Origin of the sequence: Acinetobacter sp. YH12108, from assembly GCF_013419055.1 — a bacterium.
Classification (GTDB): domain Bacteria; phylum Pseudomonadota; class Gammaproteobacteria; order Pseudomonadales; family Moraxellaceae; genus Acinetobacter.
Window position 1 is genome coordinate 1 of sequence record NZ_VPAW01000024.1, and the last position, 51,436, is coordinate 51,436.

General features: G+C 43.7%; 51 protein-coding genes. 31 read left to right on the forward strand and 20 right to left on the reverse strand.

What is annotated here, in order from left to right; translation table 11 throughout:
* The first annotated feature begins 207 nt into the window (after positions 1-207).
* Together FTU46_RS13260 and clpB are read left to right on the forward strand one after the other, a co-directional pair.
* On the forward strand, positions 208-354 hold the full coding sequence (locus tag FTU46_RS13260) for an MbcA/ParS/Xre antitoxin family protein (protein WP_373686589.1): 147 nt from the start codon (positions 208-210) through the stop codon (positions 352-354).
* A gap of 253 nt (positions 355-607) precedes the next feature.
* Positions 608-3,187, forward strand: a complete 2,580-nt coding sequence (gene clpB, locus FTU46_RS13265) for an ATP-dependent chaperone ClpB (protein ID WP_180105157.1) — start codon at positions 608-610, stop codon at positions 3,185-3,187.
* A gap of 67 nt (positions 3,188-3,254) precedes the next feature.
* On the opposite strand, the gene rlmKL is transcribed toward clpB, so the two are convergent.
* Positions 3,255-5,459, reverse strand: a complete 2,205-nt coding sequence (gene rlmKL, locus FTU46_RS13270; protein WP_180105158.1) for a bifunctional 23S rRNA (guanine(2069)-N(7))-methyltransferase RlmK/23S rRNA (guanine(2445)-N(2))-methyltransferase RlmL — start codon at positions 5,457-5,459, stop codon at positions 3,255-3,257.
* A gap of 654 nt (positions 5,460-6,113) precedes the next feature.
* Between rlmKL and FTU46_RS13275 the strand changes: the two genes are divergently transcribed.
* The 4 genes from FTU46_RS13275 (at position 6,114) to FTU46_RS13290 (ending at position 10,622) form a co-directional block, all read left to right on the forward strand.
* Positions 6,114-6,446 carry a hypothetical protein gene (locus tag FTU46_RS13275; protein WP_034170006.1) on the forward strand — a complete coding sequence of 111 codons (333 nt, stop codon included), beginning with the start codon at positions 6,114-6,116 and terminating at the stop codon, positions 6,444-6,446.
* Between the two features lie 223 nt (positions 6,447-6,669).
* Positions 6,670-7,686, forward strand: coding sequence for an aspartate carbamoyltransferase catalytic subunit (locus tag FTU46_RS13280; RefSeq protein ID WP_004782500.1), 1,017 nt, complete (start codon positions 6,670-6,672; stop codon positions 7,684-7,686).
* A gap of 10 nt (positions 7,687-7,696) precedes the next feature.
* A complete protein-coding gene (locus tag FTU46_RS13285) occupies positions 7,697-8,935 on the forward strand; it encodes a dihydroorotase (RefSeq protein WP_180105159.1) in 1,239 nt (412 codons plus the stop codon).
* A 193-nt stretch (positions 8,936-9,128) separates the two neighbouring features.
* A complete protein-coding gene (locus FTU46_RS13290; protein ID WP_257224661.1) occupies positions 9,129-10,622 on the forward strand; it encodes an OmpA family protein in 1,494 nt (497 codons plus the stop codon).
* Between the two features lie 57 nt (positions 10,623-10,679).
* Here FTU46_RS13290 and FTU46_RS13295 read toward each other — a convergent pair whose 3' ends face one another.
* The 8 genes from FTU46_RS13295 to FTU46_RS13330 form a co-directional block, all read right to left on the reverse strand.
* Complete coding sequence (locus FTU46_RS13295; protein ID WP_180105161.1) at positions 10,680-12,092, reverse strand: short-chain fatty acid transporter; 1,413 nt, start codon at positions 12,090-12,092, stop codon at positions 10,680-10,682.
* A 98-nt stretch (positions 12,093-12,190) separates the two neighbouring features.
* Positions 12,191-12,829, reverse strand: a complete 639-nt coding sequence (locus FTU46_RS13300) for a CoA transferase subunit B (RefSeq protein WP_180105162.1) — start codon at positions 12,827-12,829, stop codon at positions 12,191-12,193.
* Between the two features lie 2 nt (positions 12,830-12,831).
* Complete coding sequence (locus tag FTU46_RS13305; protein WP_004782493.1) at positions 12,832-13,536, reverse strand: CoA transferase subunit A; 705 nt, start codon at positions 13,534-13,536, stop codon at positions 12,832-12,834.
* A 100-nt stretch (positions 13,537-13,636) separates the two neighbouring features.
* Positions 13,637-14,539: a hydroxymethylglutaryl-CoA lyase gene (locus FTU46_RS13310; protein WP_004782490.1), complete on the reverse strand. Its 903-nt coding sequence runs from the start codon at positions 14,537-14,539 to the stop codon at positions 13,637-13,639.
* Positions 14,536-16,530 (reverse strand): acetyl/propionyl/methylcrotonyl-CoA carboxylase subunit alpha, encoded by a 1,995-nt coding sequence (locus tag FTU46_RS13315; RefSeq protein WP_180105163.1) that lies wholly within the window; start codon positions 16,528-16,530, stop codon positions 14,536-14,538. The genes FTU46_RS13310 and FTU46_RS13315 overlap by 4 nt, the downstream gene beginning before the upstream one ends.
* A 19-nt stretch (positions 16,531-16,549) precedes the next feature.
* Positions 16,550-17,344: an enoyl-CoA hydratase/isomerase family protein gene (locus tag FTU46_RS13320; protein ID WP_180105164.1), complete on the reverse strand. Its 795-nt coding sequence runs from the start codon at positions 17,342-17,344 to the stop codon at positions 16,550-16,552.
* Positions 17,345-17,356: 12 nt separating this feature from the next.
* Positions 17,357-18,958, reverse strand: a complete 1,602-nt coding sequence (locus tag FTU46_RS13325; RefSeq protein WP_004782485.1) for a carboxyl transferase domain-containing protein — start codon at positions 18,956-18,958, stop codon at positions 17,357-17,359.
* Positions 18,959-18,993: 35 nt separating this feature from the next.
* Complete coding sequence (locus tag FTU46_RS13330; protein ID WP_004782484.1) at positions 18,994-20,166, reverse strand: isovaleryl-CoA dehydrogenase; 1,173 nt, start codon at positions 20,164-20,166, stop codon at positions 18,994-18,996.
* A 146-nt stretch (positions 20,167-20,312) separates the two neighbouring features.
* Here FTU46_RS13330 and FTU46_RS13335 point away from each other — a divergent pair, with 146 nt between their 5' ends.
* The 5 genes from FTU46_RS13335 to FTU46_RS13355 all read left to right on the forward strand — a co-directional run bounded on the left by FTU46_RS13335 (position 20,313) and on the right by FTU46_RS13355 (position 25,409).
* Complete coding sequence (locus tag FTU46_RS13335; protein ID WP_004782481.1) at positions 20,313-20,948, forward strand: TetR/AcrR family transcriptional regulator; 636 nt, start codon at positions 20,313-20,315, stop codon at positions 20,946-20,948.
* 97 nt (positions 20,949-21,045) lie between these two features.
* Positions 21,046-22,734 (forward strand): AMP-binding protein, encoded by a 1,689-nt coding sequence (locus tag FTU46_RS13340; protein ID WP_004782479.1) that lies wholly within the window; start codon positions 21,046-21,048, stop codon positions 22,732-22,734.
* 283 nt (positions 22,735-23,017) lie between these two features.
* Complete coding sequence (locus FTU46_RS13345) at positions 23,018-23,689, forward strand: class I SAM-dependent methyltransferase (protein ID WP_180105165.1); 672 nt, start codon at positions 23,018-23,020, stop codon at positions 23,687-23,689.
* Between the two features lie 62 nt (positions 23,690-23,751).
* Positions 23,752-24,549 (forward strand): thioesterase family protein, encoded by a 798-nt coding sequence (locus FTU46_RS13350; protein WP_159123882.1) that lies wholly within the window; start codon positions 23,752-23,754, stop codon positions 24,547-24,549.
* 83 nt (positions 24,550-24,632) lie between these two features.
* A complete protein-coding gene (locus FTU46_RS13355) occupies positions 24,633-25,409 on the forward strand; it encodes a Rossmann-like and DUF2520 domain-containing protein (RefSeq protein ID WP_180105166.1) in 777 nt (258 codons plus the stop codon).
* Positions 25,410-25,452: 43 nt separating this feature from the next.
* Here the strand turns inward: FTU46_RS13355 and trmB are convergent, their stop codons facing one another.
* Together trmB and FTU46_RS13365 are read right to left on the reverse strand one after the other, a co-directional pair.
* Positions 25,453-26,169, reverse strand: coding sequence for a tRNA (guanosine(46)-N7)-methyltransferase TrmB (gene trmB, locus FTU46_RS13360; protein WP_004782474.1), 717 nt, complete (start codon positions 26,167-26,169; stop codon positions 25,453-25,455).
* A gap of 150 nt (positions 26,170-26,319) precedes the next feature.
* Complete coding sequence (locus FTU46_RS13365) at positions 26,320-27,765, reverse strand: SulP family inorganic anion transporter (protein WP_180105167.1); 1,446 nt, start codon at positions 27,763-27,765, stop codon at positions 26,320-26,322.
* Positions 27,766-27,981: 216 nt separating this feature from the next.
* Between FTU46_RS13365 and FTU46_RS13370 the strand changes: the two genes are divergently transcribed.
* The 3 genes from FTU46_RS13370 to FTU46_RS13380 all read left to right on the forward strand — a co-directional run bounded on the left by FTU46_RS13370 (position 27,982) and on the right by FTU46_RS13380 (position 29,659).
* Positions 27,982-28,593 carry a glutathione binding-like protein gene (locus tag FTU46_RS13370; protein WP_004782472.1) on the forward strand — a complete coding sequence of 204 codons (612 nt, stop codon included), beginning with the start codon at positions 27,982-27,984 and terminating at the stop codon, positions 28,591-28,593.
* Positions 28,594-28,750: 157 nt separating this feature from the next.
* A complete protein-coding gene (locus FTU46_RS13375) occupies positions 28,751-29,332 on the forward strand; it encodes an NAD(P)H-dependent oxidoreductase (protein ID WP_180105168.1) in 582 nt (193 codons plus the stop codon).
* 15 nt (positions 29,333-29,347) lie between these two features.
* On the forward strand, positions 29,348-29,659 hold the full coding sequence (locus FTU46_RS13380) for a putative quinol monooxygenase (protein ID WP_034702136.1): 312 nt from the start codon (positions 29,348-29,350) through the stop codon (positions 29,657-29,659).
* A 40-nt stretch (positions 29,660-29,699) separates the two neighbouring features.
* Here FTU46_RS13380 and FTU46_RS13385 read toward each other — a convergent pair whose 3' ends face one another.
* The 6 genes from FTU46_RS13385 to FTU46_RS13410 form a co-directional block, all read right to left on the reverse strand.
* Positions 29,700-30,425 carry a hypothetical protein gene (locus tag FTU46_RS13385; protein WP_180105169.1) on the reverse strand — a complete coding sequence of 242 codons (726 nt, stop codon included), beginning with the start codon at positions 30,423-30,425 and terminating at the stop codon, positions 29,700-29,702.
* A gap of 465 nt (positions 30,426-30,890) precedes the next feature.
* Positions 30,891-31,673, reverse strand: a complete 783-nt coding sequence (locus tag FTU46_RS13390) for a thiazole synthase (RefSeq protein ID WP_180003681.1) — start codon at positions 31,671-31,673, stop codon at positions 30,891-30,893.
* A 17-nt stretch (positions 31,674-31,690) separates the two neighbouring features.
* Positions 31,691-31,888, reverse strand: coding sequence for a sulfur carrier protein ThiS (gene thiS / locus FTU46_RS13395; protein WP_005235073.1), 198 nt, complete (start codon positions 31,886-31,888; stop codon positions 31,691-31,693).
* A gap of 39 nt (positions 31,889-31,927) precedes the next feature.
* Complete coding sequence (locus FTU46_RS13400) at positions 31,928-32,293, reverse strand: DUF423 domain-containing protein (RefSeq protein ID WP_004782466.1); 366 nt, start codon at positions 32,291-32,293, stop codon at positions 31,928-31,930.
* 137 nt (positions 32,294-32,430) lie between these two features.
* Positions 32,431-33,300, reverse strand: coding sequence for an RNA polymerase sigma factor RpoH (rpoH, locus tag FTU46_RS13405; RefSeq protein WP_004782464.1), 870 nt, complete (start codon positions 33,298-33,300; stop codon positions 32,431-32,433).
* Between the two features lie 141 nt (positions 33,301-33,441).
* Positions 33,442-33,675 (reverse strand): sulfurtransferase TusA family protein, encoded by a 234-nt coding sequence (locus FTU46_RS13410; protein ID WP_180070270.1) that lies wholly within the window; start codon positions 33,673-33,675, stop codon positions 33,442-33,444.
* 381 nt (positions 33,676-34,056) lie between these two features.
* Between FTU46_RS13410 and FTU46_RS13415 the strand changes: the two genes are divergently transcribed.
* Positions 34,057-34,272, forward strand: coding sequence for a cold-shock protein (locus tag FTU46_RS13415; RefSeq protein ID WP_004782461.1), 216 nt, complete (start codon positions 34,057-34,059; stop codon positions 34,270-34,272).
* A gap of 96 nt (positions 34,273-34,368) precedes the next feature.
* Positions 34,369-35,520: an ATP-dependent RNA helicase RhlB gene (gene rhlB / locus FTU46_RS13420; RefSeq protein ID WP_004782458.1), complete on the forward strand. Its 1,152-nt coding sequence runs from the start codon at positions 34,369-34,371 to the stop codon at positions 35,518-35,520.
* A 60-nt stretch (positions 35,521-35,580) separates the two neighbouring features.
* On the opposite strand, the gene FTU46_RS13425 is transcribed toward rhlB, so the two are convergent.
* Positions 35,581-35,958, reverse strand: coding sequence for a hypothetical protein (locus FTU46_RS13425; RefSeq protein ID WP_171505595.1), 378 nt, complete (start codon positions 35,956-35,958; stop codon positions 35,581-35,583).
* A 265-nt stretch (positions 35,959-36,223) separates the two neighbouring features.
* Between FTU46_RS13425 and FTU46_RS13430 the strand changes: the two genes are divergently transcribed.
* The 13 genes from FTU46_RS13430 (at position 36,224) to FTU46_RS13490 (ending at position 49,158) form a co-directional block, all read left to right on the forward strand.
* A complete protein-coding gene (locus FTU46_RS13430; RefSeq protein ID WP_034169994.1) occupies positions 36,224-36,802 on the forward strand; it encodes a nitroreductase family protein in 579 nt (192 codons plus the stop codon).
* Between the two features lie 33 nt (positions 36,803-36,835).
* Complete coding sequence (locus FTU46_RS13435; protein ID WP_034704062.1) at positions 36,836-37,909, forward strand: NAD(P)H-dependent glycerol-3-phosphate dehydrogenase; 1,074 nt, start codon at positions 36,836-36,838, stop codon at positions 37,907-37,909.
* Between the two features lie 73 nt (positions 37,910-37,982).
* Positions 37,983-38,438 (forward strand): phosphohistidine phosphatase SixA, encoded by a 456-nt coding sequence (gene sixA / locus FTU46_RS13440; RefSeq protein ID WP_180105170.1) that lies wholly within the window; start codon positions 37,983-37,985, stop codon positions 38,436-38,438.
* A 29-nt stretch (positions 38,439-38,467) separates the two neighbouring features.
* Positions 38,468-39,610, forward strand: a complete 1,143-nt coding sequence (gene gspL / locus FTU46_RS13445) for a type II secretion system protein GspL (protein ID WP_180105171.1) — start codon at positions 38,468-38,470, stop codon at positions 39,608-39,610.
* The gene (gene gspM, locus FTU46_RS13450) at positions 39,610-40,089 is read left to right on the forward strand and encodes a type II secretion system protein GspM (protein WP_180105172.1); all 480 of its coding nucleotides are present in this window, start codon (positions 39,610-39,612) and stop codon (positions 40,087-40,089) included. Before gspL ends, gspM begins: the two co-directional genes overlap by 1 nt.
* Positions 40,090-40,179: 90 nt before the next feature.
* Positions 40,180-41,181, forward strand: a complete 1,002-nt coding sequence (locus FTU46_RS13455; protein ID WP_005235085.1) for a quinone-dependent dihydroorotate dehydrogenase — start codon at positions 40,180-40,182, stop codon at positions 41,179-41,181.
* Between the two features lie 5 nt (positions 41,182-41,186).
* Positions 41,187-41,768 carry a CvpA family protein gene (locus FTU46_RS13460; RefSeq protein ID WP_005235088.1) on the forward strand — a complete coding sequence of 194 codons (582 nt, stop codon included), beginning with the start codon at positions 41,187-41,189 and terminating at the stop codon, positions 41,766-41,768.
* Positions 41,769-41,792: 24 nt separating this feature from the next.
* Positions 41,793-43,328, forward strand: a complete 1,536-nt coding sequence (gene purF, locus FTU46_RS13465; RefSeq protein WP_004782444.1) for an amidophosphoribosyltransferase — start codon at positions 41,793-41,795, stop codon at positions 43,326-43,328.
* 91 nt (positions 43,329-43,419) lie between these two features.
* Positions 43,420-45,309, forward strand: coding sequence for a M48 family metalloprotease (locus FTU46_RS13470; RefSeq protein ID WP_180105173.1), 1,890 nt, complete (start codon positions 43,420-43,422; stop codon positions 45,307-45,309).
* A 209-nt stretch (positions 45,310-45,518) separates the two neighbouring features.
* Complete coding sequence (locus FTU46_RS13475) at positions 45,519-46,166, forward strand: hypothetical protein (RefSeq protein WP_166138416.1); 648 nt, start codon at positions 45,519-45,521, stop codon at positions 46,164-46,166.
* A 22-nt stretch (positions 46,167-46,188) separates the two neighbouring features.
* The gene (locus FTU46_RS13480) at positions 46,189-47,169 is read left to right on the forward strand and encodes a D-glycerate dehydrogenase (protein WP_180105174.1); all 981 of its coding nucleotides are present in this window, start codon (positions 46,189-46,191) and stop codon (positions 47,167-47,169) included.
* Between the two features lie 85 nt (positions 47,170-47,254).
* A complete protein-coding gene (locus FTU46_RS13485; RefSeq protein WP_180105175.1) occupies positions 47,255-48,697 on the forward strand; it encodes a M48 family metalloprotease in 1,443 nt (480 codons plus the stop codon).
* A 101-nt stretch (positions 48,698-48,798) separates the two neighbouring features.
* Positions 48,799-49,158: a hypothetical protein gene (locus tag FTU46_RS13490; protein WP_180003691.1), complete on the forward strand. Its 360-nt coding sequence runs from the start codon at positions 48,799-48,801 to the stop codon at positions 49,156-49,158.
* A gap of 80 nt (positions 49,159-49,238) precedes the next feature.
* Here FTU46_RS13490 and FTU46_RS13495 read toward each other — a convergent pair whose 3' ends face one another.
* Both FTU46_RS13495 and rpsU read right to left on the reverse strand, forming a co-directional pair.
* Positions 49,239-49,685, reverse strand: coding sequence for a GatB/YqeY domain-containing protein (locus FTU46_RS13495; RefSeq protein WP_004782432.1), 447 nt, complete (start codon positions 49,683-49,685; stop codon positions 49,239-49,241).
* 33 nt (positions 49,686-49,718) lie between these two features.
* A complete protein-coding gene (rpsU, locus tag FTU46_RS13500) occupies positions 49,719-49,934 on the reverse strand; it encodes a 30S ribosomal protein S21 (protein WP_001136722.1) in 216 nt (71 codons plus the stop codon).
* Positions 49,935-50,080: 146 nt separating this feature from the next.
* Between rpsU and tsaD the strand changes: the two genes are divergently transcribed.
* Together tsaD and FTU46_RS13510 are read left to right on the forward strand one after the other, a co-directional pair.
* Positions 50,081-51,097 (forward strand): tRNA (adenosine(37)-N6)-threonylcarbamoyltransferase complex transferase subunit TsaD, encoded by a 1,017-nt coding sequence (gene tsaD / locus FTU46_RS13505; protein WP_159123897.1) that lies wholly within the window; start codon positions 50,081-50,083, stop codon positions 51,095-51,097.
* A gap of 134 nt (positions 51,098-51,231) precedes the next feature.
* Positions 51,232-51,436: DUF4372 domain-containing protein (locus FTU46_RS13510; protein WP_180010975.1), on the forward strand; the 205-nt coding region annotated here is incomplete at its 3' end.

Below are 51,436 nucleotides of genomic sequence, written 5' to 3' on the forward strand. Positions count from 1 at the left end.
TCAATTGCTCAACCATTAAATCAAAGGTTGACCATGAGATGCCTGTGTATCGCTTGAACTGAGGATCAGAAAGCTTGTTTGAATCGATGTATTTCATCCGCAGATTATGCATGAATGCCAAGAAATCCGGAGTGCAAATATTAACCAAAAAGAAGATCGTTTTTTGATTTATGAAAGAGATCTAATATCTATCAAGCGTTATTTGGTCTGAATGGTGGAGACTTGAGCTGGATGCGCCAGTTTATCAATTCACCTAACAAGCTTTTGGATCAGCAAATACCAAGATCCTTGATGCAAACAGAATATGGTTTGAGTGCAGTATTGCGATTACTAGGACGCTTGCAACCGCACTAAAGGTCTTTCTCTATTTTCTACCCATCCGAAAAATAGCAGAGTAAATTAAATCAGATATTCATTATTGATCTTCAATTTAAAAATTCTACTTTCGCTCACTTGAAATATTTTCATTGAATACCAATATTAATACTGATAACTCTGTCTTTTATTTAATTAAATTTTTGAAAAATATATAAAAAATTATTTGAAATTTTATTTCCAGCACCCATATATCCATCAAGTAGAAAATTTGTTGTGAGGAATAACAAGAATGCGTTTTGAGAAATTTACCAATCGCTTACAGCAAACCCTTTCCGATGCGCAATCTCTGGCAATGAGCAAGGATCATGCTGCCATTGAAGGGATTCACATCTTGTCCACCTTGATGGAAGAAGCATCGAATGTGAGCTTGCTGCAACAGGCAGGAGCGAACCTGCGTGACCTGCAAAGCAAAGTACAAACTGCGCTGAACAATGTAGCTACGCTCGGTAATCCCTCTGCCGATATCAATATCAGTCAGGAAGCAGCCAAAGCCCTGCATCTAGCGGACAGTTATGCACAAAAAGCAGGAGATGAGTTCCTGTCCACTGACTGGGTATTACTGGCACTTGCAGAAACGGGTGCCACCAAAACCTTATTAAATAGTGTTGGCGTAAAAACTGAAACTTTACGACAGGTCATTAATCAAATTCGAGGCGATGAAAAAGTCATGAGCAATAATCATGAAGATCAACGGGACTCACTGAATAAATATACGATTGATTTAACTGAACGTGCCATGGCTGGCAAACTGGACCCGGTGATTGGTCGTGATGATGAAATCCGTCGTACAATTCAGGTGCTGTCACGCCGTACCAAAAACAACCCGGTACTGATCGGTGAGCCAGGTGTCGGTAAAACTGCGATTGTCGAAGGTCTGGCACAACGTATTGTTAACGGTGAAGTTCCTGAAGGCTTGAAAGGCAAACGTGTATTATCACTGGACTTAGGTTCATTGCTGGCAGGTGCCAAATATCGTGGTGAGTTCGAAGAACGTCTGAAAGCCGTTCTGAAAGATCTGGCTAAACATGAAGGCGAAATCATCCTGTTCATTGACGAGCTGCATACATTGGTCGGTGCCGGTAAAGGCGATGGCGCCATGGATGCGGGTAACATGCTGAAACCTGCATTAGCGCGCGGTGAACTACGCTGTGTCGGTGCAACGACTCTGGATGAATATCGTCAGTACATTGAAAAAGATGCAGCTTTAGAGCGTCGTTTCCAGAAAGTGCTGGTGGATGAACCAAGCGTGGAAGATACCATTGCGATTCTGCGTGGTCTAAAAGATCGTTACGCGACTCACCACGGTGTGCAGATTCTGGATTCTGCAATCATTGCTGCGGCGAAAATGTCGCACCGTTACATCACAGATCGTCAATTGCCGGATAAAGCCATTGACCTGATTGATGAAGCAGCATCTCGTATCAAAATGGAGCTGGATTCTAAACCTGAAGCACTGGATAAACTCGAACGCCGTCTGATCCAGTTGAAAATGCAGCTTGAAGCGGTGAAAAAAGATGCAGACTCTGGTGCACAAAGCGAAGTGAAACATCTGGAAGAGCAGATTGCCACTGTAGAGAAAGAGTACAGCGAGCTGGAAGAAATCTGGCATGCCGATAAAGCGCTGGTAGCAGGCAACAAAGATATTCAGGTGAAACTGGATCAGGCTCGCATTGCGCTGGAAAAAGCCCAGCGTGAAGGTGATCTGGCTGAAGCAGCACGTTATCAATACGGTGTGATTCCTGAACTGCAAAAACAGTTGGAACGTATTGAAGCGGCTGAAGAAAGTGAAGCACCAAAACTGTTACGTGACAAAGTCACTGACAATGAGATCGCTGAAGTAGTCAGTGCTGCGACCGGTATTCCTGTGGCGAAAATGCTGCAAGGTGAGCGTGATAAACTGCTGCATATGGAAGAATTCCTGCATAACCGTGTTGTTGGTCAGGAAGAAGCCGTAGTGGCTGTATCTAATGCTGTGCGCCGTTCACGTGCTGGCTTGTCCGATCCTAACCGTCCAAGTGGTTCATTCCTGTTCTTAGGCCCAACAGGTGTGGGTAAAACAGAATTGACTAAAGCTTTGGCGAACTTCCTGTTCGACAGTGACGATGCCATGATCCGAATCGACATGTCCGAATTTATGGAAAAACATTCGGTGAGCCGCTTGGTCGGTGCACCTCCGGGCTATGTCGGTTATGAAGAAGGTGGTGTGCTGACTGAAGCGGTGCGCCGTAAACCATATAGCGTGGTGTTATTCGATGAGGTCGAAAAAGCGCATCCGGATGTATTTAACATTCTGCTGCAAGTGCTAGATGATGGTCGTTTGACTGACTCGCAAGGTCGTGTGGTGGACTTTAAAAATACCGTGATTGTGATGACTTCGAACCTGGGTTCACAGGATGTCCGTGAACTGGGCGATAAAGCAACTCGTGAAGAAGTCCGTACAGTGGTGATGAATGCGGTATCGGAACATTTCCGTCCAGAGTTTATCAACCGTATTGATGAGCTGGTGGTGTTCCATGCACTGGAAAAAGACCAGATCCGTGGTATTGCCAATATCCAGTTGAACCGCTTGCGTCAACGTCTGGCAGAACGCGATATGCGTCTGTCTGTGGATGACAGTGCTTTCGATCAGTTAATCGAAGCTGGTTTCGATCCGTTGTATGGTGCGCGTCCATTAAAACGTGCGATCCAGCAACGTATTGAAAATGGTTTGGCACAAAGCATCCTGGCAGGTGAGTTTGGCCCTGGTGATACCATCGTCGTTCGTGGTGAAAGTGGCGAGCTGGTCTTTGAAAAAATGAAACTCAGCTAATAGAAGTTCTCCTCGCAACAAAAAAACCCAGCCTAGGCTGGGTTTTTCTTTATCTTATATTCACACCTTACATTTTTGGATGAGTAATTTTCCAGGCACGGTGAATTTTCTGGTTACGCTTGAAGTCTGGACCAATGGTTTCATGCGTGATTTCTTCCACGTCATATAAACCTTCAATCATTTCATCCATTTCGAAACCACGGTAGTTGTTCGAGAAATACAACGTACCGTCAGTGGTTAAACGGTTCATGGCACGTTTCAATAAAGAGACGTGGTCACGCTGAACGTCGAAAGTCCCGTAGAATTTTTTCGAGTTAGAGAATGTCGGTGGATCGATAAAAATCAGCTCATATTGCTCATGGCCTTCTTTCAGCCATTCAAAACAGTCAGATGCAAAGAACTGATGTTGTTGATCGGCATGATCTACAGTCAGACCATTTAGCACAAAGTTCTCTTTTGACCAGTTCAAATAAGTATTAGACAAATCCACGCTGGTGGTACTCGCTGCACCACCTAAAGCTGCATGTAAGCTCGCGGTAGAGGTGTAGCTGTACAGATTCAGGAAGTGCTTGCCTTTGGCTTCTTTGGCAATACGCAAACGCATCTGACGGTGATCCAGGAACAAGCCCGTATCCAGATAGTCGGTCAGGTTGACCAGAATCTTGGCTTGGCCTTCCTGTACGATAAAACGTTTAGACGCCGTACTTTGTTTGGTGTACTGGTTTTTACCTTCCTGACGGGCACGCGTCTTGATAAAGATCGCATCACGGCCCAAACCGGTCACGGCACGAATTGCTTGCAATGCCAGGTTAAAACGTTTTTTGGCTTTTTCAGGATCAATCTTTTTCGGTGGGGCATATTCCTGAATATGCAGACGTTCGCCGTACAGGTCAACGGCTACGTTAAAGTCCGGCAAGTCAGCATCATACAAACGCAGGCAGTGAATATTTTCTTTTATCGCCCATTTTTTCAGGGTTTGCATATTCTTGGTCAAGCGGTTGGCAAATTCCATCGCACCTTCGATCGGCTCGAATTGTTGTGGCTGCCAACTTTCCAGGAAAGGACGTGTGACTGCTGCCGGTTTTACCGTACCGAAACGGATATAGATCGGCAGTTTACCGTTCATCAAACGCAGAATTTGTGGATCATTGAACGCCAAGACATCGGCCTGTTCCACCTGAGCAGCAATGACTGCGGCTTTTTGATTCGGGAAATTCTTTTGCAGCAGATTAGACAAACCCAGATACAAGGCACGGTTAGATGCCTTATCGCCCAGACGCTCACCGTACGGCGGGTTGGTGACGAAGAAGACTTTTTTGCCTTCCGCCTGGAAATCTGGCCAGTCATTTAAAGTACGCTCTTCGATCTTGATCTGGTCAAGCGCAGATTCAAAACCTGCCGCAATAATGTTCTGTTTAGTGGCTTTCACCGCTTCCCAGTCGGCATCAAAGGCATAGAATTTGGGTAATGGGTTTTCTAGCGCAGCTTTATGACGTTCAGCTGCTTCAGCTTTAATACCCATCCATAATTCATGGTCATGACCATTCCAGCCATTAAATCCGAAACGACGCACCAGACCTGGGGCACGATCCGTCAGAATCATCAGGGATTCAATAATAAATGTCCCTGAACCACACATTGGATCAACCACAATATCTGGGTTGATGTCTTTCAGGCCACCCTTTTGCAGGATCGCAGCCGCCAGATTTTCCTTGATTGGTGCTTCAGTCATAAAGCGGCGATAGCCACGTTTATGCAGGGAATCACCGGATAAATCTAAACAATAAGTATGTTCTTTTTTACCGGCCAGAATGTACATGGTGATTTCTGGCTGTTTGGTATCAATACTTGGACGCTTGCCCACAGCTTCCATAAAGGAATCGACGACGCCATCTTTGGCACGAAGGGTCGCAAACTGGGTATTAACCTTAATATCACGTTCAACGTGCAGACGAATTGCGAAGGTGCTTTGTGGTGCAAAAATCAGTGACCAGTCGAAGCTCATCGCACCTTCATAAAGCTCTTCTGCAACATCACGCGCATCGTGGGAGAATTCGATTTCATGCGTGTGAATTGGCATCAGGACACGAGAAGCCAGACGAGACCACATACAGATGCGGTAAGCATTTTCAAGCGTGCCTTTGAAGGTCAGACGACCTGGGAAACGTTCAATATCCTGAACACCTAAACCTTTGATTTCTTCTTCTAATAAGGTTTCCAGACCATCGGCACAGGTGACCCAATAATTGCTTAAACGTGAAGAGGTATTCATAAAATAGAGAGACCGGAAAAGAATAAATAAAAAACTGCGCTCAGTTTAGCGTATTTTGCCTGTTAAAGCTTTGGAAATTTTTTAAATTCGAGCATATACAGCCTAGTTTTACTCATCCTAAAAAGCGCTAAATGTTGACTTAAAAAGTAAACTAAAAATTGACGAGAGATGTAAAATTACAAAATACCAAGAATGAAAATATTTTGAATAAAACTTTTATTTTACAGATGGATATGTAATGGGTATTAAACTAATTCGCAATCTAGCTCTTCAATTGCGACCATGTTGTATGTGTGATTTAAAAAATAAATAATCGGGTTATTAATATGATGGATCTGATGCAGGATCGTTTATATGCACCTCATGGCATCAACATTACTCTAAAAGTAAAAGCTAAAATTTGGTCACTCATGTTCAGTAATTGGTTGTAGCAATCAATTAGCCAGACGAGGAGTGAATCTAAAACAAAAAAGACGCTGACCTAATATTGCTCGGGGTAGATCAATTTTTATTCATATCAATTTATAACTCACATAACTTATTTATTAATTTTGGTACGTTTATTGCTCTATCTAATATCAATGAAGCTGTAATGCTGAGGGGAATCATTACAGCTTCATCTTTATTCTTAATTATTATTTCGGAGGGGCTTAGATGTTGGATCTTCAATTACGCAGGAATGAGGCATTTTCAATCGCTACCTTGATCTATGCACGTTTAAGACGAGTGACTGGGCGAGTAATTGATGCCATGTATCTTGCAGAAAATATCCACTATGCAAAGCATGTGATTGGGCTGGCAGAGCAGACTGAAGATCCTGAGTTATTACATCTGGTCAATCGTTTAAAAACCACTCTGGATTTATCGTCATTTTCAGAACTGCAGGCTGAAGAACAGGCGGAAAAGGAACTGATTTCTGTGGAACCAAGTGAAGAAGATATCTATCGCGCACAGGTTTCACATCATTATATTGGCGCATTGCGCTAATTGGGGGATTGAGTGTGGATGCTCCAGACTGAAGCACTCATGTTTAAATGAAGAAACAAGCATATAGATAAACAGGTTAAATTATCTTATTGAAAAAATACATGGGAATTTAAATTTCCATTCTTATTACCGAGATGGTTTTTGTACAACCGAGCTCTTTATCAACTATAAAGATTCGCTAATCTCTGTATAATACGTTGACTTAACGTATAAGGAATCTCTCATGCACTTAGCGGCATTGCATACACCGAGCCAGATTCAACTCAACAAAGCAGGTAATCTTAAACATTTCCTGACCATCGAAGGTCTTTCTAAAGAAACTCTTACAAAAATACTGGACACTGCGTTGTCCTTTTTTAATGACCAAAATCAGCTAATCACCAATAATTTGCTCGAAGGCAAAACGGTGATGAACCTATTTTTTGAAAATTCTACCCGAACGCGTACTACTTTTGAGGCAGCGGCCAAACGTCTGTCTGCCAACGTGCTGAATATCGATATTGCCCGTTCAAGTACCTCTAAAGGTGAAACTTTACGTGATACCTTGTGGAATCTTGAAGCCATGGCGGCAGATATTTTCGTGGTACGTCATTCATCTTCAGGTGCAGCACACTTTATTGCCAAAGATGTATGTCCAAATGTCGCTATTATTAATGCAGGGGATGGCCGTCATGCCCATCCAACTCAAGCGATGCTGGATATGCTGACTATTCGCCGCGAGACCAATAAAAAATTCGAAGATATGTCGATTGCTATTATTGGCGATATCAAGCATTCGCGTGTAGCACGTTCAGATGTGGCGGCACTGCAAACCTTAGGCTGTAAAGATATTCGCGTGATTGCACCGAATACGTTGTTGCCATACGGTTTTGATGACTACAGTGAAGATGTACGCCTGTTCAATAATATGGAAGATGGCATCAAAGACTGTGATGTGATCATTACCTTGCGTATTCAAAACGAGCGTATTGATTCGCCAGCGCTGTCTTCTCAGGCTGAATTCTACAAAATGTATGGCCTGAATAAAGAACGTCTCGCCATGGCCAAGCCGGATTGTATCGTGATGCATCCAGGACCAATGAACCGTGGTGTGGAAATTGATTCCAGTATTGCAGACGGTCCGCAATCCGTGATTCTGAAACAGGTTACTAACGGGATTGCAGTACGTATGGCGGTACTGGCTCTTGCGATGCAGGGTCAGTTACAGGAACAGGGTTTGATTGAAGCGATTGCGGTATAAGGAATAAGTCATGTCTATTGTAAAAATTGAAAATGTCCGTGTTCTTGACCCAATCCAAAACACTGATTCAGTCGAAACGGTTTATCTGGAAAATGGTAAACGTATTGCAGAAACTGCTCACGTCTCTGAAACCATTGATGGGCAGGGCAAATGGCTGATGCCAACCATGGTGGACCTGTGTGCACGTTTAAGAGAACCGGGCCAGCAGCAACACGGAACTTTAAAGTCTGAAGGTAAGGCTGCACGTGAAAACGGTATTCTGCATGTATTTACCCCGCCAGATTCTAAACCGATTGTGCAGGATAATGGTGCGCTGATTCATGGTCTGGTTGAAAAAGCCATGCTGGATGGCGGCATTTATTTACAGGTGATCGGTGCGCAAACCCAAGGTTTGCAAGGTCAGCAACCGGCCAATATGGCTGGTTTAAAAAAAGGCGGTTGTACTGCGGTTTCTAATGCCAGTGCGCCGTTTGCCAATGATGATGTGGTATTGCGTACACTTGAATATGCAGCGGGTTTGGATCTGACTGTAGTGTTCTATGCAGAAGAGCCGCAAATTGCCAAAGATGGTTGTGTGCATGAAGGCTTTATTGCTTCACGTCAGGGCTTGCCAATGATTCCGGCACTAGCTGAAACTGTAGCAATTGCCAAATACCTGCTCATGATTGAAGCGACTAAAGTACGCGCTCATTTTGGCTTGTTATCTTGTGGTGCATCAGTAGAACTGATCCGTATTGCTAAAGAAAAAGGCTTGCCAGTAACTTGTGATGTCGCTATGCACCAATTGCATCTGACTGACCATCTGATTGATGGCTTTAACTCTCTTGCACACGTGCGTCCACCATTACGTTCTGAATCTGACAAAGAATTACTGCGTCAGGGCGTAAAATCTGGTGTGATTGATGCGATCTGTACCCATCATGAACCCCTGAGCAGCTCTGCCAAAATGGCACCCTTTGCGGAAACACAGCCTGGCTTTACCGCGTTTGATACCTACGTACCGTTCGGTATCCAACTAGTGAATGAAGGCTTCTTTACGCCGTTGGAATGGGTGGAGAAAGTCACAGTTGCTCCTGCGAAAGTCGCCAGTATGTTTGAGCGTTGGAAAGCGGAAGCAGGCTGGGTACTGGTTGATCCAGAACAGGAGTGGACATTAAGCAAAGAAACGATCGTTTCTCAAGGTAAAAATACACCACTGCTCAATCAAAAAGTGAAAGGTAAAGTGCTGCAAACTTTTATTGCTGCATAACACTTACATTTCGCGTTTACAAAAAGTCAGCTTCGGCTGACTTTTTTATATCTTAATTAAAATACTAGAAAAGTTAGCCTTACATAAACAGTGAAACTTTATGATATCAGTACAATTATTAACATTCCAAAGAGGGTGGGTCGCTACACTGATTAAATATTAAACATTATAAATCAGAATAATGGTGATCTTGATGAATACAGATTTAATTGAACGTTTAAAGAGCGATGTGACCGCCATTGTGCTGCAAGGTGAAACAGAACATCTATTTGCCAAGGATCAGGCCTTAGCCCAATTTTATCCTGTATTGTTAAGTATTCTTCGTGCAAGACCGGCCTGGATTGAAAGTCTGGGTCAGCAACTTAACCCCAAGATTGATGAATTATTTAATAATAATCCGACCCTAAAACAACAATTCCTGGCTCAGTTAGATTCAACTGCACCTCAAGATGAAATTGAACAGACCCTGAACCGGGCAATTGTTCCAACCATGAACTTCTTGCAAGCAGAAGCGGGTGCACCCACTGCTGAAGCAGTAGGCCATTTGTTAGATACCCATGCAGACTCGATTCAACGGGCATTACCAGTCTGGGCTGGCCCCATACTGGCATCTCTAGGCGTATCTCCGCTGGCGGGACAAAATCTGAACCGCGCACCGGGTCTGGCTTCCGAACCGGAAGCAGAACCAGTACTGACTGAAGAGAAAAAGGCAGTGGTGTTCTGGCCTTTTATTCTCCTCGTGATTATTGCTGCAATTATCTTATTCTTCTTCCGTGGATGCCTGCGTGATGATGATCCGGATGAATTGCGAAATGCCCAAGCAGTGAGTGAAGCTGCTGTAACGAACCCTGCAATTCTCAAAATCAGCACCGGTAGTCAGGGTGAAATCGTCAACTGTCAGGTACAGATGAATGATCCGAAATATATGCAGATTTTGCAAAATGAAATCAAACAGATCTTTAATTACAGTATTGGCTGTGGTGCAGTAGCCAATGAAAATTACCATTCTGAATTTATTGATCAGGATACGATTCCTTCAGTACTGAAACTGCTGCAAGGTATGTCAAATGTGACTTTGACTTGGGCGGGTAATCAGGTATCTGTGCAGGCAGCGAACAGTGCAGATGCACAGCGTTTGGCAGGTCAAATTCGTGGCTTAGCTAAAAATGTAGAAGTCGTGACCCAAAAACCAGTGGATATGGATGAGGCGATCAATACAGCCAATACCGAGGCTAAAAAAGCTTTAGACGAACTTCAGATGGAGAATATTGAGGCATTGGATGTTGCAACTGCCTTAAACCTGCAACTTATTCATTTTGCGACAGGTTCTACAGAAATTCCTGAAGTGAATAAAAGCTTGCTGGATCAGACCGCAGCTTTATTGCAATATGCCAAAGATGTACGTCTAACCGTAATAGGCCATACTGATACGGAAGGCAGCAGCACTCAAAATCAGGAGCTATCTTTAAAACGTGCTCAAGCCATTGTGAATTATCTGGTACAGAAAGGGGTGAATCCGGCACAATTACAACCTGTCGGTATGGCGGCGAGTCAGCCAGCTCAACCGAATGCAACCTCGAACGGTCAGTATCAAAATCGTCGTGTAACTTTTGAAGTTATGAGTACCGAAGATGGTCGTGTACATACTGTAGATAATGAAGGCGTAGTTGAAAAGAAAGCCAGCTAAATAATTCTTTCATCATAAAAAAGGACGAATGATTCGTCCTTTTTTATTTGTTATGAATTAAGAGAAGACAGGTGGGGTATAAGTCAGGGTTCTTCCTAGGAACCAGAGCAAGAATAGTACCAATGGAAGATGAAAGACCAGTTGGGTCACTGTAAAACCAATCACATCTTTGGCTTTTAATTTTAAGATACCCAGCATAGGGAGCATAAAGAAAGGATTGATCAGATTAGGCAAGGCTTCGGCCGCATTGTAAATCTGGACAGACCAGCCCAGATGCACTTTCAGGTCATGTGCAGCCTGCATCACATAAGGCGCTTCAATAATCCATTTTCCTCCACCAGAAGGAATGAAGAAGCCTAGAATCGCTGAATAAATTCCCATCACCACTGCAAAGGTTTCCTGCGAGGCAATCGACACGAAGAACTCGGCGATATAGTGCGATAGGGACAGGTCAGCAGAATTCAGGGCATTGGTCATCATAAAGGCGATGCTGCCATAAAGCGGAAACTGGATCAGCACCCCTGAAATGGCCGGCACAGCTTTGGACACAGCATTGAGAAAATTACGTGGTGTACCATGTAAAGCTACACCCAAAATCAGAAAGATAAAGTTATAGGTGTTTAAGCTGGAGATTGCCAGAATAGGATTACTTTTGGAAAACTCGTTAAACATCCAGACCAGACCCAGAACCACAATCAGAATACTTAAGATTGGCGAGTTTTCCAGCCAGTCACCCGGCCGTTTATGGGTCACGGTTTCAGTCTTTTCTTCTTCAATCTGGATCGGGAAGTGATCAATAGTTTTAATATGATTGCCTTTGGGCGCAGACCAGTAGGCAATGGCAATCGAGGCGATGATCAAGACTGCTGTCATGATCATGGATTGCGGCAGGAAAATCGTTTCGGTAAAAGGAATCACACCAGTCAGATTATAAAGCGGTTCAGGCAGACTGCTTTTATTGGCCTGTAACTGTGCAGCTGAAGAACTGATGCCCAGTGCCCAGGTCGCACCCATCCCGATAATCGCGGCAGCCGCAGCAGCGCGGTAATCCATGTTAAGCTCTTTACGCTGTGCCAGTGCAATCACTAGAAGTGCAGTCAGTACAGTACTCATGGCCCAGTTAATCAGGGAAATTAACAGGCTGACCGTGGCGACCAGGACAATCGCACCACGACCGGAATGCGGCAAGCGTGCCATTTTCTGGATCAGCAGCTGGACAGGCTTGGATACGGAAACCACATAACCGACCACGATCAGCATACACATCTGTAAGGTAAAGGGAATCAGGCTCCAGAATCCGTCACCAAATGAAATTGCGACGTCTTGTGCCGGTGCACCAATGCCAATCGCGGCAATCGCAACGATGATGACACCGAGTAGGGCAAAAATATAAGAGTCCGGAAACCATTTTTCAGACCAGTCGCTGACACGCATGGCAAAGCGCTGCAAGATATTTTGTTGAGTTTGCATAATTAAAATCCATTTATTCTGCATTTGTTATTAAGAAGTGGCTTTCTTCAGCCAAAAAGAAACCCTTAAAATTTTCATTTTAAGGGCTGGGAAAAAAATCAGGCTGCTTTACGGAGCAAAGGCACACCGGTGACTTTCTGAATTTCATCAAAACTGACATCGGGTGCCAGTTCTACAAGTTGAATACCTTCAGGTGTGACATCCAATACACCTAAGTCAGTAATAATCCGGTTCACTACGGCCTGACCAGTAAGCGGAAGACTACATTGTGAGACAATTTTAGGCGTACCATCTTTGGCGCAGTGTTCCATCAGCACCACAACTTTTTGCACACCTGCGACCAGATCCATGGCACCACCCATGCCTTTGACCTTCTTGCCTGGAATCATCCAGTTGGCTAGATCACCATTTTCTGAGACTTCCATAGCCCCCAGAATAGCGATATTGACATGACCGCCACGGATCATGGCAAAGGAGTCGGCACTGGAAAAGAAAGAAGCACCTTTGCGGGCAGTTACCGTCTGTTTGCCAGCATTGATCAGGTCTGCATCCACAGTATCGGCCGTTGGAAATTCTCCAATCCCCAGCAAACCATTTTCCGACTGCAGCCAGACATTGATATTTTCCGGAATATAATTCGCGACTAGCGTCGGCAGGCCAATCCCTAAATTGACGTAGAAACCATCTTCAAGCTCTTGTGCTGCGCGCTGCGCCATTTGATTACGTGTCCAAGCCATGATCAAGCCTCCGCCTTTAAAGTCATCTGTTCAATGCGTTTTTCCGGTTGGGTATTCAGTACAATCCGGTTCACATAAATACCTGGAAGATGAATTTCATCTGGATCAAGGGCACCGATCTCGACAATTTCTTCGACTTCAGCAATGGTCACTTTGCCAGCCATGGCACAGACCGGATTGAAGTTCTGGGCAGTTTTACGGAAAATCAGGTTACCGGCTTTATCGGCCTTATAAGCTTTCACCAAAGCCACATCCGCAGTTAAGGATTCTTCCAGAATATAAGACTTGCCATTGAATTCGCGGACATCTTTACCTTCAGCAATAACGGTACCGACACCAGTCGCGGTATAGAAAGCGGGAATACCTGCGCCACCGGCACGTAATTTTTCCGCCAACGTGCCTTGTGGAGTCAGTTCAACTTCGAGTTCGCCGCTTAAGTATTGGCGTTCAAATTCCTTATTCTCGCCCACATAGGAAGAGATCATTTTTTTGATCTGTTTGGTTTCCAGCAATAGACCCAAGCCAAAGCCATCGACACCGGCATTATTGGAAATACAGGTGAGGCTTTTGGCACCGGTTTCTTTTAAAGCTGCAATGAGGGCTTCTGGGATACCACAGAGTCCAAAACCGCCTACCGCCAGGGTATGTCCATCCTGGACCACGCCGTCTAAAGCGGCTTTTGCACTGTCATACACTTTATTTGACATTTTTACCTCGATTTATTCTTCTCTTGCAGATCTCTTTTATCTAAAGATCTGCTGATTTCTATCCATGAGGACTTATAGAGTGTCCGGCTATTTCAAGTTTTTAAGCACAGGCTTTTTGCCAATAGGCATTGGCATAATTGGATGGATTATTGCGTTGTAATACCTCGCTGATATTACGGCTGGCCTGCATCAAAGCATCCAGTTGAATACCGGTTTCAAAGCCCATCTTGGAGAGCAGGTAATACAGGTCTTCAGTTGAAACATTGCCGGAAGCACCTTTGGCATAAGGACAGCCACCGAGACCGGCAATAGAGGAGTCAAATACCCGAATCCCTTGCAGCAATGACTGGTAAATATTAGCGATGGCCATGCCATAGGTATTATGAAAATGACCGGCTAGCACTTTACTATCAATTTCTGAAAGACAGGCATCCCAGACGTTCTTCACGCGATCCGGAGTTGCCGTACCAATGGTTTCACCTAATGACACTTCATAGCAGCCCATGTCTAGTAGACGCTGTGTAACTTTGACGACCTGCTTTGGATCAATTGCACCTTCATAAGGGCAGTCCACCATACAAGAGACATAGCCACGCACCTTGACATCATTTGCTTTGGCAGCTGCCATCACATCTGCAAACTTCTCAAAGCTTTCATCAATCGAGCAGTTGATATTCTTGTGGGTAAAGCTTTCAGAAGCTGCGGTAAATACCGCAACTTCTTTACAATCCACAGCCAGCGCTGATTCAAAACCTTTCATGTTTGGCGTCAGCAAACTGAACTGGATATTCGGATCTTTAGGCAAGCTGGCAAATAGCGTATCGCTATCTGCCATCTGTGGAACCCATTTGGCTGAAACACAGGAGCCGACCTCAATCGCCTGCAAACCTGTTTTCATCAGGTCCAGAATCAGATTTTTACGGTCATCTAGTGTTAAAGGTGTTTTTTCGTTTTGCAGGCCATCGCGTGGCCCGACTTCTACGATTTTAACGAAATCTGTCATGCAACTTCCTCCGCTAGAGGCTGAAACTCAACCAGTTCATCACCGGCTTTAACCTGATCACCTTTCTGGAAGTATGAGTTTGCGATAATGCCATCATGCGGAGCGCGAATGGTATATTCGATCTTCATTGCTTCCAAGGTCAGCAGTACATCGTCTTTTTTCACTTTGTCATTTGCCGCGACCAGAACCTGAGTAATCACGCCAGGCATTGGCGCAGTCAAGTTATTTTCAGTCCCTTGTTCATCCTGGTTATTAAAGTCATTTTTCAAATAATTGAACTTGTAGCTTTGACCATTCTGGAACAGGGTAATGCCATGCTCAGTCTGGCTAAATGGCAGTTTCTGCTGCTGACCCGCAAGATTTAACTGGAGTAGGTGTTGATCAAGCAGCTCACCCTGGATGGTAAGTGTCTGGCCTTCATAATTTGCCAGGAAACTATTTTCTAGCGCTTTAAAGCTCACCACACGTAAAACGTCATTACATTGTAATTTAATTGTGTAGCTATTTTGCTGATTCAGACGCCAAAATGCCTTTTGCTGCCAGACTGGATTATTGCTAGTCGGGTTTTGAGCCAGACGCGATAACAGTTCAACCAAGGCTGCAGTGACCACTAATTCTGCACTGATATCAGCAGATGGTTTGAGTAGGAACTCTTCTTCACGTTGAATCAGGCCAGTATCGAGATGGGCATTTTTAAATGAATCACATAATACTAAGCGATCAAGAAAAGCGATGTTATTGCCAAGACCATCGACATGAAACTGACCCAAGGCATGATGCATCTGGGTTAAAGCAGCTTCACGGTTTTTGCCCCAAACAATCAGTTTGGCAATCATCGGATCATAATAGGTGCTGATTTCATCACCTTCGACAATGCCACTATCCACACGCACGCTGTCATTTTGTTCTGGATAGTGCAAATAGCTGATCTGACCGATGGCAGGAATAAAACCTTTTTCTGGTTCTTCGGCATAAACACGGGCTTCCAGTGCATGACCGTGTATCTGTAATTCATGCTGCTGTTTCGGTAAAGGTTCACCGAACGCTACACGTAACTGCCATTCCACCAGATCCTGACCGGTGATCATTTCAGTGACTGGATGCTCAACCTGCAGACGGGTGTTCATTTCCATGAAGTAAGCAGTACCGTCTTGCTCAACGATGAACTCGACTGTACCGGCACCGACATAATTTACAGCACGTGCAGCATCAATTGCGGCTTGGCGCATCGCCTCAAGTTTGTCTTCTGGCATTTTAGGTGCAGGTGCTTCTTCCAGAACTTTCTGGTGACGACGCTGCACGGAGCAATCACGTTCAAACAGATGCACATAATTGCCATGTGTATCACCAAAGACCTGAACTTCAATATGGCGTGGCTGCACGACATAGCGTTCAATCAGCACATCTTCATTGCCGAAGCTGGAACGTGCTTCGCTTTTACAGGAAGCGAGTGAACTCAGGAAATCTTCACTACGCTCGACCAGTCGCATGCCTTTACCGCCACCGCCAGCACTAGCCTTGATCAGTACTGGATAGCCAATACTGTCAGCTTGTTGTTTCAAGAAATCGGCATCCTGATTGGTACCATGATAGCCGGGGGTTAAAGGTACACCAGCTTTTTCCATTAAGGCTTTAGAGGTCGCTTTCAGACCCATTGCTAAGATCGCATCCACTGGCGGACCAATAAAGACAATGTTGTTATCCTGACAGGCCAGGGCGAATTGGTCATTTTCAGACAGGAAACCATAACCTGGATGAATGGCCTGAGCACCGGTAGTTTTTGCTGCCTGAATAATACGTTCAATCTGTAAATAACTTTGTGCAGCAGGCGATTCACCAATATGGATGGCTTCATCTGCCAGTTTGACATGCTGTGCCTGTGCATCGGCATCGGAATATACGGCAACAGTAGCGATGCCTAACTTTTTCGCTGTACGAATCACACGGCAGGCAATTTCACCACGGTTGGCAATTAAAATCTTTTCAAACATCCTACGATCCTTCTTGTTGTTATGCCGTGGTCTTAATCCAGGCCGGGCTTTGTTTGTTTAAAAATGCATTCAGTCCATTTTTCGCCTCATCTCCCTGGCGAACATAGGCAATATGCTGTGCGGTTTTAAACAGCAGATCTTCAGTCAGGACCTGTTGATCGACCAGTTGAATCAGCTGTTTTGAGGCGTTTTGCGCTGCTGGTCCACCGAGTAAGAGCGCTTCCACAATCTCATCAATTTTGCTGTCGAGCTGTTCTGGTGCAGTCACTTCATGTGCCAGACCAATGGTTTTCGCCTGTTCAGCTGAGATTCGCTCAGCAGTCAGGAAATAACGTGACGCCTGACGGGCGCCAATCGCACGAATCACATACGGACTAATGGTCGAAGGGGCTAATCCTAAACGTACTTCAGACGTTGCAAACTTGGCATCAGTGCTGGCGATACAGATATCACAAGCGGATGCCAGTCCCATACCGCCGCCAAAAGCAATACCATGGACACGGGCAATCGTCGGTTGTTTTAATGTCGCCAGACTTTGCAACATTTTTGCCAGTTTGAGAGCATCGGCTTCATTGTCTGCCTGTGAGGCCTGACCGGCCTGTTTCATCCAGTTCAGATCTGCACCCGCAGAGAAGCTTTTGCCTCGGCCTGCCAGAATCACCACGCGTACGTCATCACGCTGATTTAAAGACTGGAAACAGGCATGTAGCTCTTCAATGACCTGGGTGTTAAACGCATTGTGCAGTTCAGCCCGGTTAATCCAGACCGTTGCCACCTGATTCTGCTGTTCGAGCTGTAAAAATTGATAGTCCATTTTTGTCACCTCTTACATGCGGAACACGCCGAATTTGGTTGGCTGGATTGGCGCATTCATCGCTGCAGCCAGACTTAGGGCCAGGACTTCACGCGATTGCGCTGGATCAATGACACCGTCATCCCATAAGCGCGCAGAAGCATAATAAGGATGGCCTTGACGTTCATATTGATCACGAATCGGCTGTTTAAACTGGTCTTCTTCTTCAGCTGACCAGGTTCCACCTTTTTGCTCAATCTGATCGCGTTTCAAAGTCGACAATACGCTAGAGGCCTGTTCACCGCCCATCACTGAAATACGCGAGTTTGGCCAGGTCCACATAAAGCGTGGCGAGTAAGCACGGCCACACATGCCATAGTTACCGGCACCAAAAGAACCGCCAATCACCAGAGTAAGTTTAGGCACATTGGCTGTCGCGACGGCCATCACCAGCTTGGCACCATTTTTGGCAATACCTTCATTTTCATACTGACGACCCACCATAAAGCCGGTGATGTTTTGCAGGAAGATCAGCGGAATATTGCGCTGGGTACATAGTTCAATAAAATGTGCGCCTTTTTGCGCAGACTCGGAAAATAGAATACCGTTATTGGCAATGATTCCGACTGGCATTCCATAAAGCTTGGCAAAGCCAGTCACTAGGGTAGTCCCGAAACGTGCCTTGAATTCGTCAAAGCGTGAGCCATCGACAATACGCGCAATCACTTCACGGATATCAAACGGTTTACGGGCATCGCTTGGCACAATGCCGTACAGCTCTGAACTGTCAAAACGCGGTGCTTCGATTTCATCTGCAGTTTTATTTGGCTTTTTGTTCAGGTTCGCCACAATGTTGCGGGCAATGGCAATTGCGTGTTCATCATTTTCTGCCAGATGATCGGCAACCCCAGATAAACGGGTATGTACATCACCACCACCCAGGTCTTCACTGGAAACCACCTCACCGGTAGCTGCTTTTACCAGAGGAGGGCCACCCAAGAAAATAGTACCCTGATTGCGCACAATAATGGTCTCATCTGACATTGCTGGTACATAAGCACCACCGGCTGTGCAGCTACCCATCACCACTGCAATCTGGGCAATACCTAAACTCGACATACGTGCCTGATTGTAAAAGATACGGCCGAAGTGATCACGATCCGGAAATACTTCATCCTGTAAAGGCAGATAAGCACCGCCAGAATCGACCAGATAAATACATGGCAAATGATTCTGTTCGGCAATTTCTTGGGCACGTAAATGCTTTTTCACAGTAAGGGGATAATAAGTCCCGCCTTTGACTGTGGCATCATTGGCCACGATCATGCAGGTCACACCATTGACCTGACCTACACCAGCGACCACACCTGCTGCAGGAACATCATCCTGATAAACCTGATAGGCAGCCAGTTGACCGATTTCCAAAAAAGCTGTGCCTGGATCAATTAAATGATTAATCCGTTCACGCGGCAGTAATTTGCCGCGATCCAGATGTTTCTGACGGGCAGTTTCTCCGCCACCCAAGGCAATTTTTTCTACTTTCTGTTTAAGGTCATCCACCAGTTGCAGCATGGCAGCCTGGTTGGTCTTAAACTCTTCACTACGTATATTGATTTTGCTCTGTAACTGATTCATGACGAACATCCTTGTCTTATTCTAAGTGTTAATGTTTAGGCTGTTTCGTTGAAGAGCTCACGGCCAATTAGCATACGGCGGATTTCGGAAGTTCCGGCGCCAATTTCATAGAGTTTGGCATCGCGCCACAAACGGCCTGCAGCAAATTCGTTGATATAACCGTTCCCACCTAGGGTCTGAATGGTTTCACCCGCCATCCAGGTGGCTTTTTCAGCGGCATATAAAATGGCACTGGCAGCATCTTTACGCAGGCTACGGCTATGATCAGCCTTGTCACATTCAGCACCAACGGCATACACCAGCGCCTTACATGCCAGCCAGGTAGAGTACATGTCAGCAATTTTGCCTTGCATCAACTGGAATTCACCGAGTGCCTGACCAAACTGTTTGCGGTCATGAATATAAGGAATCACGGTATCCATGCAGGCATCCATAATGCCCAATGGACCAGCACTGAGAACAGCACGTTCATAGTCCAGACCGCTCATCAGCACTTTAGTCCCATTGCCGACACCGCCAAGGACGTTTTCTTTAGGAACTTCGACATTGTCAAAAAACAGGGGATAAGTATTGGAACCACGCATACCCAGTTTGTCTAAATGAGTGCCGTGACTAAAACCTGGCATATTTTTCTCAACCAGGAAGGCGGTCATGCCTTTGGCGCCAGCTTGTAAATCGGTTTTGGCATAGACCACAAGTACATCAGCATCGCCGCCGTTGGTGATCCACATCTTGGAACCGTTGAGTAGATAATGATCACCTTTATCTTCAGCTTTCAGTTTCATGCTGACCACATCTGATCCGGCATTCGGCTCAGACATTGCTAATGCACCGACATATTCACCAGAAATCAGTTTTGGCAGATAACGCTGCTTTTGTTCTTCATTACCATTTCGCTTAATTTGGTTTACACATAGGTTAGAATGGGCGCCATAGGACAAACCAATGGATGCTGAAGCACGGGAAATTTCCTGCATGGCAATAATATGGGCCAGATACCCCAGATTGGTACCGCCATATTCTTCACTGACCGTTAAACCAAGTAGGCCCATATCACCAAATTTTTTCCAGAGGTGAGCCGGGAATTCATTGTCACGGTCAACTTGCTGGGCAATTGGGGCAATTTCCTTGGCGCAAAAAGCGGCCACTGAATCACGAAGCGCAATAAGAGTTTCATCCAAACCGAAATCTAAGCTTTGTAAATTCATTCTTCATCCATCCTGAGATTATATTTGTTGTGTCCAAAAGCATTTTTGTTGTGCTTGTTTTTTTAACATACAACGAAAAATTAAAAAAGTGAACCTATATTCACAAAATGATTTACAATTCATTTTATCTGGTTGAGAATAAGATTATGAGTTATAAAAGATCATCACTGATGCAGGAACGAATGGAACAAAATCGTTTGTCGATTTTACAGTCTGCTCGTGAACTGATTACTCAAGGGGGCTTTAAAGAGGCGTCGATTCAGGCGATTGCAGAACGCGCAGGCGTTTCTACAGGGCTGGTATATCGATATTTTGAAAACAAAAGCCAGATTTTGATTGAGGTTTTGTCGGCAGCGATTCAGCACGAAGTTGGAATTCTTGTTTCCATTGCCGGGTCGGATTTGTCGCCAAAATTGAAATTGCAAAAATCTGTTACAACTTTTGTGAAACGTGCCATGAATAGCCCCCAGTTGGCGTATTCACTTATGTTTGAACCGGTTGATCCGGAAATGGAACATGAGCGTTTTCGCAGTAAACAGCTGCTTAAACAAAGCATTAAGGAAATCCTGGCCGAAGGAAAGGTGAATGGAGAGTTCGAGTTTGAAGATTTAAATACGGCAGCTTTGGGCGTGGTTGGTGCCATGACCTTTGTCGTGATTGAACCTTTGAATCCGTCCCGTAATGTGATGTTTGATCAGAACTACAAGGATCACTTTGTCAAACAGATTGCCGATTTTTGTGTTAACGCAGTACATCGACAGGAGGGAAATTCAGCAGCATAGACGCACAAAAACAGGCACATAGACAAGGTCGTCGTAGTCATAAAACAATTAGTAAAGTTGAAAATCAGAATTACAAAGAATCAAGGAGATCGATTCAATGACACAAGTACGGTTAAGCTATGCCTATGGAACCAGCAGCCAGCCTTTATTGGGCATGACGATTGGTGAAAAATTTGATCAGGCTTGCGAACAATATGCAGATCGCGATGCAGTTGTCAGCATGCATCAGAACATACGCCTGAGTTATCGGCAGCTACAGGATCAGGTCAATGCCTTTGCCTGTCAGCTGCTGAAATTGGGTATGCAAAAAGGTGACCGTCTGGCGATCTGGTCGCCGAACTGTGTGGAATGGACTATTACCCAGTTCGCAGCTTTCAAGGCAGGCATTATTCTGGTTAACCTGAATCCGGCCTATAAAAGCAATGAGCTGGAATATGTCCTGAATAAAGTGTCCTGTAAGGGACTGGTCATTGCATCGCAGTTTAAAACAACGGACTATCAGGAAATTCTGACCAAAATTGCGCCTGAATTAAAACAGGCTGAAAATAAATTACTAAATGCAGAACGTCTCCCACATTTAAAACATGTCATTAAAATTGATGAGCAGCAGCATACGGGTATTCATCGTTTTCAAGATTTAATGCCTACACCAAGTGCTCAAGAGCTGGAACAGCTGCAACAGATCTCCACTGATTTGCAGTTCGATGAAACTATCAATATCCAGTTTACGTCAGGCACCACAGGGAATCCTAAGGGTACGATGCTGACCCATAACAATATTTTAAATAATGGTTACTTTGTCGGTGAGGCGATTCACTTAAGTCCGGAAGACCGTGTCTGTATTTCTGTTCCACTATTCCACTGCTTTGGCATGGTAATGGGCAATCTGGCCTGTATTACCCATGGTTCAGCCATGATTTATCCGTCTGCCGTATTTAATCCGCTGGAAACTCTAAAAGCCATTCAGCAGGAAAAATGTACGGCAGCTTATGGCGTACCGACCATGTTTATTGCTGTGCTGGAACATGAGCAGTTTGACGAGTTTGATCTATCCAGCCTACGTACCGGTATTATGGCGGGTAGCCCATGTCCGCAGGAAATTATGCAGCGTGTAATTGAACGCATGCATATGTCCGAAATTACCATTTGTTATGGCATGACTGAAACAGCACCAGTAAGTGCCCAGAGTTCTACTGAAGACAGTGTTGAACGTCGTGTCAGTACAGTTGGCCGTGTCCATCCGCATCTGGAAGTGAAAATTGTCGATGAAAATGGCAAGGTGGTGCCGCGCGGTCAACTGGGTGAACTCTGTGTGCGTGGTTATTCCGTGATGCTCGGTTATTGGGAGGACCAGGACAAGACGCAGGAAGTCATTGATGCTGCGCGCTGGATGCATACCGGTGATATTGCCGAAATGGATGATGAAGGCTTTGTCAAAATCAAAGGTCGTATCAAGGATGTGGTCATTCGTGGCGGTGAAAACCTGTTCCCGAAAGAAATTGAAGATTTCCTTTATACCCATCCAGCGGTGTCGGATGTGCAGGTGATTGGCGTGCCAGACCATAAATATGGTGAAGAGCTTTGTGCCTGCATTATCCTGCATGAAAATGATCCATGTACCGAAGAAGCCATCCGTCAATATTGTGCTGAGCATATTTCTCACAATAAAGTGCCACGTTATGTGCGTTTCTTCCATGAATTCCCGATGACAGCTTCAGGTAAGGCACAGAAGTTCAAGTTGCGTGAATTTATGCGTGAAGAATTAAATTTAAAAGAGATTGCTTAAATTAATTAAAGCTAAGTTTAAATAGTATTTGATCAGATGACCTGGCGGCATGGATGCCGCCGTTTCATTGTATGGCAAGGATGCCATATCAATGAAACAAAGGGGTTTGGTTACTTTGCCCAGTCAAAGTAACGAAGAACCTGCACAATGGAAGAAGAATCCATCTTGCGAATTGAGGTCATACATTTAGTAATTTCTTTAAATAGATAAAAATCCATTTTTATATAAAGTCTTATTTCAATATAAAACTTCATATATCGACTATCTAAATCAGAGTAAACAGATGGCAAAAAACTTTCACAGTGAAGTGGTGGTCGCAAGTTATGATGATCATATCCGTAAACTGATTCCTGGCTATGAACTGGTGCATCAACAGATTGAAGCAATACTCAGTACTGAGCTTCCAGAAAATGCACATATCCTGATCGTGGGTTGCGGTACTGGTTATGAGCTATCTTATTTATTGCAGCAGCATCCCAACTGGACATTTACTGCGATTGATCCTTCCGCTGCGATGCTTGAACAGGCAAGGAAGCATCTGGCTTCTATTGGAGCTGAACAACGAGTTCAGTTTATACAGTGCACCACTCAGGAACTGGATCAGCAGGATACTTTCGATGCTGCACTTGCTATTTTAGTCGCCCATTTTATTCCTGAACCTCAGAAATCTGATTTTTTTCAGGCTATCTATCAGGGCCTTAAAGCTGGCGGGATCGGATTGACCTATGACCTGATGCAACCAGAAGATGAGAATGAATTAAAGGTAATGCAAAAAATGGCACAGCAAACCGGACTTAGTGTGCAGCAAAGCGAAAATATGCTGGCCAGATTGCAGCAGGACTTTTTTCTGATTTCAGTAGAAGATTCAAATGAACTTTTAACAAAAGTCGGATTTAAACAGCGCAAAATTTATAGTCAAATCATGAATTATTATGGTTTTTTACTCAGAAAATAAAGATCATGAAACTTTATATGAATTTTAAAGTTTAAGAGAATAATCAAGGAAGTTTAAGAATAATGTCAGCATATTATAGTTTGATCCAGCGCGAGCAGCATACAGATGGCAGTACTACTGCCTATTATCGTTCCAATATTCATGCTCAAGGTGCGTGGAATCCTCATGAACAGCACATGGCGCCAGCAACCGGTATTCTATGTGTTGAACTGGAACAGTTTCAGCCTAGATCAGAAATGCGCATTGGCCGGGTTGGACTGGATATTTTTGGGCTGATTGCATTTGGTGAATTTTCTATTACTACACGCATGATCCGTCCTGGCAAAACTATTGAACTGATTGAGGCGGAAATGTGTGCCAATGGAAAAACCTGTATCGTTGCTCGTGCCTGGAGGATGCTGACTTCGGATAGCCGGGCCATTGCAGGTATCGAAGATTTTCCGATTGAAAGCCCTGAGTTTTTACCGGTTTGGGAGGGTATGAGTTGCTGGCCGGGCGGTTATATTCAAAGTATTGAAACCCGTGCACATCCTGATCATCGTGCAGGCAAAGGCATTGTCTGGCTCAGAAATTCATTGGATATGGTAGAAGGACAACTGACTACAGATTTTAGTCGTTTACTCGGTATGGTCGATACCGCGAATGGCATTGTGCCACGTCAGGATCCAAATGCGGGCTGGGGATTCCCGAATCTGGATTTGCAGATTCATATGCACCGTCTGCCGCAAGGTGAATGGCTGGGGCTGGAAGTGGTGCAACAGTATGGTGAAGATGGGATTGGTCTCACCAGCGGTGTGCTGCATGATATTCACGGGCCTTTCGGTCGCAGTGAACAGATTCTGACCTTACGAAAATTCTAAAACTGATTTAAAAGCAAAAGGATGAATTGATTCATCCTTTTTTTATTGGCATGCTGTGCGCAATGGTTCAGGAATATTGATGAATGCGGATTAGTATTATTGGGGCAGGGCGTGTGGCTTATCATCTTGCCCATGCATTGTCAGCACAACATGAAATTGTACAGATCTACAGCCGGACTCTGGATAAAGCACAGCAACTGGCTGATCAATGTAAAGCGCAAGCCATCGCTCAACCTGAAAATCTGAATCAGGATATAGACTTGATGATCATTGCCGTGAGTGATCAATCAATTGCTGAGGTCATCAGACAAGTCTATTTTTACTTGCAAGATGTGCTGATTGTCCATACTTCAGGCAGTTCTCACCTGAATGTTCTAGCAGATGTACATGCAAAGTCTGGCGTCTTTTATCCATTGCAAACCTTTAGTCTGGAACGTGAAATTGACTGGGAAAATACGCCTTTATTTATTGAAGCGTCTGAGCCAGAAGATCAAGAAATCTTAACTCATTTAGCAAATAGCCTAAGCAAACGAGTTTATCAATATAGTTCAGACCAACGTTTGAGCTTACATCTGGCTGCAGTGTTTGCCTGCAATTTTAGCAACTACTGTTATGACATGGCCAAGCAGATTGTGGATGCACAGCAGGTAGACTTTAGCCTGCTTTATCCATTGATTCTGGAAACAGCCCATAAAGCGACGAAAAATGATCCTCGTCAGGGGCAGACTGGACCTGCGATGCGTGGTGATCAGAATATTCTGAATATGCATCAGCAGATGCTAGAGCAGTCTCAGCGACAAGACTTGGCAGATGTATATAGATTACTCAGCCAGCAGATTTTAGAACGCCATCAGAGCTAATAAAAAAGCGCTGAATAATCAGCGCTTTTTAGACTTATAGATATTAAGAAATTTTCTTAAAGATAAAATCATTAATCTTGTGGCCGGCTTCGATTCCGCGACGCTCAAACTTGGTTTGTGGGCGCCATTCAGGACGAGGGTAGCTGTTACCTTTACCTGCGAGATTTTCTAAACGTGGACGTTCTTCCAGAACTTCCAGCATCCACTCAGCATACGGTTCCCAGTCTGTTGCAGCATGGAAAGTACCGCCAAGTTCCAGTTTTTGCTCAACCAATGGCATGCGGTCATGAGATACAAAACGGCGTTTAAAGTGACGTTTTTTCTGCCATGGATCAGGGAAATACAGCTGAACGGTGTTGATGCTATTGTCCGGCATTTCACGAAGTACCTGAATCGCATCAGCATCCAGTACACGTAAGTTAGTTACGCCTGCCATACCTGCTTCATACACGCACTGCGCAATACCCGGTACATGCACTTCGATTCCGACAAAGTTACGCTCAGGATTCGCTTTCGCCATGAGTACCAGTGAACGACCCATACCGAAACCGATTTCTACAGTCAGCGGACGTTCAGGGTGTTCAAAATGCTGACGCAAATCACCCACCGGATATTCCAAAATTAAGTGACCATATTGTTCAAGCGCAGTACGTTGAGAGGTATTTAATGGCGCTGAGCGGCGCATAAACGTCACAATTTCACGGTGCTCGCTTAAATTGTCCAGCTCCACGACTTGCTGGTCTAATTGATCGTTCGACATAATTTTGGCAAATCTAAAAATTCAGAATGCGGTATTTTAAGTCCTGAGCGGTGCAAGTCAAACTTTTCTCGGTATTTCTCCATAAAAATCGAGCCAGAGATCTCAGACAAAATAAAAGAGCCAGTTGGCTCTTTTATAGATCAAGCTTGATCAGGTACTAAAACGATCGATCAAAGTGCTACTGGCTTCATTTAAACCAATTACAGTCACCTCTATATCTTGGGCTTTAAACTTCTGGATGACGTTATTGAGCATATTTACTGAAGTCACATCCCAGATATGTGCATGCGTCAGATCCAGCTCAACCTGATCCAGCTTTTCTTTAAAATCAAAAAACTGGTAGAACTTTTCTGTACTACTGAAAAAAATCTGACCAGAAATTATATAGCTACGTGAGTTAGGCTTATGCAAATAAGTCGAGACATGTACAGTTCTTTCCAGCTTATTAATAAAGAACAGAGCAGAGAGCAATACACCGACAAATACACCGAGCGCCAGATTATGAGTAGCGAGCACGACAATTATCACAGCAATCATCACGGTATTAAATTCTAGCGGATGCTTGCCAAACTGTTTGATTGCACCCCACTGGAAGGTGGTAAATGACACCATAATCATAATGGCTACCAGCGCCGCCATAGGAATATAAGCCAGCCAGTCTTTCAGGAAGACCACCAGACACAGCAAAAACACCCCAGCCACCAAAGTGGATAAACGGGTACGTGCACCTGAAGAGACATTGATAATTGATTGGCCAATCATGGCACAACCGGCCATACCACCCATAAAACCGCTGACAATATTGGCCATACCCTGACCACGACATTCCTGATGCCGGTCGCCTTCAGTTCCAGTCACTTCATCAATCACTGTAGTGGTCATCATGCTTTCCAGCAAACCGACAGTGGCTAAAGTAAAGGAATAAGGTAGGATAATCTGCAAAGTTTCCAGATTCAGTGGAATTTCTGGAAGAAGAAAGACGGGTAAGGTATCTGGAAACTGTCCCAGATCGCTCACAGTACGCATATCTGCACCAAGCACTAACGCAAGTGCGCTCAGCACGACGATACAGATCAGAGGCGATGGAATCGCTTTACCAATTTTAGGGATATAAGGAAACAGATAAATAATTGCCAGACCAATCGCAATAAACAGATAACCGGTGCTATCCATCCGGTTAATTTCCGGGATTTGTGCCACAAAAATCAGGATCGCGAGAGCATTCAAGAAACCATATACCACAGCCTGCGACACAAAACGCATCAGCTTGGCAACTTTAAAAAAGCCCGCAATCACCTGAATAATCCCGGTCAGAATTGTGGCTGCAAGCAGGTATTGCAAGCCATGATCCTTGACCAGCGTAATCATCAATAGTGCCATTGCACCTGTAGCCGCAGAAATCATGGCAGGACGACCACCGAAAAAGGCAATGGACACGGCAATACAGAAAGAGGCATATAAGCCGACTTGCGGATCGACACCGGCAATCGCAGAAAAGGCAATAGATTCAGGAATCAGGGCGAGTCCAACCACCAAACCTGCCAGTACATCAGTCCGGATATTGGAAAACCATTCTTCTTTTTTCAGGTTAATCACGAAATATCATCTAAATTTTGAGAACCTGCGTATCTTAAACAGATACAGATAAAAATCTACACAAGATTGACTTGCAAAAGCCTGTAAATTCCTCAATATTGAATATGTAACTGTGCTGAATCACAGTTACGCTTTTTTGCAATTTACAGGTTTGATCACTTGAAAGTTTGTCAGAAGCGATTTAAAACATTGAGAAGTGTATAACAAGGATCAGAAATGAAGCTTTACTATTCGCCAGGCGCGTGCTCTTTGGCAGCTCATATTATTTTAAATGAAATTAATGTCGATTTTGATTTGGAACGTGTTGACTTAAAAACCCATAAAACAGAAAAAGGTGCAGATTATTACGAAATTAACCCAAAAGGTTATGTACCAGCATTAGAAATTAATCCGGGTTTAATTCTTACAGAAAATGTTGCAATTTTACCGTTTCTTGCTCAACACGATCCAAAACAAGATCTGATTCCACCTTCTGGCATGGGACGTGCCAAAGTGCTGGAGTGGTTAGGTTATCTCAACTCAGAGTTGCATGATGCTTATGCTGTATTCTTCACTGGAAAATTATCAGATGAAGCCAAAGAAAAAGCCTATGCAGAAATTGACCGTTTATTGAGTTATATCGATAAGGCGATTGGTGAATCGGACAATGATTATCTGGTCGACGATAATTTCGGTCCGGCAGATGCTTACCTGTTTGTTCTGACCAACTGGTCGAACCAGATTGAACATGATCTGAGCCCATATAAAAATATTATTCATATCCGTAATAAGGTTGCAGAACGTCAGTCTGTACAGATTGCAATGCGTGATGAAGGTTTGATTCCTTAATACTAAAATTTTGAAAAAGCGCCATAAGGCGCTTTTTTTATTGCTTCCAAAGTAATTGTTGATATTTAGTCAATAATGATTTGCAAAATCACTGCTTTTTAGCAATAAGCAGAGTCTATATAGTGCCTGCATAAATTTTTGGTTTCAGGTTCTTTCCATGAAAAATATTTTATTAATTAATGGCGCAAAAGCTTTTGCCCACTCAAATGGTCAGTTAAATGATACTTTGGCCGAACTGGCACAAGAAGTATTGTCGGGACTGGGGCATCAGGTTCAGGTGACTCGTGCTGATAGTGAATATAATGCAAAAGCAGAAGTGGAAAAATATCTTTGGGCAGATACGGTCATTTACCAAATGCCAGGCTGGTGGATGGGTGCGCCGTGGCCAGTGAAAAAGTATATTGATGATGTTTTTACCGAAGGGCATGGCAGCCTGTATGCAAATGATGGTCGCTCACGTTCAGATGCTTCAAAACAATACGGCTCAGGTGGCCTGATTCACGATAAAAACTATATGTTATCTCTTACCTGGAATGCACCGATGGATGCGTTTACGGATACCGAGCAGTTTTTTCATGGCGTGGGTGTAGATGGCGTTTACTTACCTTTTCATAAAGCCAACCAATTCTTGGGGATGCAGGCTTTACCGACATTTATTGTGAATGATGTAATTAAAGCCCCTGAAGTTGAAGCGTATATTACACAGTATCGTGAACATTTAATTCAAATTTTTGCTTAACCAGGAGATATGACCATGCTAACCGTTATTGCTGAAATCATTTGTCATTCGGAACAAGATATGAAAACAGTGCTGGATTCATTTAACAACATCCGCGCACAGGTATTACAAGAGCCAGGCTGTCATCTTTATGATGTTTATATTGATCATCCAGAGATTGAGAGCCGATTACAGACCAAAGTGCCTTTTTCAATCATGATGTTTGAAAAATGGGAAAGTATTCAGCATCTGGAAACCCATATGCATAGTGTAAATATGCAGCAACATGCTAAAGCCACTAAAGGTGCGGTTGCGAGTGTAAAGATCCGAATTTTAGAAGCACTTTAAGCTGTAATTCTCAGTTTGAAAGAGTTTGTGATATTTAATTTTATTTGAACTCTTGTGGCTGATTAAATTGAACCTGTTCAAATTTTAGTGCGTAGCGGTGTTTTAAGGTGGACCATTGAACTTTGGCAGGTTGCGTCTGTTCTGCAAATTCATTTTCATCTGTTGTAGTTTTTAGCTTGCCTGTTAAAAAGTTAATGCTTCGTGCTGTACTCTCACCCGAGGCACGGTGAAAATCATCTACATCATAGCCAATCAATTTAAAAGCATTATCTTGGTATCGAAAGGTATAAGTATAATTGGTGACATACCATGAACCACAGCTTAGCCAGTAGTGTAAATGAACCCGAAGTACACCTTTTTGAATGCTTAAGGCTTCGGATTCACCAAGTGGATCAGTGAGGCAAGGCGACTCTACATCACCTTCGGTTGGCAAAGTAGTATTGCTAGCTGCAAGCTGATAACCATTTGCCTGCTTGAATAAAATCAAAAGTTTTCGTTTGTTGGTATTTAGAACATGATTACCTACACCTGCATTTGCAACAAAGTTTTCGGGATTAGTATCTTCAATAATCAGTGCGAGGTCCGCTTGACCGTCCTGATTTAAATCACCTTGCGCTTTTTCTAAAATTTTCCAGTTTTTCGGAACAAAAGATTGATAGTTTGAATTTAGAGAACTGCCTATCTGAGGTGTTGCACATGCACTTTGTGTAAATGCTATACACAGCAGGGTGCTAAATAGGAAAGGCAGTTTGATTTGATGAAGCATCGGTTTAAATTCCTTTTATTTATATTTTTATAAATGTTCGAAGTTGGATAATGAGTTAGTTTATCAAAAGAAGGTGAGAGGACTCTTTTAAAAATCATATGAGACAGGTTTGTGATGAGCTGCAATGTGTCTTTCTCATCAATTAAAAATATTTTGAGTTCTTCATTTGAGAATCTAAGTTACTAGAAAATGGTCAAGGAAACTCCCTCTCCTTATAGGAGAGGGCTAGGGAGAGGTTTTTAAGAAATCCCCTCATCCTCTCGTGGAGCATGCTCCCCATCCTGAAGAGAGAAGGAAGGAACTTTAATACTAATGAACGACCATTGTCTGATTTATGAAAGGGATCTCATCTTAATCTTAAAATGTAATCAGAGTCATAAAGATTTAAAAGTCCAGGAGTTTGCTGGAAACTCCTGAACAGATCGACATGATTTAAATAATTTTTTGGGCCTCTAGCCTCGATTATTATTTAAAGAAATAACCGGTTTCAGGTGAGCTGGCATTGGCCATGCGTTTGCGTGGCATACGACCGGCCAGGAATGCTTCACGACCCGCTTCAACCGCCTTACGCATCGCAGAGGCCATCAAGACCGGATTTTGTGCAGCAGCAATCGCAGTATTCATCAGTACGCCGTCACAGCCGAGTTCCATGGCAATCGCTGCATCACTGGCAGTACCGACACCCGCATCAACCAGCACAGGCACTTTGGCATTTTCTTTAATAATCGAAATCGTGTGTGGATTCAGAATCCCCAGACCAGAACCGATCAGGCTACCCAAAGGCATGATTGCTACGCAGCCCATACTTTCAAGTTCTTGTGCCACGATCGGATCATCTGAGGTATAGACCATGATTTCAAAACCGTCATCAATCAGGGTACGCGCTGCTTTCAAAGTTTCGGTAATATTTGGATAAAGAGTCTTTTCATCGCCCAGTACTTCCAGTTTTACCAGGTTATGACCATCCAGCAGTTCACGTGCCAGCATACAGGTGCGTATTGCGCTATTGGCATCAAAACAGCCCGCAGTATTTGGTAAAATGGTGTATTTTTCTGGTGGAACCACTGAAAGCAGGTTCGGTTGGTCTGGATGCTGACCAATATTCACCCGGCGAATAGCAACCGTTACAATTTCTGCACCACTGGCCTGAATGGCCTGATCTGTTTCATTTAAATCTTTATATTTGCCTGTGCCTACTAAAAGACGAGACTGGAATTGGCGTGAACCGATCTGTAATAAATCTTGCATAATTGTTCCAAGTGTTATTAGCCGCCACCGACTGCGTGAATAATTTCTATTTTGTCCGCTTCGCAAATGGGCGTTTCACCCAATCTGCTTTTAGAAATAATCATTTCATTGACCTCAACTGCAAAGCGTTTACCCTCAAGCGCCAGACTTTGAACCAGTTCCAGCAGGTTCTTGCATTGAGTTTCTTGTTGTTCGCCATTGATATACACCAGCATCTTGGCAACCCTCCATGATTATTGATTAAAGCATCAGACCTATTTGAGGTATTTTACGGCATTCCAGGCCAGAATTAACCAGCCAGCAATCATTAAGGCACCACCAATTGGCGTAATTGCACCTAAACCGCGCGGCAGACCCAGTGCCATGACATAGAGTGAGCCACAGAACAGGAAAATCCCCGCCTGGATCAGGAGAAAACTCCATTTGATTGGCAATTCAGGAATCACTCTGCTGATCACTGCTAGAATAAGTAAGCCAAGAGCATGGTAGAAGAAATAATCTGTGGCCGTTTGCCACCAGGTCAACTGTGCTTCAGTCGCTCGAGTCTTTAAACCATGGGCACCAAATGCGCCGAGCATGACTGCAAGCGCAAGATTCAGTGCTGAAATCGCAATCCACATTTGAATTGACCTTCCCAATAAAGTTTGCGCTTAACCTTAGCATAAAAGCTAAGGCTGAAACACGGCATTAAAAGACAAAAAAAGCCTTCATATATGAAGGCTTTTTCTTAAGATTAGTAGTTTATTAATTCAATACATCAGTTTGAAGACATTGCTACTTTAATCTTTTCCATTGCATTCTTTTCAAGCTGACGGATACGTTCGGCGGAAACATTATATTCAGCTGCCAGTTCATGCAAGGTTGATTTTTCATCATCCAGCCAGCGACGCTGCAAGATATTACGGGAACGGTCATCTAACTGTTCCATCGCTTCATGCAGGGCAGAGGTGCTTTGTTCCTCATAGTCTTCATTTTCAATCAGACGTGCCGGGTCATAACGGTTGTCTTCCAGATATAGTGCTGGAGCAACGTGAGTTGAATTTTCGTCATCATCGTCACCTGATGCTTCAAATGCTGCATCATAAGCCGTCAATCGGCCTTCCATTTCCAACACCTGTTCTGGTGTTACATTCAGGTCATTGGCAATCGACTGAGCTTCTTCAAGCGTTAACTTTTTAGAAGACTTTTTCAGACTACGTAAATTGAAGAACAGTTTACGCTGCGCTTTAGTGGTCGCAATTTTGACAATACGCCAGTTACGAATTACATATTCATGAATTTCAGCTTTGATCCAGTGCACCGCAAATGACACCAGACGTACGCCCATACTAGGGTCAAAACGCTTAACGGCTTTCATCAGGCCAAGGTTGCCTTCCTGGATCAGGTCACCTTGAGGCAGGCCATAACCTGCATAACTACGTGCAATATGTACCACGAAACGCAAATGAGACATGACCAGCATTTTTGCTGCGTCCAGGTCCTGGTCGTAGTAATAGCGTTCGGCCAACTCTTTTTCTTGTTCGGCCGTCAAAATAGGAATTTGATTGACAGTGCTAATATAAGCACCAAGATTGACACCTGGCGCCGATAATGACAGGGGCATCAATTGATTGCGGCTGTCACTCATGTGTTCTCCTTGAAGTGCGGGGGATTTAACCCTTAACTAGGTTTTATCTTAATCCAAACTCTCCTCAAATAATGGATATTTGGGTAGAGAAATGTAAACTTTTATACGAGTATGGAGAGCATCCAGTTTAATTGAAAATTTTTAAGATTCAATCAGGTAGTGATACTCGGTCGTAGAAATCTGTTGAGATTCGCATTTTAACTGATGCATTTGGCAATACCGTGTAACATCAGTTTGACTATATGGATCTGATGACTTTAACAAGAATGTTTTGCCCTGATCTGCTTTTAATGCACGCTTTAACATCAGGAGCGGCATCGGACAGGGTTTACCCATGGCATCAATAATATGCGCTTGACCGTGGTTATCACTCATTTCCGTTTTATTCATATCGCAAAAAAGGCTATAAATATTAGCAAATAGGATGCCAAAACCCAACTATTTAGCTAAAAAGTTACATGAAATAATATATATAATTTTTCTGATATATATTGTGAAAAAAATAACTAAATCAAAAGGAACAAAGCTAAAAAATATCTATTAATTGTCATAAACCCATGTTAAGCTCGTTGCGTATTTAGGATTTCAGATAAACAAATTGATTGTTTTTCGCCCTATACACAATGGATGTAACCGGGATTTTGTTAATAGTTTTACAGAATGATTACAAGCTTAAAAATAATATTTTCAAACTTGTTTGCTCTGCTGTTTGCAACACCGGGTGGTCCTTTTTTTAGTATCAATGAGGATTAACTTATGACAGCTGCTCGTGAACAAGGCGTAGTTAAATGGTTCAACGACACTAAAGGCTTCGGCTTTATTCAACGCAACGGCGGTGATGACGTATTCGTTCATTTCCGTGCAATCCAAGGCGAAGGCCACCGTTCACTTCGTGACGGCCAACGTGTTGAATTCAGTGTAGTTAAAGGCCAAAAAGGCTTCCAAGCTGAAGAAGTTCAACCATTAGACTAATCTTCGGATTAAGCTAATAAACGCCCCAATATAAATTGGGGCGTTTTTTGTTTATACTATTCCATCTTAGTGAATATCAAATTAGAGCAGTGCTTTATGTCATCTGGTTTTGAAACCTTAAATTTACATCCCCAACTGAAAAAGGCAATTGATGCTTTAGGCTTTACTTCCATGACGCCGATTCAGCAGAAGGTTTTAAAATTCACCTTGGCAGGACATGATGCTATTGGTCGTGCACAAACGGGTACGGGTAAAACAGCCGCATTCCTGATTAGCGTGATTAATGACTTGCTGAATAATCCGGTAAAAGAACAGCGTTATCGTGGTGAACCGCGTGCTTTGATTTTGGCACCAACACGTGAACTTGCCCTGCAAATCGAAAGCGACGCGCATGAGCTGACCAAGTTTACTGACCTGAGTGTCGTAACACTTCTAGGTGGTGTAGATTTTGACAAGCAGAAAGCTCAATTGGATAAAGCGCCAGTGGATATCATGGTTGCTACTCCAGGGCGTCTGATTGATTTTGTCGAACAAAAAGAAGTCTGGCTGGATCAGATTGAATTCCTGGTGATTGATGAAGCTGACCGTCTACTGGATATGGGCTTTATTCCATCAGTAAAACGTATTGTGCGTTTCTCGCCACGCAAAGAGCAGCGTCAGACGCTGATGTTCTCTGCAACTTTTAGCTATGATGTCTTGAATCTGGCACAGCAATGGTTATTTGAACCGGTCACTGTCGAAATTGAGCCAGAGAAAAAAACCAATGCCGACGTAGAACAGCGGGTGTATATGGTCGCGAAAGCAGACAAATATAAGTTGCTGCAAGACATTCTGCGTGATGAGCCGATTGAAAAGGTCATGATTTTCGCTAACCGTCGTGATCAGGTACGTAAGCTATATGATCATTTAAAACGTGATGGTTATAAAGTGGTAATGCTGTCAGGTGAAATTGCCCAAGACAAACGCTTAAAAATGTTAGACCAGTTCAAAAATGGTAAACATAACATCATGATTGCGACAGACGTTGCCGGTCGTGGTATTCATGTGGATGGCGTATCTCATGTGATTAACTTCACTTTGCCTGAACAGTCCGATGATTATGTACACCGTATTGGTCGTACCGGTCGTGCGGGAACGCGTGGTGTAAGTATCAGTTTCCTGGCGGAAGATGATGCGTTCTATTTGCCAGAGATTGAAAAAGCGATTGGACAAAAATTACCGCTGACCCGTTTGGAAGGCTATTGCTAATCTAAACTGCAAAAAAACCGCTCTTAAAGAGCGGTTTTTTATTACTGCACATGTTGAAGCTTATTTTGCTTCACAGCGGAACGTTAAAACAGTCTGATAATCATCATTCTGGTTCAATCCGGTGTTGGTGCCGGCAATATTGCCTAATACAGTCGCAGCAGCCTGAATCATTTGTCCGGTCTGTTCATCGACTACACCTTTTAGTGCACCATTATAAGAAGTTTTTTCATCCAGAATAATCGCAGTTGCTTTGGAGCCACAGGTTTTGCTGGCGGCATTCACTGCATTATTTTTAGAGGTTAACTGGTTTTTACCTAATCCTGTTACTTCAAACTGATTATTTTCCTTTTGAACCGCCACTGAAGTCGGGTTAGATGCACAGGCAGTTAAAAGTAGAGCTGAAGCTGCTAATCCGCTGATCGCAATTGTTTTTTTCATCATAAAATCTCGCTTGAAAACAGAACTGGGAATATTGAAACACAGTAAAAAGCACAGAATTAGGAGCTGTTGTATAAGTTTGGCAATTTTTGATGTTGCTCTATGAGAGAAAAGTGAATGAAAGAGACCTTTTATTGATTCCATAGAAAATATTGTAATCTTCCTTAAATATTTTCAAGGTAGAGGTATTTGCAAGTTTCTAGAGTATTACTAGTGGAATATGCTAATCTTGACCGTAGTTTTTAAGTTATAGATCTATAAAGCAATGACGGAATCTGTGGTCGACATCGTTCATCAAAATATTCACCAACGTCAATCAATAGGACATTTGCTGGCACCTGCGCCGAATGCAGAACAGTTAGAAATGGCATTTAAAGCTGCTTTGACAGCACCGGATCATCACCGGTTAAAACCTACCACTTTTGTGATCATCCCGGATGCGCAACGTGAAGCATTTGGTGAACTGTTATCGCAAGCACTGATAGATCTGGGTCAAACTGAATCAGCTCAGATTGAACGGGTCAAGAATCATCCTTTTCGTGCACCTTTGCTGGTACTGGCATTAACCCGTTTGCAGGATCATCCGAAAGTGCCACATTTTGAGCAGATTTTGAGTTCAGGTGCCGCTATTCAAAACTTCTTGCTGTCTTTGCAGGCTCAAGGTTTTTCAACTATGTGGCGTAGTGGCGCAGTAGTAGAATCAAAATTTTTCAAGCAGTCGCTCGGTATTGGTAAGGATGATCTGGTTTCTGGCATTATCTATATCGGTACGGCGGCAAAAGCGATTGCACCACGTGCTGAAATCCAGACCCAGAATTATGTAAGTTATTGGAATCAAAACTAAGGCATTTCAAGACACAGGATATTAGAAAACAAGATGTCAGAATTAAATTTTACCGATTTGATTGAACCGGTAGTGGTCAACCAGAATACGGCTTTAAGAATTACAGTTTTAGGCGGTGGTAGTTTTGGTACTGCAATGGCCAATACCGCGGTTCGAAATGGCTGCGATACCATGATCTGGATTCGTGATCCGGAAGTAGCTGAAGATATTAATGCAACACATATCAATAAACGCTATCTACCGGATTTTAAGCTGGAAGAAAATCTGCTTGCTGTGTCCGATCTGGAGAAGGCTGTTCGTGATCGCGATATTATTCTAGTCGCGATTCCAAGCCATTCTTTCCGTGATGTGTTGCAGCAGATCAAGCCCTTTATAACCTCTCAAGCGGTGATTTCCCTGACAAAAGGGATCGAAGCCAATACCTTCAGCTTTATGAGTGACATCATTCGTGAAGAACTACCGGAAGTGCCTTATGGTGTGCTGTCTGGTCCAAACCTGGCCAAAGAAATTGTCGCAGGTCAGCCGGCAGGTACGGTGATTGCCAGTGAATCTGAACTGGTACGTTATGCAGTGCAACAGGCACTCCATAGTGCATTATTCCGTGTCTTTGCCAGTGATGATGTACATGGCGTAGAACTGGGCGGTGCACTGAAAAATATTTATGCGGTCGCGATGGGGATGGCGGCTGCCTATAATGTCGGTGAAAATACCAAGAGTATGATTCTGACCCGCGCTCTAGCGGAAATGAGTCGGTTTGCAGTCAAGCTGGGTGCAAACCCGCTGACTTTCCTGGGGCTTTCAGGTGTAGGTGATCTATTCGCCACTTGTAACAGTCCGCTGAGTCGTAACTATCAGGTTGGTTATGCATTAGGTAAGGGTAAAACCCTAGAGCAGGCGACGACTGAACTGGGGCAGACGGCAGAAGGGATTAACACGATTGTGCAGGTAAAAGCACGCTCAGAAGAGCTGGATGTGTATATGCCGATTACAACTGCCTTGTATGAAGTGATCTTTGAAGGAGCGCCGCCGCTGACGATCGCTCTATCCTTGATGAAAAATGGTCATCGCAGTGATGTCGAATTTGTCTTGCCACATCATCAAGTCTGATCTATAACACAGGAAGCGCGATGATTATGATGCTGACTGATGATCGTAGTGACCAAATAAATAGGGAAATAAGATGCAACTGACTTTAGTGCGACATGGCGAAGCCGCGCCACCAGTGAATGGGAATGATAGCAAACGTCCCCTAACGGAGCGCGGGCATCAACAGGCGGAACAGACAGCACAGTATTTAAAGGACATCATTAAACCGGAAGTGTTTGTGGTCAGTCCTTTATTGCGTGCGCAGGAAACTCTGGCGCATTTACAGCACTATTTTAAAGATGTACCCGTTGTGATCTGTAATACTATCAAGCCTGATGATGATGCTAAAGTTGCAGTTGAATGGTTGTCACAACTGCCGTATGAGTCCATTGCGGTGGTTTGTCATATGAATGTTGTGGCGCATATTGCCTCTATTCTGTTGACTGAGTCTTTTCATCCATTCCATTTATCAGAAGCACGTATTTATGATCAGGCCGTGATTGCACCAGGTCTATCAACACAAGTTAAAAGCTTTATTCCAACAGTATAAAAACCAATTAAAACGGTAGAACACAATCGATGTTGTATTTATGGATGCCGGAAGCCAATGGGGTTTGGCAATGGTCAAAGGGGGAGTTCTGGAACACTGCTGCAACACTCGAGCAGCTGATTCAGGATATTCAGGCCTATCATGGTGAAGAGGCGACGGTCTTTTTTCCAAGTCGTCATGTGCAGATTTTGCAGCAGACCTTGCCTAAGAGCCAATACAAGAAAATGGGCAATGATGGCATCAAATATCTGTTAGAAGAATATGTGGTACTGCCTGTCGATACGATGAAAGTGCTGCATCATTTTCAGCAGCCTGACCAGATCAGTATTCTGGGGATTGCAAATTCTACAGTTGAAACTTTGCAGCATGCCCTGAATCTGATTCCTGTTAAAGTCACTGCATTATTGCCAGACTTTCTGGTCTTACCAGTACCTGAACATGCGCAGCAGCGCGTTATTGCACAAATTGGTGGGCATCTGCTGGTACGTGAAGCTGAATATATTGGCCAGTCAGTGGATGATCTGAGCCTTTATCTAGATTTTCAGCCCAAAGATCTGGAATATCAGGTCAGCAATCTCAGCCCTGAACAAATGAGCAGTTTAGAAGCGGTAGCAACACGTGAACAATTAAACTCGTTCCAATATACGTTGCCAATGCTAAAAAAACCGAAACAGCATCTATTTAATATCCTGCCAAAGGGTAAATCGGATCATACTGTTTCCGGTTACTGGAAAGCCTGTGCTGCGGTTTTTCTTGGGATTCTGGTATTGCAGTTCACTTATGATGCGGTGCGCTGGTATCAATATAAAAAAGTCGCCAATACCACTGCGATGCAGGCGATTGATCAGTTTAAATACTGGTTTGGACAGAATTATCCGGTCACTGAGCAGAATATTAAAAGTCAGTTTGAAGCCCAGCTTCGTCAAAGTCAGGCTGCGGATACTCAGGCTTTGCAGCTCATTAGCCGAGTCGGGCCGGTGTTGATGCAAAACCAGATTGTGGCACAGCGTGTCAATTATGATCCGTCTGGATTGAGTCTGCAGTTACAGTCCAATTCATCTGAAAGTTTAAATACTTTGACCAAGCAACTGGGGCAGCAGGGCTTTAAAGTAGAATTGGGGAATATACAGGCGAATGGAACAGGCGCCGTAGGACTGGTGAAAATACAATAATGAAAGCTATTGAAACCTTACAGAACCGCATGGATCTGCAAATTGAAAAACTGACCGATTATCTGGATCGTTTGTCAGCACGTGAACGCATTCTGGTAATCTTTACCACAATCTTTGTGCTGGTGACCGCTGTTGCGAGTGCACTCTGGGCAATGCATCAGACAGCAGATACCCAGCAGAAACGTTTAAATGATCTAAAAGATACGCTGGTCTGGATGCAAAGCAATGCTGTTACTATGAAGCCGGCAGGAGACTTGCAATTAGATGCAGCAGAAAAAGTGCAGCGTATTGCTCAGCAACAAGGGCTGTCGGTCGCATCACAGCAAATGGATGGAAAAATTCAGTTGATGCTGTCTCATGAAAATTATTCTGTGCTGGCCAACTTCCTGACACAGTTGGCACAAATGGGGCTAAGTATCGAGAAAATGGAACTAAATAATGAAGCAGGGCAGATTAAATTAACAGCGACTGTGCAATAACTGGTAAAAATAAAGATTTGCAAAGCATGGTTTTTTTGTCAGCCTATGCCTATAATATGCCGACTTAAAAAGCAGTAGACTTTTCTAGATATGTTGTATTCTCTAGCCCGCCCTTTGTTGTTTTCTTTAGCACCAGAGCGTGCACATGAGCTGACACTATCACTATTAAAATCATCCCATAAAATGGGCATGATGCGTCAAAATGTTGCTGTGAAACCTGTGACCTGTATGGGAATCGAATTTCCTAATCCGGTCGGTCTTGCAGCAGGGTTAGATAAAAATGGTGCCTATATTGATGCCTTGGCCAGTCAAGGCTTTGGTTTTATTGAAATTGGTACCATTACTCCACGCCCGCAACCTGGTAATCCTCATCCACGTTTATTCCGTCTTCCGAAAGCCAAAGCGATTATTAACCGTATGGGTTTTAATAATGATGGTGTGGACAAACTGATTGAAAACGTTAAAGCTGCAAAATTTAAAGGTGTACTGGGAATCAATATCGGTAAAAACGCTGATACTCCGGTAGAAAAAGCAGTAGATGATTACCTTATTTGTTTAGAAAAAGTCTATAATTATGCTTCCTATATCACCGTTAATATTTCTTCTCCAAATACCAAGAACCTGCGCAGTTTACAAAGTGGCGATGCACTGACTGAATTGCTGGAAACGCTAAAGAATCGTCAGCTGGAACTGGCTCAGGAACATCAGCATTACGTTCCTCTGGTATTAAAAGTTGCACCGGATCTTGAAGCTGAAGATATTGCCTTTATTGCCAAGCAGTTATTGCAATACAAGATTGATGGTCTGATCGTGACCAATACCACATTGTCACGTGAAGGTGTGGAAGGTCTGGAGCATGCAGAAGAAGCGGGCGGTTTATCAGGCGCGCCAGTCTTTGAGAAAAGCACGGCATGTCTGGCTGCATTTGCAGAGGAATTAAAGGGACAAATTCCATTGATTGGTGTGGGTGGTATTCTTTCAGGTGCGGATGCGCTGGCCAAGAAAAAAGCTGGTGCAAGCCTTGTACAAGTCTATAGTGGCCTCATATATACTGGGCCGGAACTGGTTAAAGACTGTGTAGCCGCGCTTTAAATCCTATGAATGCCATTGATATCTTTCTACTGATTATCTTGCTCATTGGAGGGCTCAACGGTTTGCGCCAAGGATTTATTAAAGCCTTTGCGAACTTAGTGGGATGGATTTTTGCCTTGATTATTGCGGCGAAATATTCAACACTACTTGCGCCCTCAATGGTTGCTCTCAGTACAGATCCAGTGGTACAGAAGATTGCAGCCTTTGCCTTTATCGTTCTGATGATTGTGGTACTCACCTGGATTGTCACCTTTCTGCTCAACCGCATTTTAAAAACCCTGAAACTTGGTCCGCTGAATCGTCTTGCGGGGGGTGTTTTCGGCAGCCTGAAAGGTTTGCTGATTGTCCTGATTACCATGCAGGGGATTGGCCCTTGGGTGGAAAGTTCGCCGCACTGGAAGCAGTCCAAATTTATACAGGTCTTATTGCCATATGCGCCTTGGGCAACAGAGCTCTCCAAAGAAGCCGCAAATGGCGCCCTGCAACATATCAAGTCTGAAGGGGCACAGAAACCTTCAGATTCCTCATCTGAACCGGCATCCAAGGCCAAGAGTTCAGATGCGTCAACGAATAATCCTTTTTATTAATCCTAGCTTGTCTGCGAGGTTGCTATGTGTGGAGTAGTTGGTATAGCTGGTAAATCACCTGTTAACCAAATGTTGTTTGATGCATTAACGATGTTACAACATCGTGGACAAGATGCAGCTGGGATTGTGACTTGTCAGGAAGGCCGCCTGTTCCTGCGTAAAGATGTCGGTATGGTCCGTGATGTATTCCATACCCGTCATATGCGTGCTTTACAGGGTAATTATGGTATTGGTCATGTGCGTTACCCAACGGCGGGTACTTCAAGCAGTGCCGAAGCGCAACCATTCTACGTAAACTCACCTTATGGGATTACGCTGGCGCATAACGGTAACCTGACCAATGCTGAAGAAATTCATGATGACCTGTTCAAAACTGATCTGCGTCACATGAATACTGATTCAGATTCAGAAGTGCTACTAAACGTACTGGCGCACGAATTACAAAAACGTGGCAAGCTGGTACCTACCTCTGAAGATATTTTTCAGGCTGTAACGCGTGTACATGAGCGTTGTAAAGGTGGATATGCCGTTGTTGCGATGATTACTGGTCAAGGTCTGGTAGGCTTCCGTGATCCAAACGGTATCCGTCCATTAATTTATGGTTCGCGCGAAACAGAAAATGGTATGGAATATATCATTGCTTCTGAATCTGTAGCGATTACGGCACTAGGCTTCAAAGTTGAACGCGATATCGAACCGGGTGAAGCAGTTTTCATTGATTCTGACGGTAACTTCTTTACCCAGCAATGTGCAGCGAATCCAGAATACCGTCCATGTATTTTTGAATATGTGTACTTTGCCCGTCCAGATGCAACCATTGATGGGATCTCTGTCTATAAAGCCCGCCTGAAAATGGGTGAGAAACTGGCACAAAAAATCCTGCGTGAGTGGGGCGATGAGCATGACATCGATGTGGTGATTCCAATTCCGGATACTTCGCGTACTTCGGCATTAGAATTAGCCAATATGCTAGGCGTGAAATTCCGTGAAGGTTTCATGAAAAACCGTTATATCGGTCGTACCTTCATTATGCCAGGTCAGCAACTGCGTAAAAAATCAGTACGTCAAAAACTGAACCCGGTTGAGCTCGAGTTCCAGGGCAAAAACGTTCTACTAGTCGATGACTCGATTGTGCGTGGTACGACTTGTAATGAAATTATTCAGATGGCACGTGATGCGGGTGCGAAAAAAGTATTCTTCGCTTCTGCGGCACCTATGGTGAAATATCCAAACGTATACGGTATTGATATGCCGGCGAAATCTGAACTGATCGCTTCTGAACGCAGTGTAGAAGAAATCCGTGAAATCATTGGTGCTGACCGTCTGATTTTCCAAGATCTGGAAGACCTGAAAGATGCAGTACGTACCAAAAAAGTTCCTCATTTGCGTGAATTTGACTGTTCTGTATTTGATGGTGTGTATGTCGCAGGTGGAATCAATGCTGAATACCTCGATCAATTAGAGCAAAAACGCAGTGATGGCGCCAAAAAAGGCGACAATTTTATTGATGTGAATATTGATGCAGCATCAGTTGACCTGACCGGTGTACGCGAAGTCTAAGCAATTAAAATCATGATGAAAAAGCGGGAATTTCCCGCTTTTTTGTTTTATGATGAGCCCAAGGAAAGACCAGATCAGTTAGGGTGGTAGATTGAAAAGCGTAGGATATGCTTTGGTCAAAAACAAGAATATGCTATTGCTAGCCAGCTTTTGTCTGATTGCGATACTATTAACAGTTCTGATTATCAATACAGTGGTTGGCCTGTTTGTTTTCTATGCTGATCCTGGCCAGTCGATATGGTGGCATGTCCTTAGTCCTTATCTGGTAGCGCTGGTTTTGTTTTTGATGATCATTTCGGTCATCTATGAGTTTTATACGTTTCGTGCTGGCGGTTATTCTTTGGCCCAGCAAATGGGCGCGCGTCGACTGAACCAGATGGAAAGTATTCCAGAAGAAAGTGCTGCGCTACGGATTAATGCTCAACTGGCAGATACGTTTCTGATTGAACCGCCAGCCATGTATGTGTTGCCCAATGAAGTCGGGGTCAATGCGTTAACAGCGGGTTTCAGTCCACGTGATACCGCTATTATTCTGACTTGGGGTGCATTACAGACTCTAGATGAAATTGAACTTTATGGCTTGCTTAGCCATGAATTTAACAAGATTCTATCTGGTGAAACAGCTGAAAATACCCGCCTGAAAATTCTATATAGCAGTCTGACCACTTTTAGCCAATGGGGCAGCAAGATTGCGAAGTTGGGGTTTTATCGAAATGATGTACCTCGGGAAAACAAGTTTGAAACTTTCTATGTTTCAATCGGAGCAGTCATCTGGTTGATTGGCAGCTTGGGTATTTTGATCACGCGTTTTATTAAATATATTTCATTGGGCGGACGTACCTATAAAAATGATCAGAAAACCCGACGCCTGATTCAGAATGATGCCAATATTCAGACTTTATTGCGCATTCATGTGCATCATTCAGGATCACAGATCTATAGTGAATATGCCGAATCCATTTCACATATGTGTTTTGCCAATTCTTTAAATCCACAGAACTGGTTGAATATTCATCCGAATATTAATCAGCGTATTTATGAATTAAATCCTGCTTTGATTCAGGATTTGCAGCTCGAAAATCTGAAGAAATTAAAAAACCAGCCTTTGTTTAGTTTGTTTCGTTCACTCGAAGATGTCGTGCCTGAAAGCACAGCAGTCTGGGAATCCCCACAGCCTTTGCCTTTGTTGCGTTTGTCTCCGATCAGTTTTGCGATCAAAGATGCCATCAAGCCATTGAATCCTGAACTACGTGCCAATATGCCGCGTCCAGAGCTGATTGAACGTGCTTTGCAAACTTCGACCGGTTCACGTGAGGTGATGGTCGCAATTTTGATGATCCGGCAATATCGTGAATTTATTCCGACCGAGGCAGAAGTCAGTCGTGCGATTATTGATTCATTATTAAATCTGGATGGACGGGTACATATCTCGATTTTCCAGCAAGCCTGTAAAAATATTGGTGGAATGCCAACCACGGTGGCACGGCAGTTTTTAATGAAGCTGGCAAGGATTATTCAGGAAGATGGTGAAATCGGTTTGCTGGATGCCTTATTGCTAGAGCAGGTGAAGTATGAACTGAATTTGCTGCCGATGCATACGCCAACGTCTTTAGATGAGGTCAAACCACAGATTGTACGTCTGATTGATGCCTTGCTGCATGTGCAGCAGATTAATAGCGATAATCAGCTGGAGGTTCGGGAAAAGATTTTAAATCGTATTCTTAGCCCGCGAGAACTTGAGCTGTATAGTGAAATCTCAGATGAGCCGATTGATTTGGCCGAGATTTTAAATGATATTGCCGGATTGTTATTACGTGATCGTTTGAGCATGTTAGGAATTGCAGAAGTTTGCCTGTGGAGCGACCGGATCATGACTCAGGATGAGCTGGATGTGATGGAGCTTTTATACTGGCGCTTGGGCTTTGAATCCAATGAAATTACCTCGCAAATGCTTAAGAAAAACAGCTTGATGATTATCTAGTATTTTTAAATTAATAAGATGTATTTAAGTCCAGTCTTTCCAGAACTGATCTATAAACAAACTTGCAGTAGAAAAAAAGTAATCTTATAAACTGATTTCTATTTTGAGTTAAAATGACTCAAGATAGAGAGTGAAAAGCTGGAAATAGTTCGGCAAAGAAAAGCGAATCCCGTTAAAATGTTCAACCTGAAATAGGTGATGAAGAAAAGATGATTGGGCATCAGCGTGACATACTGGCAACATTAGGAATCGATATCTGGATTCCCAAGGGCGACGTATGTCAGCAGCATCAGGTTTCGATCTGGCGTGATCAGGCCCCAGCAGAATTACATAGCGAAATCATCCTGCCACAACCGACTCAGATTGCTCCGGTAGAAAAAGCTCCTTTAATTGCGCCTGAGCCTGTTACAGTTGAAGCAAAAGCTGAAGTTAAAAGTGAAGTACCAGTAATTGTTGCATCAATTCAGGAACAGCGGGAAATTCTGCATATTCCGCCATTCAACTTGCAGGCTTTAAGCTTGGAACATTGCACGATTGTCATCGATGCCACAGAAATGACCGAGCAAACCCAGCATTTATGGAGCAATATCCAGCGTGCTCTGCAAAGTGAATTTTATGAACTGAACTGGCCCTTTCCTTGGGTGAATCTGCAAGATGGCCGGGGTGTTGAATCTTATATTCAGGGTTTTCTGGACATGATGAGCCTGGAAAAAAATATCATTTCCCTTGGCTCTATTCCGCATGTGACACATAATAAAATGATTCAACTGGCATCTTTACAGGAAATGCTGGATCAGCCCATACTTAAAAAACGCTTATGGCAGTTTATGCAAAACAGGCCAGAGAACTCAGAATAATATTGATGTGGAATAGGGACATATGAAACAAAAAGTGATTGTATTTAGCCAGATCGATCAGGATGTCCAGAAAAAACTCGAACAAAATTTTAATGTAGTAACTTTACAGCCGAAACTGGGCAATGTACATGAACAGTTGCTGGAACATGTGCGCGATGCCGATGGCATGATTGGGGCAGGCCGACTGCTCAATCGCGATAATCTGGCACCAGCAACCCGACTTAAAATCATTTCTAGTGTCAGTGTAGGGTATGACAACTATGAAGTTGATTATCTGAATGAAAAAAATATCTATCTGACCAATACTCCACATGTCTTGACTGAAACCACGGCAGATCTGGGATTCACACTGTTAATGGCAGCTGCACGCAAAGTGGCTTATCTGGATCACTGGACCAAACAGGGACAATGGCACCGCACGACACGTGAAGCACAGTTTGGTATGGATATTTTCGGAAAAACGCTGGGGATAATCGGGCTAGGGCATATTGGGGCAGCAGTTGCACGCCGTGGGTTTTACGGTTTCAATATGAATATCCTTTACCATAATCGCCATGAAAAACCGGAATTGGCTCAAGGGCTCAGTGCACAGTATTGTTCTCTGAAGGAGCTTTTGCAGCGCTCAGATTTCGTGGTGGTTACCGTGGATTTAAATGCTGAATCAAAAGCTCTGATTGGAGCCGAACAACTGGCACAAATGCAGCCACATGCGGTGCTGGTGAATATCTCCCGTGGGCCTGTGATTGATGAGCAGGCTTTGATCGAAGCCTTAAAAGCCAACCAAATCTTTGCTGCGGGGCTGGATGTCTATGAGAAAGAGCCTTTAAAAGAATCAGAATTATTTGAGCTGGATAATGTCATTACCTTGCCCCATGTCGGTTCGGCCACAGTGGCGACACGTCGAAAAATGGCTGAGCTGGCTTATCAGAATCTGGTCGATGCACTTGAAGGGCGGGTGCCACGCTATGTGGTGAATCCGCAAGTGATTGGTTCATCTAAGTAATATTAAATAACATTTCCCTGCATCTATGCTCATTTTTCGATGCTATATTCGAGACAGGTTGAAACTGAATTTTAGAGATTTTTCATTGAAACGTTTGGTATTGGCGTGCGGGTTAGGTCTGTGTGCAACGGCAGGACATAGTGATAATAATTATTTTAATCAGCCTGCTGCACAATTTTCTGTACCGGATATTGGTGCGGGCGTCGGATTGATCGATCAGCAAAAAGAACAAATGATCGGCGAAAAGGTCTATCGTCAAGTCCAGAAACAAATGCCTGTGATTCAGAATCCATGGCTTGAAGATCAGTTACTTTCCATATTTTCCCACATTCTCAGTCAGACCAAATTACAGCAGCCGATTGGGTTAATGGTAATCAATGATCCGCAAATTAATGCTTTTGCAGTACCCGGCGGATTATTTGCTTTAAATGCTGGCCTGATTAATTCAGCCCGGAATACAGACGAAGTGGCAGGGGTGATGGCACATGAAATTGCACATGTTACACAACGTCATTACAGTCGTTCGCAAGAAACCTTTAAAGGACAAGGGTTATTAGCCTTAGCAGGGATTCTGGTGGGGGCATTAGTCGCTTCACAGGCAGATGGTGATGCAGGTGCAGCAATGATGATGGGTTCTCAAGCAGCACTACTGGATCAGCAATTGACTTATAGCCGTAATCAGGAACGTGAGGCGGACCGGATCGGGATGCAATATATGTATGCTGCCGGCTATAGTCCGCACAGTATGGCGGATTTCTTTGAAGTGATGCATCGTTCCACTAGCCGTTTAAGCTTTATGCCAGATTTCTGGCTGACGCATCCTTTAACTACTGAGCGTATGAGTGAAGCGCGTTTGCGCGCCAATCAGTTGCCTGCGGTTAAGCGTAATTTAAATGATCAGGATTTTGAAATCATTAAATGGTATACGCGGGTACTGTCACGTCAGACCACTGAACAACAGCTCAACTTAATGGTGCAACGTAATGATTTTCCTGGCCAGCTGGCTTTAACGGCTTATCAGCTTCAGCAGGGAGACTTTCAGGCGGCACAAGTCGCACTGGATCAAGCCAAAAAGCACAATAATATGCATCCTTTGCAGGTGTTATTTCAAACTGATATTTATCTGGGACAAAATCAGCTGGATAATGCGCTAAAAAGCATTAGTTCAGCCGCACGGATCATGCCGGAAAACCGTGCTTTAAATTATAAATATGCTGAAACCCTGATTCGTGCTAAACAGCCTGATCAGGCCAGAACGATTGTGCAGCGCTTTTTAAATAGCAATACCCGTGATGTTAGTGGCTGGAGATTAATGCAACTGGCAGCGAATGCAGCACCTGATTCATCAATAAAAGCCGCCAACGTCTTGCGTTATCGGGCTGAAGTAGAGTACTGGTCGGGCTATGAAGAAACTGCGATTAAATCCTTAATACATGCTAAACGTATCAGCAAAGGCAATCAGTCTCTGTCAGCAACCATAGGTCAACGTTTAAAACAGATGCAGCAAACGCGACAGTTTAAAATTTAAGTCTATTTTTCTAATAATTTTTAGTTTCAGTAGATATAGCCGAAGTTCACTAAATCACGCTACAATCCGGGCAAAGCTAAGTTGTTTATTTCAATTATTTTATGAAAAAAATATTATTGGGTTTATTGATATTGGGGTGTGGCGGAAATGTATTGGCGGCTAGTGCGGCAGAATACGTGCAGTCCGTTGAACAGATTAATACTGATTATCAAAAAGAATCACGCCAGTTTTTAAAAGGTTTAAATCCACAGCAGCAGGGTTTTAGCGCATCGCAGAATCAGCAGTTTTGCGCGATTGTGCAGCGCTATGTGGATCGTTTATATAAAGCGGCAGACCAGAACCGGGCTTATCTGGATCGTCAGTATCAAAATGTAGGCAAGCAGGATGTCATACTGCAGGTAAAATCTTCAAAAGAGATGCAGTTGCTGAAACGTTATAATGTGGATTGTAATTTACAGTAAGAATAAATAAGAAAATGCTGAGAACTGTCCGGAATGGAGGCAGTTCAACGCAGATTTAGATTTGAAATATAATGGGGGAATTAAGCAAGTTTTGCTTTAATTTTTGCTGAAACTTGTGCAGGATCGGCGCGCCCGGCTATGAGCGGACGCAGAGAATTCATCACCTTACCCATATCTTTCATGCTAGTAGCTTGTTGCGCTTCAATTATTTGCGCAATCAGGGAATCAAGTTCTTCCTCAGTCATAGCTTCTGGTAGAAATTGAGAGAGAACCTCAACTTCGGCTTGTTCCTTACTAGCTAAATCATCTCGACCAGCGCCTTCAAAGGCTTTGATCGATTCTTTACGTTGTTTAATTTGCTTTTCAATGACCGCAAGAACTTGAGCATCGTCAAGTTCTTTACGCTCATCGACTTCGATTTGCTTAATTGCTGCTTGCAGACTACGAATGACCGTCAACTTTGACATATCTTTGGCACGCATGGTGGCTTTCAATACGTCAGTAATCTGGTTTTTTAAAGTAGTCATTATTTATTCCAAGCAGTCAATCACAAATTAATCTTAGTAAAGGCGAGTAGTACGTACTGATTCACGCGCCAATTTCTTTTGGTAGCGTTTAACAGCAGCAGCTTTTTTACGTTTACGTTCTTGAGTTGGTTTTTCGTAGAATTCACGTTTACGAACGTCAGCAAGAACACCCGCTTTTTCGCATGAACGTTTGAAACGACGGATAGCTACGTCTACTGGTTCGCCTTCTTTCAATTTAACTTGTGGCATGAAGAATCCTCATTAAGTTATGGATAAGATCAGGGCCGAATTGCCCTCGATCACAAGTGAAGGTCAGTATTTTACTCATTTACATCTCATATCACAAGTCTATAATAGTTGCTGCAATAGATTTGATACAGGTTATAGGCAGTTTAATGATCGTTTTAGGCTTGGAAACGTCGTGTGATGAAACAGGACTTGCGCTGTATGACAGCGAGTTGGGTTTGCGCGGACAGGTGCTGTACAGCCAGATTAAACTGCATGCTGAATATGGCGGCGTCGTACCAGAACTGGCTTCGCGCGATCATGTGCGTAAACTCATTCCCTTATTGAATGAACTGCTTGAACAAAGTGGCATAAAAAAAACTGAAATTGATGCGGTGGCTTATACCCGTGGTCCGGGCCTGATGGGCGCGTTAATGACGGGCGCACTGTTTGGTCGGACTTTGGCCTTTGCCTTAAATAAACCGGCAATTGGTGTGCACCATATGGAAGGTCATATGCTGGCGCCATTACTTTCTAAAACGCCACCGGAATTTCCATTTGTGGCATTACTGGTGTCTGGTGGTCACTCACAGCTCATGGCCGCTTATGGCATTGGACAATATGAATTACTCGGTGAATCGATTGATGATGCGGCGGGTGAAGCATTTGATAAAGTTGCGAAAATGATGGGTCTGCCATATCCGGGCGGCCCGAATATTTCCAGACTAGCTGAGCAGGGCGATCCGAACGCCTTTGCTTTCCCACGTCCAATGCTGCATCAAGGTTTGGAGTTTTCATTCAGTGGTTTAAAAACTGCAGTTTCTGTTCAAATGAAGAAACTCGGTGAAGAAAGACGTGATGCAGATATCGCTGCAAGCTTCCAGGAAGCCATTGTCGATACACTTGTTAAAAAATCAGTGAAGGCATTGAAACAGACTGGCTTAAAACGTCTGGTGATTGCTGGTGGTGTAAGTGCCAACAAGCGTTTGCGTGAACGCCTGGAAGCAGACTTGGCGAAAATCAAAGCCACCGTGTACTATGCAGAACCTGCACTGTGTACCGATAATGGTGCGATGATTGCTTTTGCGGGTTATCAACGTCTAAAAGCCGGACAGCAAGATGGCTTGGCTGTAACCACAACTCCACGTTGGCCAATGACAGAATTGACGAATCCAGCCGAAGCTTGATTAAAAGATTCATGATGAAGAAAAGGGGCGTTAAGCCCATTGCTGTCCCATAGTTTGCTTTAAATAAAAAAACCTGAGTCCTAACAGTTAAAATATGAGTGCAAACAAACACTTTAACGACCAGGATTCAGGTTTTGTCCCATCAGAATACCGTATTTCATGAGCTAATTAAACCTGTTGTGCGACAGGATTTTGAACAACTTGCTAAAGTGCACCATGTTGGACAGAAATTTAGAGCGGCTTCCCGGTGGGATCAGTTTATTGCCATATTGATGTCTCAATTCTCTTGTAGGCAAAGTCTGAGAGATATTCAATCCAATTTGGAGTGCCAACAGGAAA

Coding starts and splice junctions, on each gene's coding strand:
- clpB (WP_180105157.1), top strand. CDS start 608: ATGCGTTTTGAGAAATTTACCAATCGCTTACAGCAAACCCTTTCCGAT.
- rlmKL (WP_180105158.1), bottom strand. CDS start 5,459: ATGAATACCTCTTCACGTTTAAGCAATTATTGGGTCACCTGTGCCGAT.
- FTU46_RS13275 (WP_034170006.1), top strand. CDS start 6,114: ATGTTGGATCTTCAATTACGCAGGAATGAGGCATTTTCAATCGCTACC.
- FTU46_RS13280 (WP_004782500.1), top strand. CDS start 6,670: ATGCACTTAGCGGCATTGCATACACCGAGCCAGATTCAACTCAACAAA.
- FTU46_RS13285 (WP_180105159.1), top strand. CDS start 7,697: ATGTCTATTGTAAAAATTGAAAATGTCCGTGTTCTTGACCCAATCCAA.
- FTU46_RS13290 (WP_257224661.1), top strand. CDS start 9,129: ATGAATACAGATTTAATTGAACGTTTAAAGAGCGATGTGACCGCCATT.
- FTU46_RS13295 (WP_180105161.1), bottom strand. CDS start 12,092: ATGCAAACTCAACAAAATATCTTGCAGCGCTTTGCCATGCGTGTCAGC.
- FTU46_RS13300 (WP_180105162.1), bottom strand. CDS start 12,829: ATGGCTTGGACACGTAATCAAATGGCGCAGCGCGCAGCACAAGAGCTT.
- FTU46_RS13305 (WP_004782493.1), bottom strand. CDS start 13,536: ATGTCAAATAAAGTGTATGACAGTGCAAAAGCCGCTTTAGACGGCGTG.
- FTU46_RS13310 (WP_004782490.1), bottom strand. CDS start 14,539: ATGACAGATTTCGTTAAAATCGTAGAAGTCGGGCCACGCGATGGCCTG.
- FTU46_RS13315 (WP_180105163.1), bottom strand. CDS start 16,530: ATGTTTGAAAAGATTTTAATTGCCAACCGTGGTGAAATTGCCTGCCGT.
- FTU46_RS13320 (WP_180105164.1), bottom strand. CDS start 17,344: ATGGACTATCAATTTTTACAGCTCGAACAGCAGAATCAGGTGGCAACG.
- FTU46_RS13325 (WP_004782485.1), bottom strand. CDS start 18,958: ATGAATCAGTTACAGAGCAAAATCAATATACGTAGTGAAGAGTTTAAG.
- FTU46_RS13330 (WP_004782484.1), bottom strand. CDS start 20,166: ATGAATTTACAAAGCTTAGATTTCGGTTTGGATGAAACTCTTATTGCG.
- FTU46_RS13335 (WP_004782481.1), top strand. CDS start 20,313: ATGAGTTATAAAAGATCATCACTGATGCAGGAACGAATGGAACAAAAT.
- FTU46_RS13340 (WP_004782479.1), top strand. CDS start 21,046: ATGACACAAGTACGGTTAAGCTATGCCTATGGAACCAGCAGCCAGCCT.
- FTU46_RS13345 (WP_180105165.1), top strand. CDS start 23,018: ATGGCAAAAAACTTTCACAGTGAAGTGGTGGTCGCAAGTTATGATGAT.
- FTU46_RS13350 (WP_159123882.1), top strand. CDS start 23,752: ATGTCAGCATATTATAGTTTGATCCAGCGCGAGCAGCATACAGATGGC.
- FTU46_RS13355 (WP_180105166.1), top strand. CDS start 24,633: ATGCGGATTAGTATTATTGGGGCAGGGCGTGTGGCTTATCATCTTGCC.
- trmB (WP_004782474.1), bottom strand. CDS start 26,169: ATGTCGAACGATCAATTAGACCAGCAAGTCGTGGAGCTGGACAATTTA.
- FTU46_RS13370 (WP_004782472.1), top strand. CDS start 27,982: ATGAAGCTTTACTATTCGCCAGGCGCGTGCTCTTTGGCAGCTCATATT.
- FTU46_RS13375 (WP_180105168.1), top strand. CDS start 28,751: ATGAAAAATATTTTATTAATTAATGGCGCAAAAGCTTTTGCCCACTCA.
- FTU46_RS13380 (WP_034702136.1), top strand. CDS start 29,348: ATGCTAACCGTTATTGCTGAAATCATTTGTCATTCGGAACAAGATATG.
- FTU46_RS13385 (WP_180105169.1), bottom strand. CDS start 30,425: ATGCTTCATCAAATCAAACTGCCTTTCCTATTTAGCACCCTGCTGTGT.
- FTU46_RS13390 (WP_180003681.1), bottom strand. CDS start 31,673: ATGCAAGATTTATTACAGATCGGTTCACGCCAATTCCAGTCTCGTCTT.
- thiS (WP_005235073.1), bottom strand. CDS start 31,888: ATGCTGGTGTATATCAATGGCGAACAACAAGAAACTCAATGCAAGAAC.
- FTU46_RS13400 (WP_004782466.1), bottom strand. CDS start 32,293: ATGTGGATTGCGATTTCAGCACTGAATCTTGCGCTTGCAGTCATGCTC.
- rpoH (WP_004782464.1), bottom strand. CDS start 33,300: ATGAGTGACAGCCGCAATCAATTGATGCCCCTGTCATTATCGGCGCCA.
- FTU46_RS13410 (WP_180070270.1), bottom strand. CDS start 33,675: ATGAGTGATAACCACGGTCAAGCGCATATTATTGATGCCATGGGTAAA.
- FTU46_RS13415 (WP_004782461.1), top strand. CDS start 34,057: ATGACAGCTGCTCGTGAACAAGGCGTAGTTAAATGGTTCAACGACACT.
- rhlB (WP_004782458.1), top strand. CDS start 34,369: ATGTCATCTGGTTTTGAAACCTTAAATTTACATCCCCAACTGAAAAAG.
- FTU46_RS13425 (WP_171505595.1), bottom strand. CDS start 35,958: ATGAAAAAAACAATTGCGATCAGCGGATTAGCAGCTTCAGCTCTACTT.
- FTU46_RS13430 (WP_034169994.1), top strand. CDS start 36,224: ATGACGGAATCTGTGGTCGACATCGTTCATCAAAATATTCACCAACGT.
- FTU46_RS13435 (WP_034704062.1), top strand. CDS start 36,836: ATGTCAGAATTAAATTTTACCGATTTGATTGAACCGGTAGTGGTCAAC.
- sixA (WP_180105170.1), top strand. CDS start 37,983: ATGCAACTGACTTTAGTGCGACATGGCGAAGCCGCGCCACCAGTGAAT.
- gspL (WP_180105171.1), top strand. CDS start 38,468: ATGTTGTATTTATGGATGCCGGAAGCCAATGGGGTTTGGCAATGGTCA.
- gspM (WP_180105172.1), top strand. CDS start 39,610: ATGAAAGCTATTGAAACCTTACAGAACCGCATGGATCTGCAAATTGAA.
- FTU46_RS13455 (WP_005235085.1), top strand. CDS start 40,180: ATGTTGTATTCTCTAGCCCGCCCTTTGTTGTTTTCTTTAGCACCAGAG.
- FTU46_RS13460 (WP_005235088.1), top strand. CDS start 41,187: ATGAATGCCATTGATATCTTTCTACTGATTATCTTGCTCATTGGAGGG.
- purF (WP_004782444.1), top strand. CDS start 41,793: ATGTGTGGAGTAGTTGGTATAGCTGGTAAATCACCTGTTAACCAAATG.
- FTU46_RS13475 (WP_166138416.1), top strand. CDS start 45,519: ATGATTGGGCATCAGCGTGACATACTGGCAACATTAGGAATCGATATC.
- FTU46_RS13480 (WP_180105174.1), top strand. CDS start 46,189: ATGAAACAAAAAGTGATTGTATTTAGCCAGATCGATCAGGATGTCCAG.
- FTU46_RS13490 (WP_180003691.1), top strand. CDS start 48,799: ATGAAAAAAATATTATTGGGTTTATTGATATTGGGGTGTGGCGGAAAT.
- FTU46_RS13495 (WP_004782432.1), bottom strand. CDS start 49,685: ATGACTACTTTAAAAAACCAGATTACTGACGTATTGAAAGCCACCATG.
- rpsU (WP_001136722.1), bottom strand. CDS start 49,934: ATGCCACAAGTTAAATTGAAAGAAGGCGAACCAGTAGACGTAGCTATC.
- tsaD (WP_159123897.1), top strand. CDS start 50,081: ATGATCGTTTTAGGCTTGGAAACGTCGTGTGATGAAACAGGACTTGCG.